This window comes from Pantoea agglomerans (genome assembly GCF_021397715.1).
Taxonomy (GTDB): Bacteria; Pseudomonadota; Gammaproteobacteria; order Enterobacterales; family Enterobacteriaceae; genus Pantoea; species Pantoea astica.
On record NZ_CP090207.1, the window covers coordinates 2637907 to 2694664 of the forward strand.

General features: G+C 56.4%; 58 protein-coding genes (1 of these 58 cut by a window edge). 22 read left to right on the plus strand and 36 right to left on the minus strand.

Translation table 11 applies throughout. The features are described from left to right. Window positions 1-65 precede the first annotated feature (65 nt). The 8 genes from fabF to yceD all read right to left on the minus strand — a co-directional run bounded on the left by fabF (window position 66) and on the right by yceD (window position 6204). Complete coding sequence (gene fabF / locus LZU96_RS12490) at window positions 66-1307, minus strand: beta-ketoacyl-ACP synthase II (protein WP_233984628.1); 1242 nt, start codon at window positions 1305-1307, stop codon at window positions 66-68. 85 nt (window positions 1308-1392) lie between these two features. Then, window positions 1393-1629 carry an acyl carrier protein gene (acpP, locus tag LZU96_RS12495; protein WP_003849865.1) on the minus strand — a complete coding sequence of 79 codons (237 nt, stop codon included), beginning with the start codon at window positions 1627-1629 and terminating at the stop codon, window positions 1393-1395. 154 nt (window positions 1630-1783) lie between these two features. Continuing rightward, window positions 1784-2518, minus strand: coding sequence for a 3-oxoacyl-ACP reductase FabG (fabG, locus tag LZU96_RS12500; protein WP_094120390.1), 735 nt, complete (start codon window positions 2516-2518; stop codon window positions 1784-1786). A 10-nt stretch (window positions 2519-2528) separates the two neighbouring features. Next, on the minus strand, window positions 2529-3461 hold the full coding sequence (gene fabD, locus LZU96_RS12505; protein ID WP_233984629.1) for an ACP S-malonyltransferase: 933 nt from the start codon (window positions 3459-3461) through the stop codon (window positions 2529-2531). A gap of 16 nt (window positions 3462-3477) precedes the next feature. Continuing rightward, window positions 3478-4431 (minus strand): beta-ketoacyl-ACP synthase III, encoded by a 954-nt coding sequence (locus tag LZU96_RS12510; RefSeq protein WP_094120388.1) that lies wholly within the window; start codon window positions 4429-4431, stop codon window positions 3478-3480. Then, entirely contained in the window at window positions 4432-5472 is a 1041-nt protein-coding gene (plsX, locus tag LZU96_RS12515; protein ID WP_233984630.1) for a phosphate acyltransferase PlsX, read from the minus strand. Window positions 5473-5497: 25 nt separating this feature from the next. Next, complete coding sequence (rpmF, locus tag LZU96_RS12520) at window positions 5498-5668, minus strand: 50S ribosomal protein L32 (protein ID WP_003849870.1); 171 nt, start codon at window positions 5666-5668, stop codon at window positions 5498-5500. Window positions 5669-5682: 14 nt separating this feature from the next. Continuing rightward, window positions 5683-6204, minus strand: a complete 522-nt coding sequence (gene yceD, locus LZU96_RS12525) for a 23S rRNA accumulation protein YceD (RefSeq protein WP_094120386.1) — start codon at window positions 6202-6204, stop codon at window positions 5683-5685. 140 nt (window positions 6205-6344) lie between these two features. On the opposite strand from yceD, the gene LZU96_RS12530 reads away from it, so the two are divergent. Continuing rightward, window positions 6345-6932, plus strand: coding sequence for a Maf family protein (locus LZU96_RS12530; protein WP_233984631.1), 588 nt, complete (start codon window positions 6345-6347; stop codon window positions 6930-6932). Between the two features lie 13 nt (window positions 6933-6945). Here LZU96_RS12530 and rluC read toward each other — a convergent pair whose 3' ends face one another. Continuing rightward, complete coding sequence (gene rluC, locus LZU96_RS12535) at window positions 6946-7902, minus strand: 23S rRNA pseudouridine(955/2504/2580) synthase RluC (RefSeq protein WP_233984632.1); 957 nt, start codon at window positions 7900-7902, stop codon at window positions 6946-6948. 572 nt (window positions 7903-8474) lie between these two features. Between rluC and rne the strand changes: the two genes are divergently transcribed. Continuing rightward, entirely contained in the window at window positions 8475-11870 is a 3396-nt protein-coding gene (rne, locus tag LZU96_RS12540) for a ribonuclease E (RefSeq protein ID WP_233984633.1), read from the plus strand. A 169-nt stretch (window positions 11871-12039) separates the two neighbouring features. Here rne and flgL read toward each other — a convergent pair whose 3' ends face one another. The 11 genes from flgL to flgB all read right to left on the minus strand — a co-directional run bounded on the left by flgL (window position 12040) and on the right by flgB (window position 22030). Beyond that, window positions 12040-13005 carry a flagellar hook-associated protein FlgL gene (gene flgL / locus LZU96_RS12545; protein WP_233984634.1) on the minus strand — a complete coding sequence of 322 codons (966 nt, stop codon included), beginning with the start codon at window positions 13003-13005 and terminating at the stop codon, window positions 12040-12042. 14 nt (window positions 13006-13019) lie between these two features. Then, window positions 13020-14669, minus strand: a complete 1650-nt coding sequence (gene flgK / locus LZU96_RS12550) for a flagellar hook-associated protein FlgK (protein ID WP_233984635.1) — start codon at window positions 14667-14669, stop codon at window positions 13020-13022. A 124-nt stretch (window positions 14670-14793) separates the two neighbouring features. Next, window positions 14794-15753, minus strand: coding sequence for a flagellar assembly peptidoglycan hydrolase FlgJ (gene flgJ, locus LZU96_RS12555; protein ID WP_233984636.1), 960 nt, complete (start codon window positions 15751-15753; stop codon window positions 14794-14796). After that, entirely contained in the window at window positions 15753-16862 is a 1110-nt protein-coding gene (locus LZU96_RS12560) for a flagellar basal body P-ring protein FlgI (RefSeq protein WP_233984637.1), read from the minus strand. The genes flgJ and LZU96_RS12560 overlap by 1 nt, the downstream gene beginning before the upstream one ends. Window positions 16863-16871: 9 nt before the next feature. After that, entirely contained in the window at window positions 16872-17582 is a 711-nt protein-coding gene (locus tag LZU96_RS12565) for a flagellar basal body L-ring protein FlgH (RefSeq protein WP_031376561.1), read from the minus strand. 60 nt (window positions 17583-17642) lie between these two features. Continuing rightward, window positions 17643-18425 carry a flagellar basal-body rod protein FlgG gene (gene flgG, locus LZU96_RS12570; RefSeq protein WP_233984638.1) on the minus strand — a complete coding sequence of 261 codons (783 nt, stop codon included), beginning with the start codon at window positions 18423-18425 and terminating at the stop codon, window positions 17643-17645. A gap of 17 nt (window positions 18426-18442) precedes the next feature. Beyond that, entirely contained in the window at window positions 18443-19201 is a 759-nt protein-coding gene (locus LZU96_RS12575; RefSeq protein ID WP_233984639.1) for a flagellar basal body rod protein FlgF, read from the minus strand. A 20-nt stretch (window positions 19202-19221) separates the two neighbouring features. Then, window positions 19222-20496, minus strand: a complete 1275-nt coding sequence (flgE, locus tag LZU96_RS12580; RefSeq protein WP_233984640.1) for a flagellar hook protein FlgE — start codon at window positions 20494-20496, stop codon at window positions 19222-19224. A 26-nt stretch (window positions 20497-20522) separates the two neighbouring features. Further along, the gene (flgD, locus tag LZU96_RS12585; RefSeq protein ID WP_233984641.1) at window positions 20523-21197 is read right to left on the minus strand and encodes a flagellar hook assembly protein FlgD; all 675 of its coding nucleotides are present in this window, start codon (window positions 21195-21197) and stop codon (window positions 20523-20525) included. A gap of 12 nt (window positions 21198-21209) precedes the next feature. Further along, window positions 21210-21614: a flagellar basal body rod protein FlgC gene (gene flgC / locus LZU96_RS12590; RefSeq protein ID WP_031376557.1), complete on the minus strand. Its 405-nt coding sequence runs from the start codon at window positions 21612-21614 to the stop codon at window positions 21210-21212. Window positions 21615-21616: 2 nt separating this feature from the next. Next, complete coding sequence (gene flgB, locus LZU96_RS12595; protein WP_031376556.1) at window positions 21617-22030, minus strand: flagellar basal body rod protein FlgB; 414 nt, start codon at window positions 22028-22030, stop codon at window positions 21617-21619. Window positions 22031-22183: 153 nt separating this feature from the next. On the opposite strand from flgB, the gene flgA reads away from it, so the two are divergent. The 3 genes from flgA (at window position 22184) to flgN (ending at window position 23689) form a co-directional block, all read left to right on the plus strand. After that, complete coding sequence (gene flgA, locus LZU96_RS12600) at window positions 22184-22843, plus strand: flagellar basal body P-ring formation chaperone FlgA (RefSeq protein ID WP_094120373.1); 660 nt, start codon at window positions 22184-22186, stop codon at window positions 22841-22843. 103 nt (window positions 22844-22946) lie between these two features. Beyond that, window positions 22947-23252: a flagellar biosynthesis anti-sigma factor FlgM gene (gene flgM, locus LZU96_RS12605; RefSeq protein WP_094120372.1), complete on the plus strand. Its 306-nt coding sequence runs from the start codon at window positions 22947-22949 to the stop codon at window positions 23250-23252. Between the two features lie 5 nt (window positions 23253-23257). Beyond that, the gene (flgN, locus tag LZU96_RS12610; RefSeq protein ID WP_233984642.1) at window positions 23258-23689 is read left to right on the plus strand and encodes a flagellar export chaperone FlgN; all 432 of its coding nucleotides are present in this window, start codon (window positions 23258-23260) and stop codon (window positions 23687-23689) included. 630 nt (window positions 23690-24319) lie between these two features. Here flgN and murJ read toward each other — a convergent pair. The 4 genes from murJ to rimJ form a co-directional block, all read right to left on the minus strand. After that, a complete protein-coding gene (gene murJ, locus LZU96_RS12615) occupies window positions 24320-25858 on the minus strand; it encodes a murein biosynthesis integral membrane protein MurJ (protein WP_233984643.1) in 1539 nt (512 codons plus the stop codon). A 122-nt stretch (window positions 25859-25980) separates the two neighbouring features. Further along, complete coding sequence (locus LZU96_RS12620; protein WP_233984644.1) at window positions 25981-26901, minus strand: Gfo/Idh/MocA family protein; 921 nt, start codon at window positions 26899-26901, stop codon at window positions 25981-25983. A gap of 1 nt (window position 26902) precedes the next feature. Further along, window positions 26903-27538 carry a YceH family protein gene (locus LZU96_RS12625; protein WP_233984645.1) on the minus strand — a complete coding sequence of 212 codons (636 nt, stop codon included), beginning with the start codon at window positions 27536-27538 and terminating at the stop codon, window positions 26903-26905. Window positions 27539-27554: 16 nt separating this feature from the next. Further along, entirely contained in the window at window positions 27555-28145 is a 591-nt protein-coding gene (gene rimJ / locus LZU96_RS12630; protein ID WP_233984646.1) for a ribosomal protein S5-alanine N-acetyltransferase, read from the minus strand. Between the two features lie 294 nt (window positions 28146-28439). Here rimJ and grxB point away from each other — a divergent pair, with 294 nt between their 5' ends. From grxB to LZU96_RS12675, 9 genes are all read left to right on the plus strand, one after another. Next, complete coding sequence (grxB, locus tag LZU96_RS12635) at window positions 28440-29087, plus strand: glutaredoxin 2 (protein ID WP_233984647.1); 648 nt, start codon at window positions 28440-28442, stop codon at window positions 29085-29087. Between the two features lie 114 nt (window positions 29088-29201). Then, window positions 29202-29765, plus strand: a complete 564-nt coding sequence (locus tag LZU96_RS12640; RefSeq protein WP_233984648.1) for a lipoprotein — start codon at window positions 29202-29204, stop codon at window positions 29763-29765. 131 nt (window positions 29766-29896) lie between these two features. Then, on the plus strand, window positions 29897-30940 hold the full coding sequence (gene pyrC / locus LZU96_RS12645; protein ID WP_233984649.1) for a dihydroorotase: 1044 nt from the start codon (window positions 29897-29899) through the stop codon (window positions 30938-30940). A 62-nt stretch (window positions 30941-31002) separates the two neighbouring features. After that, on the plus strand, window positions 31003-31248 hold the full coding sequence (gene dinI / locus LZU96_RS12650) for a DNA damage-inducible protein I (RefSeq protein WP_003849907.1): 246 nt from the start codon (window positions 31003-31005) through the stop codon (window positions 31246-31248). Between the two features lie 146 nt (window positions 31249-31394). Continuing rightward, entirely contained in the window at window positions 31395-31667 is a 273-nt protein-coding gene (locus tag LZU96_RS12655; protein ID WP_031376546.1) for a hypothetical protein, read from the plus strand. A 246-nt stretch (window positions 31668-31913) separates the two neighbouring features. Beyond that, window positions 31914-32168, plus strand: a complete 255-nt coding sequence (gene bssS, locus LZU96_RS12660; RefSeq protein ID WP_010246399.1) for a biofilm formation regulator BssS — start codon at window positions 31914-31916, stop codon at window positions 32166-32168. 97 nt (window positions 32169-32265) lie between these two features. Then, the gene (gene solA / locus LZU96_RS12665; RefSeq protein WP_233984650.1) at window positions 32266-33378 is read left to right on the plus strand and encodes an N-methyl-L-tryptophan oxidase; all 1113 of its coding nucleotides are present in this window, start codon (window positions 32266-32268) and stop codon (window positions 33376-33378) included. A 294-nt stretch (window positions 33379-33672) separates the two neighbouring features. Beyond that, entirely contained in the window at window positions 33673-34245 is a 573-nt protein-coding gene (locus LZU96_RS12670) for a cytochrome b (RefSeq protein ID WP_233984651.1), read from the plus strand. Window positions 34246-34249: 4 nt separating this feature from the next. Beyond that, complete coding sequence (locus LZU96_RS12675) at window positions 34250-34822, plus strand: YceI family protein (RefSeq protein WP_233988198.1); 573 nt, start codon at window positions 34250-34252, stop codon at window positions 34820-34822. 40 nt (window positions 34823-34862) lie between these two features. Here LZU96_RS12675 and LZU96_RS12680 read toward each other — a convergent pair whose 3' ends face one another. Beyond that, window positions 34863-35912: a rhodanese-related sulfurtransferase gene (locus LZU96_RS12680; RefSeq protein WP_233984652.1), complete on the minus strand. Its 1050-nt coding sequence runs from the start codon at window positions 35910-35912 to the stop codon at window positions 34863-34865. Between the two features lie 253 nt (window positions 35913-36165). Here LZU96_RS12680 and LZU96_RS12685 point away from each other — a divergent pair, with 253 nt between their 5' ends. The 3 genes from LZU96_RS12685 to LZU96_RS12695 all read left to right on the plus strand — a co-directional run bounded on the left by LZU96_RS12685 (window position 36166) and on the right by LZU96_RS12695 (window position 38417). Then, window positions 36166-37089 (plus strand): Kdo(2)-lipid IV(A) acyltransferase, encoded by a 924-nt coding sequence (locus LZU96_RS12685; protein ID WP_233984653.1) that lies wholly within the window; start codon window positions 36166-36168, stop codon window positions 37087-37089. A 543-nt stretch (window positions 37090-37632) separates the two neighbouring features. Further along, on the plus strand, window positions 37633-37899 hold the full coding sequence (locus LZU96_RS12690) for a hypothetical protein (RefSeq protein WP_233984654.1): 267 nt from the start codon (window positions 37633-37635) through the stop codon (window positions 37897-37899). Window positions 37900-38015: 116 nt separating this feature from the next. Next, on the plus strand, window positions 38016-38417 hold the full coding sequence (locus tag LZU96_RS12695) for a MysB family protein (protein ID WP_094121342.1): 402 nt from the start codon (window positions 38016-38018) through the stop codon (window positions 38415-38417). Here LZU96_RS12695 and LZU96_RS12700 read toward each other — a convergent pair. The 3 genes from LZU96_RS12700 to LZU96_RS12710 form a co-directional block, all read right to left on the minus strand. Next, a complete protein-coding gene (locus LZU96_RS12700) occupies window positions 38408-38617 on the minus strand; it encodes a YceK/YidQ family lipoprotein (RefSeq protein WP_233984655.1) in 210 nt (69 codons plus the stop codon). The two genes, LZU96_RS12695 and LZU96_RS12700, sit on opposite strands and share 10 nt — an antisense overlap. 179 nt (window positions 38618-38796) lie before the next feature. Continuing rightward, a complete protein-coding gene (gene mdoH / locus LZU96_RS12705; protein ID WP_233984656.1) occupies window positions 38797-41349 on the minus strand; it encodes a glucans biosynthesis glucosyltransferase MdoH in 2553 nt (850 codons plus the stop codon). Further along, window positions 41342-42877, minus strand: coding sequence for a glucan biosynthesis protein G (locus tag LZU96_RS12710; protein ID WP_233988199.1), 1536 nt, complete (start codon window positions 42875-42877; stop codon window positions 41342-41344). Before LZU96_RS12710 ends, mdoH begins: the two co-directional genes overlap by 8 nt. 268 nt (window positions 42878-43145) lie before the next feature. Between LZU96_RS12710 and mdoC the strand changes: the two genes are divergently transcribed. Beyond that, a complete protein-coding gene (gene mdoC, locus LZU96_RS12715) occupies window positions 43146-44270 on the plus strand; it encodes a glucans biosynthesis protein MdoC (RefSeq protein ID WP_233984657.1) in 1125 nt (374 codons plus the stop codon). A gap of 157 nt (window positions 44271-44427) precedes the next feature. On the opposite strand, the gene LZU96_RS12720 is transcribed toward mdoC, so the two are convergent. Further along, entirely contained in the window at window positions 44428-45888 is a 1461-nt protein-coding gene (locus tag LZU96_RS12720) for a phospholipase D family protein (RefSeq protein ID WP_233984658.1), read from the minus strand. Between the two features lie 153 nt (window positions 45889-46041). On the opposite strand from LZU96_RS12720, the gene LZU96_RS12725 reads away from it, so the two are divergent. Continuing rightward, window positions 46042-47205, plus strand: a complete 1164-nt coding sequence (locus LZU96_RS12725) for a beta-glucosidase (protein WP_233984659.1) — start codon at window positions 46042-46044, stop codon at window positions 47203-47205. On the opposite strand, the gene LZU96_RS12730 is transcribed toward LZU96_RS12725, so the two are convergent. The 7 genes from LZU96_RS12730 to LZU96_RS12760 all read right to left on the minus strand — a co-directional run bounded on the left by LZU96_RS12730 (window position 47193) and on the right by LZU96_RS12760 (window position 54693). Continuing rightward, the gene (locus LZU96_RS12730) at window positions 47193-47366 is read right to left on the minus strand and encodes a hypothetical protein (RefSeq protein WP_167373383.1); all 174 of its coding nucleotides are present in this window, start codon (window positions 47364-47366) and stop codon (window positions 47193-47195) included. The two genes, LZU96_RS12725 and LZU96_RS12730, sit on opposite strands and share 13 nt — an antisense overlap. 39 nt (window positions 47367-47405) lie before the next feature. Next, complete coding sequence (locus tag LZU96_RS12735) at window positions 47406-47549, minus strand: hypothetical protein (protein WP_010246429.1); 144 nt, start codon at window positions 47547-47549, stop codon at window positions 47406-47408. Window positions 47550-47690: 141 nt separating this feature from the next. Beyond that, window positions 47691-49895: a TonB-dependent receptor gene (locus LZU96_RS12740; RefSeq protein WP_409520474.1), complete on the minus strand. Its 2205-nt coding sequence runs from the start codon at window positions 49893-49895 to the stop codon at window positions 47691-47693. A 193-nt stretch (window positions 49896-50088) separates the two neighbouring features. After that, window positions 50089-51486, minus strand: coding sequence for an efflux transporter outer membrane subunit (locus LZU96_RS12745; RefSeq protein WP_233984660.1), 1398 nt, complete (start codon window positions 51484-51486; stop codon window positions 50089-50091). Then, window positions 51483-52577, minus strand: a complete 1095-nt coding sequence (locus LZU96_RS12750) for an HlyD family secretion protein (protein WP_094121337.1) — start codon at window positions 52575-52577, stop codon at window positions 51483-51485. The genes LZU96_RS12745 and LZU96_RS12750 overlap by 4 nt, the downstream gene beginning before the upstream one ends. Next, window positions 52574-54259 (minus strand): MFS transporter, encoded by a 1686-nt coding sequence (locus LZU96_RS12755; protein WP_233984661.1) that lies wholly within the window; start codon window positions 54257-54259, stop codon window positions 52574-52576. The genes LZU96_RS12750 and LZU96_RS12755 overlap by 4 nt, the downstream gene beginning before the upstream one ends. A 2-nt stretch (window positions 54260-54261) precedes the next feature. Then, on the minus strand, window positions 54262-54693 hold the full coding sequence (locus tag LZU96_RS12760) for a MarR family winged helix-turn-helix transcriptional regulator (protein ID WP_233984662.1): 432 nt from the start codon (window positions 54691-54693) through the stop codon (window positions 54262-54264). Between the two features lie 145 nt (window positions 54694-54838). Here LZU96_RS12760 and LZU96_RS12765 point away from each other — a divergent pair, with 145 nt between their 5' ends. The 3 genes from LZU96_RS12765 to LZU96_RS12775 all read left to right on the plus strand — a co-directional run. Then, window positions 54839-55687 carry an AraC family transcriptional regulator gene (locus tag LZU96_RS12765; RefSeq protein ID WP_233984663.1) on the plus strand — a complete coding sequence of 283 codons (849 nt, stop codon included), beginning with the start codon at window positions 54839-54841 and terminating at the stop codon, window positions 55685-55687. A gap of 41 nt (window positions 55688-55728) precedes the next feature. Further along, window positions 55729-56136 carry a DUF2000 domain-containing protein gene (locus LZU96_RS12770; RefSeq protein WP_233984664.1) on the plus strand — a complete coding sequence of 136 codons (408 nt, stop codon included), beginning with the start codon at window positions 55729-55731 and terminating at the stop codon, window positions 56134-56136. A gap of 388 nt (window positions 56137-56524) precedes the next feature. Continuing rightward, window positions 56525-56758, plus strand: the 5' portion of a protein-coding gene (locus tag LZU96_RS12775) for a biofilm/acid-resistance regulator YmgB/AriR (protein WP_094121332.1). It continues 33 nt past the right edge of the window; the window shows 234 of its 267 coding nt (coding positions 1-234); its start codon is at window positions 56525-56527; the stop codon falls past the right edge of the window.

A 56758-nucleotide genomic window follows, 5' to 3' on the forward strand; every position in this document is an offset into this window, starting at 1 on the left:
TGGCTGAGGGATAATCAGGATAAAAAAAGGCCCGCATCGCGGGCCTTTTCAGTAATCTGAAGCGATTACACTTTACGGAAAATCAATGAACCGTTGGTACCACCGAAGCCAAAGGAGTTACACAGGGTGTACTCCAGGCCGGAAACCTGACGCGCGGTGTGCGGCACGAAGTCGAGATCGCAGCCTTCATCCGGGTTGTCGAGGTTAATGGTAGGCGGTACGGCCTGGTCACGCAGCGCCAGAATCGAGTAGATCGATTCCACTGCGCCGGCGGCACCCAGCAGATGCCCGGTCATCGATTTGGTTGAGCTCACCATTACCGTACTGGCGGCTGTCCCGAACACCGATTTCACTGCCCGTGTTTCCGCTTTGTCACCCGCGGGCGTCGACGTGCCGTGCGCGTTGACATAGCCAATCTGCTCTGGCGTCAGCTGAGCATCACGCAGCGCATTGATCATCGCTGCTGCGGCACCCGAGCCATCTTCCGGCGGCGACGTCATATGATAGGCATCGCTGCTCATACCAAAGCCGACAATTTCCGCATAGATTTTTGCGCCGCGTTTCTTAGCATGTTCGTACTCTTCGAGTACCACAATACCGGCACCGTCACCCAGTACGAAACCGTCACGATCTTTATCCCATGGGCGGCTGGCTGCCTGCGGGTTATCGTTACGGGTTGAGAGCGCACGCGCAGCCCCGAATCCGCCAACACCTAACGGCGTACTGGCTTTTTCAGCGCCACCTGCCAGCATCACATCAGCATCGTCATAGGCGATGATACGGGCCGCATGACCAATGTTATGCACGCCAGAGGTACAGGCAGTGGCAATAGAGATGCTGGGACCTTTCAGGCCATACATGATGGTAAGATGACCCGCCACCATGTTGACGATGGTTGAAGGCACAAAAAACGGGCTGATTTTACGCGGACCGCCGTTGACCAGTGAAGTATGATTATCTTCAATCAGACCTAAACCACCGATGCCGGAACCAATCGCTGCGCCCATGCGGCCTGCATTTTCGTCGGTCACAACCAGACCGCTGTCCTGCATCGCCTGCATACCGGCAACAATGCCGTATTGGATGAAGTCATCCATCTTGCGCTGATCTTTGCGCGAGATGTAGTCATCACAATTAAAACCTCTTACCAGACCTGCAAAACGTGTTGCATACGCACTGGTATCAAAATGGTCGATCAGGTTAATGCCGCTCTGACCGGCAAGGAGAGCACTCCAGGTAGACTCTACGGTATTGCCGACAGGAGACAACATGCCAAGACCGGTCACAACTACACGACGCTTAGACACGTTCGTCCTCCAGGGAGGGGAAATAGGGAACTATGTGGGACAAACATAAAAATCAGGCGGTCGAGCGACCGCCTGAAGATATTCATTAGCCTTTGTGGCTATTGATGTAGTCGATCGCTGCCTGAACGGTAGTGATTTTCTCAGCTTCTTCGTCTGGAATTTCAGTATCAAACTCTTCTTCCAGAGCCATTACCAGCTCAACGGTATCAAGAGAATCGGCACCCAGGTCTTCTACGAAAGATGCAGAGTTGGTCACTTCTTCCTCTTTCACACCCAGCTGCTCACTGATGATTTTCTTAACGCGTTGTTCGATATCGCTCATACTATTTAATTTCCTATCAAAACTCGCTTTCGCGATGGTTTTCGTAGTGTATAAAATGGTGAAAAAGATGCAACAAAATCCCGGCTGGTCGAACCACGATTTTACGCTATTTTGCGGTTTTAACCGCAAATAATGCAAATGATTTCGTGATTTATCAGACCATGTACATGCCGCCATTGACGTGCAGCGTTTCACCTGTGATGTAGGCTGCTTCGTCAGAGGCTAAGAATGCCACAGCATTGGCGATTTCCTGCGCTTCGCCTAAACGACCCGCAGGGACTTCCGCCAAAATTCCGGAACGTTGATCTTCGTTCAGTGCCCGCGTCATGTCTGTCTCAATAAAACCTGGAGCCACGACGTTGACGGTAATGCCACGTGACGCGATTTCGCGCGCCAGTGATTTGCTAAAGCCAATTAAACCCGCTTTTGCTGCCGCGTAGTTTGCCTGACCCGCGTTACCCATAGTTCCAACAACGGAACCGATGGTGATGATACGGCCCACGCGCTTTTTCATCATGGCACGCAATACCGCCTTAGAAAGGCGGAAGACAGAAGTGAGGTTGGTATCGAGGATATCCTGCCACTCATCGTCCTTCATGCGCATGAGAAGATTATCACGCGTAATGCCTGCATTATTGACTAAAATATCCACTTCGCCAAATTCTGCGCGAATATTCTCTAAAACAGTCTCGATTGATGCAGCGTCAGTCACGTTCAGTAACAGGCCTTTGCCCTTGTCGCCAAGGTAAGCACTGATGGCGTCGGCGCCACTCTGGCTGGTCGCGGTGCCTACCACTTTAGCGCCTTTTGCCGCCAGCGTCTCTGCAATCGCACGACCAATGCCGCGACTCGCGCCGGTGACCAGCGCAACTTTACCTTCAAAGCTCATGATTTTCCTCTTATTCCTTTCCGAGTGCAGCCGTCAGTGATGCACTGTCGTTGACGGCAGCCGCTGTCAGGCTATCCACAATGCGTTTGGTCAGACCGGTCAGCACTTTGCCTGGACCGATCTCCAGCAGTTGAGTCACGCCCTGTGCCGCCATCGCTTCCACGCTTTCAGTCCAGCGAACCGGGCTGTAAAGCTGGCGAACCAGCGCATGACGAATCGCACCAGCGTCAGTTTCCGCTTTCACATCGACGTTATTAATCACCGGTACGGCAGGCGTATTGAAGGTGATGGACTCAAGCGCAACGGCCAGTTTGTCGGCTGCAGGCTTCATCAGCGCGCAGTGTGAAGGGACGCTGACCGGTAACGGCAGCGCACGTTTAGCACCGGCAGCTTTACAGGCCGCGCCAGCACGCTCTACCGCTTCTTTGTTACCGGCGATGACCACCTGACCTGGCGAGTTAAAGTTAACCGGCGAGACCACCTGCCCTTGTGCACTCTCTTCACAGGCTTTGCGAATGGACGCATCATCCAGGCCGATAATCGCCTGCATCGCGCCCGTGCCTTCCGGCACCGCTTCCTGCATCAGTTTGCCACGCAGCTCAACCAGCTTGATCGCATCGGCAAAATCGAGCACACCCGCACAGACCAGCGCGGAATATTCACCCAGGCTGTGACCGGCCATCATTGACGGCTGTTCACCGCCCTGCTGCTGCCAGACACGATAGATAGCGACCGAAGCGGCTAACAGCGCAGGCTGAGTCTGCCACGTTTTATTCAACTCTTCAGCCGGACCCTGGCTGACTAACTGCCATAAGTCATATCCCAGTGCCGCAGAGGCTTCGCGGAAAGTCTCTTCCACCTGCGGCCAGGCAGCGGCTAAATCTGCCAGCATACCGACCGTCTGTGAACCCTGGCCTGGGAAAACAAAAGCAAATTTCGTCATCTTACGTTCCTGTCAATCAAAAGCGAACCAGTGCAGAACCCCAGGTGAATCCACCACCAAAGGCTTCCAGCAAAATAAGGTGTCCGGGTTTGATGCGGCCATCACGGACCGCTTCATCCAGTGCGCTTGGCACAGATGCGGCAGAAGTATTGCCGTGGCGATCCAGGGTAACCACGACTTTATCCATGGTCATCCCCAGTTTTTTCGCCGTCGCGCTGATAATGCGCAGGTTGGCCTGATGTGGCACCAGCCAGTCCAGCATTTCGCGATCGAGGTTGTTCGCCTGCAGGGTTTCATCAACGATGTGCGCCAGCTCGGTAACCGCCACTTTGAACACTTCGTTGCCGGCCATTGTCACGTAGGCAGGTTTATCCTGATGGGCGCGATCCTGATAAGGCAGAGTCAGCAACTGAGCATAACGACCATCGGCGTGCAGATGGGTGGAGATAATCCCCTGCTCTTCGCTTGGGCCAAGCACTACCGCACCTGCGCCGTCACCAAACAGAATGATGGTGCCACGATCTTCGGGATCGAGCGCGCGCGCCAGCACGTCTGCGCCGATTACCAGGGCATGCTTCACCGCGCCATTTTTAATGTACTGATCGGCCACGCTCAGGGCGTAGGTAAAGCCCGCACAGGCGGCAGCAAGGTCAAACGCCGCGCAGTCTTTGATCTCCAGCATTTGCTGGATCATGCAGGCGGAGCTGGGGAAGGCATGACTGGAAGAAGTTGTGGCGACAATAATCAGCCCAACATCGTTCGCTTCAACGCCGGCCATTTCAAGGGCGCGTTGAGCCGCGCTGAATCCCATGGTGGCGACCGTCTCGTCAGGCGCAGCAATACGGCGCTCACGGATGCCGGTGCGGGTGACAATCCACTCGTCCGACGTCTCCACCATTTTTTCCAGATCGGCATTGGTGCGAACCTGGCTAGGCAAATAACTGCCCGTACCGATAATTTTGGTATACATCTAGGCTTTGTCACTCCTGGCTAATACAGCATCAAGGCGCGCAGCAATTCGTTCGGGAACCTGCTGCCGCACCGCCTGCTCTGCCTGTTCGATCGCCACGGCAAAGGCATGTTGATTTGCTGCACCGTGGCTCTTGATCACTGTTCCGCGCAATCCTAACAGACAAGCGCCATTGTACTGGTCTGGGTTGAGATGCCCGAAGCGCTTCGCCAGACGTTTCTGAATCCAGCGTCCCAGCAACCTCAGCCACCATGACCGTTTTTTGCCTTCCCCTGACGACTTCAGCAGGGAAAGAAACATTCTTACCACGCCTTCCATGGTCTTCAGCGTGACATTACCGACAAACCCGTCACAGACCATCACATCCGTTTTACCGGTGAGTAGCTCATTACCTTCAAGGTAACCAATATAGTTGATCTGCGGTGATTCTCGCAGGATTACCGCTGCGTCGCGAATGGTTTCCAGCCCTTTGGTCTCTTCGTGACCAATATTGAGCAGTGCGACACGCGGTCGGGCAATGCCGAGGACATGCTCCGCCATCACCGATCCCATCACCGCAAACTGAACCAGCATCGCGCTGTCTGAACCGACGTTGGCGCCCAGATCCAGCACCACCGTTTTACCCTGCTGCTGGTGCGGTAACACGGACATCAGCGCCGGGCGTTTAATACCGTCCAGCGGCCTGAGCATCAGCGTGGCCAGCCCCATCAGCGCGCCGGTATTTCCTGCGCTGACGCAGGCCTGCGCACGTCCCTCTTTCACCATCTCCAGCGCCACACGCATTGAGCTGCCGCGACTGTTTCGGATGGCCTGAGCGGGCCGCGCATCACTTGCAATAACCGATTCGGCAGGAATCACCTGCAAACGCCCCAGTAAGGAGGAATCCGCTTTGGCAAGCAATGGCGTGAGGATGTCGGGATTACCGACCAGAAGAAGGAACAGCTGCGAATGAGAGGCCAGTGCCTGCAATGCTGCAGGCACTGTCACGCAAGGACCGAAGTCCCCGCCCATGGCATCAATAGCCAGGGTCAAACGTGTCAAGGTATCGCCTTGCTAAGCAAGAAACTTACTTAACGATAACCTTGCGACCGCGGTAGTAACCATCCGCAGTAATGTGGTGACGCAGATGAGTTTCGCCAGAAACTTTATCTACTGACAGAGCAGCAGTGGTCAGCGCATCGTGCGAACGACGCATACCACGCTTAGAACGGGTGGGTTTATTCTGTTGTACGGCCATGGACCTTACTCCTATTACTTACGCTTTAAACTGGCTAATACGGCAAATGGATTTGGTTTCTCCGCCTCTGCAGGCAGTTTGCCAAAGACCATGTCCGCCTCGGACACTTCACAGTGTTCAGAATCATGTACCGGAACGACCGGCAGCGCGAGAATGATTTCATCCTCGACAACTGCCAGCAGATCGATCTCACCAAACTCGTTGACATCGACCGGCTCGTACGCTTCCGGCAATGCCTCGGCCTGCTCTTCAGAAGAGACAGGACTGAAGCAATAACTTACGTGTACATGATGAGGAAAGGTCTGGTTGCAGCGCTGACAACGCAACGTCACTTGTACTTCAGCTGTACCCGTCAGTACCGCCAGACGTTGACTGTCAACTGCAAACGACATGGCACAATCCACATCACTGTCCACACTAACTACTGACTCGGCCACGCGCTCCACCTGTACAGATGTGTAGACACCTTGATAATCAAGGCGTTTTTGAGCGGTGCGGACCGGGTCCAGCGTCAGGGGTAATTTTACCTTTTGCATAGGGCGCGCATATTAACTTTGTAATGTCATAGAGTCAAAGAAAAAGGCCGTTAAACAGCATCTTTCAACCACTATTCGCATCCAGTGCGGCGCACAGTTTAAAATGACTGTCACCAATTCGCTATCACTATTGAAAAAAAATGACCACATCGATTCTTTTAGCTTCCACCTCGCCTTTTCGCAAGGCGTTATTAGACAAGCTGGGCCTGCCCTTTATCACCGCCGCCCCCGAGGTGGATGAAACCCCGCAGCCCGGTGAAACCGCGGAAGTGCTGGTCTCACGCCTTGCCGTCGCGAAAGCAAAAGCGCTGGCTCAGGCCTACCCCGATCACTGGATCATCGGCTCCGATCAGGTCTGCGTGCTGAACGGGATGATTACCGGTAAACCGCACACCGTGGAGAATGCCCGGGCGCAGCTACGCGCCGCCAGCGGCAACCGCATCACCTTCTATACCGGTCTGGCGCTTTTTCACCCCGCCAGTCAGCAACTGATGCAATGTTGTGAGCCTTTTGTGGTGCACTTTCGTGATCTTAGCGAAGCGGAGATCGCTGCCTATATAGAGAAGGAACAGCCGCTGTACTGTGCCGGCAGTTTCAAAAGTGAAGGCCTGGGGATTTGTCTGTTTGATCGGTTAGAGGGACGCGATCCCAATACGCTGGTGGGACTGCCGCTGATCGCGCTCAACGGCATGTTACGGCAAGCCGGCATCAATCCGCTGTCGGCGTGATGCCAGCGCGCAATTACGCTTTTAGCTGACGTAGCCGGAGCAGGCACTGCTTCAGGCCGTCATCCAGCGGTGCTTCCACCCGCATCACTTCGCCGGTGCCGGGATGAGTAAAGGTGAGCGCCGCAGCGTGCAGGAACAGCCGCTTTAAGCCGGTTGAGGCCAGCTGGCTGTCGAACTCACGCTCCCCGTAGCGATCGTCGAAAGCAATCGGGTGGCCAGCATGGAGAGTATGGACGCGGATCTGGTGCGTACGCCCGGTCACCGGGCTGGCTTTAATCAGCGTGGCAAACTCAAAACGCTCTTCTACTTTAAAGCGGGTTTCTGACGGTTTCCCTTCGCTGCTGACGCGCACGATACGTTCGCCGCTCTGCAGAATATTTTTCAGTAGCGGCGCCTGCACTACTTTCAGGTGTGAAGGCCAGTTACCGCGCACCAGCGCCAGGTAATCTTTCTGCATCCCCTTTTCGCGCAGCTGTTCATGCAGAGAACGCAGCGCCGAGCGCTTCTTCGCCACCAGTAAAATGCCGGAGGTATCACGATCCAGCCGATGAACCAGCTCCAGGAAGCGCGCTTCGGGCCGCAAGGCACGTAATCCCTCGATGACCCCAAAGCTCAGCCCGCTACCGCCGTGCACTGCGGTGCCGGACGGCTTATTCATCACCAGCAGGGATTCATCTTCATACAGGATGGCATCGGCCAGCGAGGCGACTTTAGCCAGCTTCGGTGAGACGGCATCCTCATCGCGCTCGGCGACCCGCACCGGCGGAATACGGACCTCATCACCCGCCTCAAGCTTGTACTCCGGCTTGACGCGCTTTTTATTCACCCGCACCTCGCCTTTACGTACGATGCGATAAATCATGCTTTTCGGCACACCTTTCAGTTGGGTGCGCAAAAAGTTATCAATGCGTTGTCCGGCATTTTCAGCCGTGATGGCGACAAATTGTACGCCCGGATTCTCTGTTTTCATGGCGGCGATTCTAAATAGTGTCCCCTGATAGCGCCACCCCTTTTTCTGTGCTTAACTCTGGGGTTAGTGTCGCGATAAGCGGCCCGGCTGCTGGCTTTTTCAACAACCTGGCGCTTGACCCGATATATTATGGTGCTAAATGTAAAGAAACTTCACAAGCTGGCTAAAGTCGCCTTGCTATATGAAGGTTAGCAATGGAATAATGCTTAAGTTTCTTACCTGAAGGGTTTCAGGGCAGAAAAAGAGCGAAATTGTCATTTTGCCGGATCGAGCAGACACGCAGCAATGGCGTAAGACGTAATGCGAAATCAGGCACTTAGCGGGCTGCGGGTTGCGGCCTGGACAGCAGTATGGAGTGCACGGGTTTTTTATTTCTCTCAGGCATTTCCACTATCTGGTGCTGTTTTCCCTTATGAAAAACAGGCCACCGACGTTATTTGCGCCCCTCGCGCGGTCGACAGCCGTGAGGCTGACGACATTGCACTAAGTCACGGGGCCATCGGTTGATACTCGTCCAGGGTAACTATGCCCGCAGCTGTAATCACTCATGAAAGAATAACGAGTAAGTCACGATGAAAAGAATGTTAATAAACGCAACTCAGCAGGAGGAGTTGCGCGTTGCCCTGGTTGACGGTCAGCGTCTGTACGATCTGGATATCGAAAGCCCAGGACACGAACAGAAAAAAGCCAACATTTACAAAGGTAAAATCACTCGCATTGAACCCAGCCTTGAAGCTGCGTTTGTCGATTATGGCGCAGAGCGTCACGGTTTCCTCCCTTTAAAAGAAATCTCCCGCGAATATTTCCCCTCCAGCTACAACGCGCATGGTCGTCCGAATATCAAAGACGTGCTGCGTGAAGGTCAGGAAGTCATTGTTCAGATCGATAAAGAAGAACGCGGCAATAAAGGCGCTGCGCTGACCACCTTTATCTCTCTGGCGGGCAGCTATCTGGTACTGATGCCGAACAACCCACGTGCAGGCGGTATCTCCCGTCGCATCGAAGGTGACGATCGTACCGAACTGAAAGAAGCCCTGTCGGCGCTGGAACTGCCGGAAGGCATGGGATTGATCGTCCGCACCGCCGGTGTCGGTAAATCTGCCGAATCGCTGCAGTGGGATCTGAGCTTCCGTCTGAAACACTGGGAAGCGATTAAAAAAGCCGCTGAAAACCGTCCGGCGCCGTTCCTGATTCATCAGGAAAGCAACGTCATCGTTCGTGCATTCCGCGACTATCTGCGCCAGGACATCGGCGAAATCCTGATTGATAATCCGAAAGTACTGGAACTGGCGCGTCAGCATATCGCTGCGCTGGGCCGTCCGGATTTCAGCAGCAAAATTAAGCTCTACACCGGTGAAATCCCGCTGTTCAGCCACTATCAGATCGAATCGCAAATCGAATCCGCTTTCCAGCGTGAAGTCCGCCTGCCTTCCGGCGGCTCGATTGTGATCGATAGCACCGAAGCGTTAACCGCAATTGATATCAACTCAGCACGCGCTACGCGCGGCGGCGATATCGAAGAGACAGCGTTTAACACTAACCTTGAAGCGGCAGACGAGATTGCCCGTCAGCTGCGTCTGCGTGACCTCGGCGGCCTGATCGTTATCGACTTTATCGATATGACGCCGGTCCGCCATCAGCGCGCGGTAGAAAATCGTCTGCGTGAAGCGGTGCGTCAGGACCGTGCGCGTATCCAGATTAGCCACATTTCTCGCTTCGGCCTGCTGGAGATGTCACGCCAGCGTCTGAGCCCGTCGTTAGGTGAATCAAGCCATCACGTCTGCCCACGCTGTAGCGGCACCGGCACCATTCGTGATAACGAATCACTGGCGCTGTCGATCCTGCGCCTGATTGAAGAAGAAGCGCTGAAAGATAACACCAAAGAAGTGCACGCCATCGTGCCAGTTCAGGTGGCCTCTTACCTGCTGAATGAGAAGCGTGAAGCGGTCAATGCCATTGAAAAACGCCAGGGCGGCGTGCGGGCCATCATTGTTCCAGATGACAAGATGCAAACCCCACACTATTCCGTGCTGCGCGTACGTAAAGGTGAAGAGACCCAGACGCTGAGCTACCATCTGCCGAAGCTGCATGAAGCTGAAATGGCGCTGCCATCGGAAGAGGAGCACGGCGAACGTCGTCGTCCTGAGCAGCCAGCGCTGGCGGCCTTTGTCATGCCTGATGCGCCTCCTGCACCGGTTGAAGTTGCACCCGAAGCGCCACGCGCTGAAGCGCAACCGGCAGCGAAAGCGCCAACCGTCGCGGCACCAGCAACCGTCAGCACCGGCTTCCTTGGCCGCCTGTTCGGTGGGCTGAAGAAAATGTTCGGTGGCGAAGACGCCCCTGCGGCAACGCCAGCTACGCCTGAAGTTGCAGAACCGAAGAAAGCGCCGGAAAGCGAAGAAGAGAACGCAAATCAGCGCGGCGATCGTCGCAACAACAACCGTCGCAATAACAACCGTCGTGAGCGTACGCCGCGTAACGGTGAAAATGGTCAGGCACGTGAAAGCCGCGAACCGCGTGAGCCGCGTGAAAGCCGTGAACCACGCGAGAGCCGCGAGCCGCGCGAAAACCGTGAGCCACGTGAAGGCAATGATAACCGTCGCAACAAGCGTCAGTCTCAGCCTAACGAGGTGCGTGAAGAGCGTCCGGCACTGAGCGAAGAAGCCCGTCAGCAGCGCGACGAGCAGCAGCAACAGCGTCGTGAGCAACGTGCTGAACGTCAGCGTCGTCGTCAGGAAGAGAAACGCGCCCAGCAGGAAGCCGCGAAAGCTGCCGAGCAGCCAGTGGTTGCCGAGGCTGTAGCTGAAACCCCTGAAGCGCAGGATGACGAACGCGTGCAGGTGATGCCGCGTCGTAAGCCGCGTCAGCTGAGCCAGAAAGTCCGCGTTGATGATAATCGTCAGCCACTGCCTGCAGAAGCCATGGATATTGCCGTGCCGACTGAAGCGCGTGTGGTACCGCAACCAGCGGCCGACGTACTGCCAACCGAAGCCCCACAGATCGAAGAGCAGGATGATAACGACAGCCGTGATAACGCCAATATGCCGCGTCGCTCACGCCGTTCGCCACGTCATCTGCGCGTCAGCGGTCAGCGTCGTCGTCGTTATCGTGATGAGCGTTACCCAACCCAGTCAGCCATGCCTCTGGCGGCTGCAGCCGCGTCGCCAGAAATGGCCTCCGGTAAAGTGTGGGTACGCTATCCGGTCAGCCAGACCAGCGAAGAGCAGGTAGTGCAGGATGCCGTTCAGGAAACGCCAGATTACAGCCGTGAAGAGACCGCAGGCGCCATTGCACTGCCGGTTGCTGCTGCGGTTGAATCAGATGCGTCACAGGACGCCCCCGTGCAGCAGGCTGAACCGCAGGCCGAAACGCCGGTGCCGGTGGTGAACACTGACGATACCCGTGCGATCGATGCACCGGTTGATCATCAGCCGTCTGTGATCCCAGCCGCGGCTGAAGCGATCGCTGAAACCATCGCTGCTCAGGCACAGCCTGCTGAGCCGGTAAGCGAAATGCCCGATGCTGCACAGAGTGATGAAGCGGCACAGCCCGCAGAGATGGCTCAACAGGCCCCGGTCGAAGTCAGCCGTGAAACTGAAGCACAGGTAGAAGAAGTGCTGAATGCCCCGATCGCAGCCGACGCTGAGACGGTGTTAAGCACTGAGCCTCATGCGCCTGTCGCGGCACGTGACGTTGAACCTGCACCGGTGGCAGCATCGCCAGCGCCGGTTGCTGCTGAGCCTGCCGCTGAACCGGTTGCCGCTGCTGAGCCTGCCGTCGCCGCAGATGTCACCCGCTGGAAGCACTTCGCTTCTGCGCCAATGACCAAAGCGCCTGCGCCGGTCTGGCAGCCAGAACCGGCACGTCACAGCGACTGGGTACGTTCTCCGTACCAGTTCGATGGACGTGGTTCTGCTGGCGGTCACGCGGCTACCCATCAGGCCACGGCACCAGCGACTAAGCCATAACGCTGACCTTGCTCTGAACCTGACCCCGGCCTGCAAGCCGGGGTTTTTTTATGCCTGTTTTCTGTGGCTCAGCTGGCATACAGGCAAAAAAAATCCCACCCTCTTTTATCAGGAGGATGGGAGAAACTAAGCGCACCCGGTTAAAGTACGCTCAAATTTTCAGGTCAGATTATGAATTCAGCTGGAACAGGGACATCTTAGACATATCGGTAAAGGTCTTGTACGACGCCTGCAGCGCCGTCTGCTGCATGGTGTAACTGGAAATCGCCTGGGTATAATCCACATCCACCAGGTCGCTCATCTGCGAGCTGTAAATCACGTTACGATCGTCGCCCTGGGCATCCAGCGTATCGAGTTCCGACAGCTGAGTCCCGATTTCGGAGCGCACGGTTAAGACGTTGTTCAGCGAGTTGCCAAGACCGCGGTTGGTTTTATCCATCGCATCCTGGAACGTCTGTTTAGTGGCGGCATCCGCATCATCCTGCGGCACTTTCAGCGCGGCAATGGCGCTATCCAGCATGGCGAACAGGTTGGTTTCGCTGGCGCTGCCGTCCGGCTCTTTGGTGGCATTGCCGGTGATCGCCATGAAGATATCGTCACCGGTATGGCCGACGGTCATGCTGCGGCTGCTGTCCACTTTCTGAGTAATAGCATCGGTTCCGCCCGCATAGCTCACGCCAGTGCCGGCGCCATCTACAAACGGCGCGCTGTCAGTTTTGTAACCGGCAAAGATATAACGACCGTTGGCATCCTGGCTGTTAGCCTGGTTGAGTAACTGGGCGCGGATCCCTTCGAGCTGGGTCGCAATCGAGCCACGGTCATCGTCACTCAGCGTGCCGGTTGAACCATTGACGATCAGCGTTTGCGCATCCTGAATACTGCCGGTCACGCCTTTCAGCGCGTTTTCTTCCAGCGATAATCCCTGGTTAGCAAAAGTACGCGCCAGCGCGTACTGGCTGCTCTGCGACTGCGTCTGCGACAACACCACCGCGCGTGAGGCGGCAATCGGATCGTCCGATGGATTGGTGACGCGGCGGCCACTGGAGAGCTGTTCGCCCACTTTCAGCCAGGAGGCTTGCGAGTCGGTAATTCCACGCACCTGCTGGTTAAATATCATATTTGTACTGATTCGCATGCTATCCCCTACCCTTAGCGAATATTGATCAATGCATCAAAGATGGTGCTGGCAGTCTGCAGTACCTGCGCATTTGCCATGTAATATTGCTGATATTTTGTCAGGTTGGCGTACTCTTCATCGAGGTTAACCCCGGAGACCGATTGCTGCCGTTCGGTGAGCTGACTGACCACACTTTCCTGCGTGGTGCTGGTGGTTTCCAGCGAGCTGGTTTTGTTGCCGACGGTGCTGACGATACTGGCGTAAGCCTGTGCCAGCGTGGCGTTGCCGCCCACCAGTTTACTGTCCTGCAGGTTCAGCAGTTTCTGCGCATTACGGTTATCGCTTTCGCCACCTGTTGCACCGGCAGCGGCGATTTGTGATTCGCTGGTGATAGCCACTGACATGTCGTTAATCGCGTTCTGTACCGGCTTCACCAGGAAACTGTCTTTGGCAGCCGGCGCAGGGGTGGAGCCGACGGTCAGCTTCAGACCGTCAAAACTCAGCGTGGTGTCGCCGTTGCTCTCGTTGATCCGGTTAATGGCGACGGAGACGCCGTCAGACGCACGGGTCGCGGTCCAGTTGCTGCCGTCATAGCTCAGGGTGTAGTTAGAGGCTTTCAGCGCACTGGTATCGGTCCACTCAGCGGTCACCGAGGCTGCGGTGCTGTTTTTGCTGTTACTCACCACGGTCGGCGTGCCGATATTAAAGAAATCGACGCCCTGATCCCCGTTGCTGTCAAAGCCCTGCTTATGCACGGTGTTAAAGCTGGTGGTAAAGGCAGCGGCCAGCTGGCCGAGCTGGTTCTGCGCCAGATCGAGATCCTGCGAGCGGAACGCCAGCAGGCCACCGAGCGAACCGGTAGTAATCAGTTTTTCCGGGATCTCAACATTACCGGCCTGTTTGTCCACATAGCCAATGGTGGTGCGGGTCGGATCGCTGCTGGACGTCATGGCCACCAGCTGGTTTGATTTGGTGCCGTTGACCAGCGTCAGGCCGTTCGCCATTGAAACGCTATAGCTTCCATCCTGCTCCGACACGGTCACGCCGACCACATTGTTCAGGTCGCTGACCAGCTGATCGCGCTTGTCCAGCAGGTCATTCGGTGCGGTACCGGTGCCGGTCGTCAGTCTGGCGATCTGCTTGTTCAGATCCGCAATCTGCGTGGTGTAGGTATTGACCTTATCCACGCTGGAGCCGATGTCGCTGTTAACGCTGTTCTGCATGCTGGTCAGATACTGCGAAGTAGTCTGGAACTGGCTGACCAGCCCCTGGGCGTTGCTCAGCATTGACTGGCGCGCCGACGGATCGTTGGCGTTACTGACCACGTTCTGCAGGTTGGTAAAGAAGCTCTGAATCGAGGTCGACAGGCTGGTGGTCGAGGTCGATAACAGATCGTCGATGTTAGAAATCTGGCTGTACTGGGTGCTTACCGCACTGTAGTTCGCGCTGGAGCCGCGCAGCTGGGCGGCGATAAACGCATCATATTCACGCTGAACGCCGGTCACGTTAACCCCGTTGCCATAGTAGCTGTTGCCCTGCAGGGTGCTGTTAGCCTGGGCAAGAATAGTGGTCTGGCGTGAATAGCCCGCCACGGTGTAGTTGGTAATGTTGTTGCTGGTGGTGCTCAGGGCGGCCTGCGCGGCACTCAATCCGCTCATCGCGGAGTTAATTATGCTGGACATCTCGGTTCCTTACATTCCCCGTCAACCGGGCTGGCAGTCATCAAAGTGGGCGCCAGCAGGCGAAAACGCATCTGGCTTATGATGGTGTTATCGGCGTGCTTAAGTGAAACTTGAGGCTAAATGATCAGAACAGGTCACCTAAATCCTGGCTGTAGGCTTTAACGACTTTTTCGCCCATGTTCTTGAATTGCTGAATCATTCCCACCAGCTTCTGTGCATATTTGGGATCGGTGGCGTAACCCGCCGCCTGCAGTGCCTGCGCGCCCTGCTCGGCGCTTGACGCGTTAGCCACGGCGGCATAGCGGGGATTATTGGTAATCAGTTTGACGTAATCCGTCAGCGCTTCGAAATAGGAGTTGTAAACCCGGAAGCTGGCGCGCACTTTCTTCGCTTCGCCCTGCTCATATTCGGTGGTCATGATGTCGGTGGTTTCGCCTTTCCAGTCACCGCTGGCTTTAATGCCGAATACGTTGTAGCTCGGCTTGCCATCGCGGGTCAGGATCTGGCGCTGGCCCCAGCCCGACTCCAGCGCCGCCTGCGCCAGAATCAGATGGTGCGGAATACCGCTCTGCTGACTGGCGGCCTGCGCCGGTTGTGTCAGCTGCGCAATAAACTCGCGGCTGTCGGTTGGCAGGCCGGTCGGTGACGAGACCGGCAGACGCGGCATGGCTTTGCGCACCATCTGCTCCAGCTGCTGCGCCGGTTGTTGCACCGCGCCGACGGTGCTGAGAATAAAGCTGTTATCCAGCTTCATCGGCACCGTGCCAGCTTTCTCATCCGGTGCGGTGGCGGGCTGCATCTGCTTAACGATGGTTTCCGCCAGTCCGAGGCCGCGTTTGCCCATCTCCTGCGCAATCTGCTGATCGTACATTGAGGTAAAAAGTTTGGTTTGTTCGTTGCTCATCATTCCATCCTGCGGCAACGCCTCACGCATGCTTTTCAGCATCATCTGTACAAACATCCCTTCGACCTGACGGGCGACCTGCAGCGCTTTCCCTTTCGGATCGCCGCTGGCCTGGTGTTTCAGTTCGTTCAGTGAGCGGCTGTCGTAAGCCGCACTCATCAGAGATTGCGTATCCGTCATCAGATAATTTCCAGTTTGGCGCGCAGACAACCGGCGCTCTGCATCGATTGCAGAATCGACATCAGCTCAATAGGCGATGCGCCCAGCGCGTTCAGCGCACGCACCACGTTGTTCAGGTTGGCACTGGCATTAACACGCTGCAGCGCGCCACCGGTCTGACGCAGATCGATCTGGGTCTGGGTGGTCGCTACCGTCTGACCACCGGCCAGCGGCGTATCTGGCTGACTGACGTTCTGCTGCTGATTGACGGTCACCGACAGGTTACCCTGCGCCACCGCACACTGATTCAGCGTCACTTCGCGGTTCATCACCACGGAACCGGTACGGGAGTTGATGATCACTTTCGCATCCTCAACCGGTATCGAAACGTTGATGTTCTGGATATCCGCCAGCAGACGCACCTGGGCACCGTTATTCGGTGAGACGCGGATCTGAACGGTTCGGGCATCCAGCGGCTGGGCGGCACCGTAACCGCCACGCGCGTTAATCGCATCGGCAATCCGCTGCGCCATTGAGAAGTCTTCGCTGTTCAGCTGCAGGTTGATGGTGTTCTGCGAGCCAAAGTTGCTTTGCAGTTCCCGCTCAACCGTTGCCCCGCCGGTAATCCGGCCGCCGTTCAGCTGGTTAACCTGCACGCTGCTGCCGCCTGCCGACGCGCCCGCACCGCCGACCAGGATGTTACCCTGCGCCAGTGCATAAACCTGGTTATCGACCCCTTTCATCGGGGTCATCAGCAGCGTACCGCCGCGCAGGCTTTTGGCGTTACCCAGTGACGACACCACCACGTCCAGCGTCTGTCCCTGACGGGCAAACGCCGGCAGTTTGGCGGTCACCATCACTGCCGCCACGTTTTTCAGCTGCATGTTAGTGCCGGTCGGCACGGTAATGCCGAGCTGTGACAGCATGTTGCTCACCGTCTGGGTGGTGAACGGCGTCTGGGTGGTCTGGTCACCGGTTCCGTCCAGCCCGACCACCAGGCCATAGCCAAGCAACTGGTTTTCACGCACGCCCTGTACGGTGGTCAGATCGCGAATTAAATCGGCCTTTGCCAGCAGGCTGACGCCCAGCAGCAGCGCCACTCCGATTCGCAACAGCGTTAACTTTTTCATTGAAACCTCTTACATCGGCGAGATGTTCAGGAAGAAACGCTGCAACCAACCCATGGTCTGCGCCTCATTGATATAACCGTTTCCGACGTACTCAATACGCGCATCGGCGACGGCGGTAGATAACACGGCGTTGCTGGCGCTGATGGTGCGTGGGTTAACCACGCCCGAGAAGCGAATGAACTCCGTGCCCTGATTAATGGCGATCTGTTTCTCGCCCACCACGTGCAGGTTGCCGTTCGACAACACCTGATCCACGGTGACGGTAATGGTGCCGGTAAAGGTGTTGTTGGCGGAGGCGCCGCCTTTACCTGCGAAATCATTTTTGCCTTCGGCGCCAAAGTTGGCTTTCTCGCCACCGGCACCCACCAGTCCTGCCAGCCCGGTCGGAACCGCGCTTAAACCGAAGCTGTTGCTGCCATCGCGGCTGGCATTCGCCGAGGAGCTTTTGCTGGCACTGACGTTTTCCTGCAGCGTAATCGTCAGAGTGTCGCCAATGTTGCGTGGGCGGCGATCTTCAAACAGCGGCTGATAGCCGTAGTTGAGCGGCGCAACGCCCTGGAAAATTGAGCCGTTTACCACCGGTGGCGCGGACGGCATCGGCTGCGCCGTGGTCGCCCCTTCTACCAGCGGTGTACGCGGTACCAGTGCACAACCGTTAAGGGTTAGCAGCAACGAGGCGACTAACCAATGTCCAGGCTTGAGAATCTGTTGCTTCGCCACGGAGTCACGACCTTATCAATATCTGTTCTTCAGGCCAGCCGGAGCTGGCCCTGCTGTGGATTAAATCTGAGTCAGTTTCGCCAGCATCTGATCGGAGGTGCTGATCGCTTTGCTGTTGATTTCATAGGCGCGCTGGGTCTGGATCATGCTGACCAGCTCTTCCGCCACGTTGACGTTCGACGTTTCGGTATAGCCCTGGTAGAGCAGACCCGCGCCATTCTGGCCAGGGGTGCTGTCGGTGGGGGCGCCCGATGCCTGCGTTTCCTGATAGAGGTTTTCACCCACGCTATCGAGACCGGCATCGTTCATAAAGGTGCTCAGGGTTAACTGGCCGACCTGGGTCGCCTGGGTCTGTCCCTGCTGCGTCACGCTCACTACCCCGTCACGCGCCACGGTGATGCTGGTGGCGTTGGCCGGAATGGTGATGCCTGGCTGCACCGGGAAACCGGAGTTGGTCACCAGCTGGCCGTTCTGATCGACCTGGAAAGCGCCGTCACGGGTATAAGCCGAGGTGCCATCCGGCATCTGAATCTGGAAATAGCCCTGACCATTAATCGCGATATCTTTCGAGTTGCTGGTCTGCGACAGGTTGCCCTGGGTATGCAGACGTTCAGTGGTCACCGGACGGACACCGGTACCAATCTGCAGGCCAGAAGGCAGCGTCGTCTGTTCTGACGACTGGGTGCCCGGCTGACGCATGGTCTGATACATCAGATCTTCGAACACCGCACGCGAACGTTTAAAGCCGTTGGTGCTGACGTTTGCCAGGTTGTTGGCAATCACGTCCATGTTCATCTGCTGTGCATCAAGACCGGTTTTCGCGATCCATAAAGAACGAATCATGTTGTTATCCTCGCGCCTTAGCTGCTCATGTTCAGCAGCTGGTTGGCTTTTTGTTCGTTTTCATCGACGTTAGTGATGACTTTCATCTGCATCTCAAAACGTCGGGCGTTGGCGATCATGTCGACCATGGTTTCCACCGGTTTCACGTTGCTGCCTTCCAGTACGCCAGGCATCACCTGCATGGTAGGGTCAGCCTGCAACGCCGCACCGCGCGTGGCCTGCGTGGCCGCTGTCGGACGGAACATGCCGTCGTCGCTGCGCTGCACCTCTTTGCCGGTGGCGCGCACCAGCTTGAGCTTACCGAGCTGGACAGTGGCATTCGGCGCATCGCCGGCATTCAGGCCGGTGATGGAACCGTCGGCGGCAATGGTGATTTCCGATCCCTGCGGGATCACAATCGGACCGCCATCACCCATCACAGGATTGCCCTGAATCGTCAGCGTACCGTTCGGGCTGATTTGCATGTTGCCGTTGCGGGTATAGGCTTCGCTGCCGTCAGCGGTACGCACCGCCAGCCAGCCATCCTGCTGCACCGCCACGTCGAGTGGGCGCTCGGTGTAATCCATGGTGCCCTGACTCATATCGGCGCCTGGCGTTGACGCCGTCACCAGCGTGCGGGTCGGCAGGGACCAGCCATTGACCGGCACCGCACGCAGCGCATTAAGCTGCGCACGGAAGCCTGGCGTTGAGGCGTTGGCGAGGTTGCTGGCGGTAACCGCCTGCTGATCCAGCGTCTGGCTGGCCGCGCCCATCGCGGTATATATCGCGTGATCCATAAAGCAATCCTGTTAGCGAATTAACGTAAGTTAACCAGCGTGTTAAGAATCTGGTCCTGAGTTTTGATGGTCTGCGCGTTCGCCTGATAGTTACGCTGCGCCACGATCATGTTCACCAGCTCTTTACTCATGTCGACGTTAGAGGCTTCCAGCGCGCCGGCAGTCAGTGAGCCGAAGGTGCCGGTGTTCGCCAGACCAATCGCCGCCTGACCTGAAGCGTTAGAGGCAGACCAGACGTTATCGCCCTGTGACTGCAGGCCTTCCGGGTTAGAGAAGCTTGCCAGGACGATCTGACCCAGCAGCTGGGTTTTCTGGTTGGAGTAGGTGCCGGTGATGGTGCCGTCATCGTTGATGGCGTAGCTGGTCAGATCGCCAGGCGCATAACCATCCTGAGTCGGGCTGCCAAAGGTGGTGCTGCCGGTGTTCTGCTGCAGGCTGCCCAGCATGCTCAGGGTGATCGGCTGATTGGCCACCGCGCCGTTAGCGGCGGCAGTCTGGCCTGGTGCCGGTACGTTAAGGGTTAAGCCTACGGTGCCATCGGTGCTGCTGCTGACCACGGCGCCATTGGCGTCCAGCTTGTCCATGCTGGTCAGTTTGCCGCTGGTGTCGAATGCCATTTTGAAGTCACCCGCGGAGTAGCCGGTGTTGGCGTCGATAGCGTGCACGGTCCAGCTGTTGCTGGCGGTGTCTTTGACAAAGTACATGTCGAGCGCATGGTCGTTACCCTGCGAGTCGAACACGGTCGCCGTGGTCTTTTTGTTATAGCTGTCGGCGTTGGCGGTCGAGAAAGTCGTGACCGTCGGGGCAGTGTCAGTGGAGTTCAGGTTCGCAACCAGGCCGGTGGTGGTGGTCGCGCGTGCCGGCATCTGCTCGGTCGGAATGCTGATCGCAACCGGGTTTGCGCCCGCCTGGATGGTGGCCGGTGAGCCGCTGGCCGGATAACCGGTCACGTTCAGACCCTGGGTGTTGATCAGGTTACGGTTGGCATCCAGTGTGAACTGACCGTTACGCGAATAGTAAACCGCGCCGCTGGTGTCCGTCATACGGAAGAAACCGTTGCCGCTCAGCGCGACGTCGAGGCCACGGCTGGTGGTGGTGGTCGAACCGTCGTTAAAGTTCTGAATCACCGCAGCAACTTTGGTGCCGAGGCCGACGTTAGAACCGGCAAACATATCGGCAAAGGCGATGGTGCTTGATTTAAAACCCGCTGTCGCGGAGTTGGCGATGTTGTTACCGATGACATCAAGGTTACTTGAGGCAGCGCCAAGGCCGCTGACCGCTTGGGAAAATGACATGTGTGTGTCTCCTGTCTACAGGTTAATCAGAGAATCTGACGTACTTCGTCAAGGGAAGCGGAGCCCATGGTGCCGAGATCCAGTTTTGTGGTGTCGTTCGCGGTACTTACCCCATTGACGTAGGCGTAGTTAAGCGGTTGTGCCACCAGTTGTGTGCTGCCATTGCTTGCCGCAATCGCAACGCTGTATTTACCGTCTGGCGCGGTGGAGCCGTCGCTCAGTTTGCCGTCCCACGAGAAGGTATGAACGCCAGCGCTGAGTGCGCCGAGGTCAACGGTATCGATCACCGAGCCGTTAGCATCTTTAATCGTGGCGGCGGTTGCGGTTGAGGCCGACGCCAGCTCAACACCAAACGGCGTGGTGGTGCCGCTGCCGACCAGTACCTGCGAGCCGTTGACCATTACGCCATGCCCAATCAGCGTGGAGCTTTGCAGCGACTGGCTGGTGCTGATCTGGCCGGAGATCGATCCCAGCGTGGTGTTCAGTTTTTCAATTCCGCTCAGGGTGTTGATCTGCGCCAGCTGAGTGGTCAGCTGGCTGTTGTCCATCGGATTGGTGGGATCCTGGTTCTGTAACTGGGTCACCAGCATGGTGAGGAACTGATTCTGCAGATCCTGCGCGCTGTTGCCGGTGCCACTGGTGCTGGAAGAGCTGAGGACCGTGGGGTCCAGCTTCTCGTTAACGCCTACCGCGATAGCCATAATTTTTCTCCGTTATTGCCCGATCGTCAGGGTTTTCATCATCATCGACTTCACGGTGTTGAGCACTTCGACGTTAGCCTGGTAACTGCGCGACGCTGACATGGTGTTGACGGTCTCAGACACCACATCCACGTTCGGCATCTTCACGTAGCCTTTGGCATCTGCCATCGGGTTACCTGGGTCATACACCAGTTTTGCCGGGGTCGGATCGTCGACCACCTTCGCCACTTTTACGCCGCCGGTGGCCGCGCCAGGTGCCGCATCGGTCTGAAACACCACCTGTTTAGCGACGTAGGGTTGCCCATCCGGGCCGGTAACGCTGTCGGCGTTGGCCAGGTTACTGGCACTGACGTTTAATCGCTGTGATTGCGCGGTCATCGCTGAGCCGGCAATGTCAAAAATGTTCAGCAAGGCCATAATTATTGCCCTTGTAACACGCTCATCATGCCTTTGATCTGGCTACTGATAAGGGTGAGGTCGGTTTGATATTTCAGGCTGTTATCCGCGAACTGGGTACGTTCACGGTCCATATCTACTGTGTTGCCGTCGGCGGCTGGCTGATCGGGAATGCGATAGAGCATATCCATCGACGGTGCCGAGTTGGTCTGTGCTTCAATGTGGCGAGCTGACGTGACTTTTAACGCCATGCTGCTGCCTTCCGCACGACCATTGGCCATCACCCGACTCAGCTCGCTGGCAAAGTCGATATCCCGGGCCTGATAACCAGGGGTATCGGCGTTGGCAATGTTTGACGCCAGGATCTCCTGACGTTGAGCACGCAGGTTGAGGGCTTCCGTACCAAATTTCAGCGCCGCATCCAGTTTGTCGAGCATGGTTCCTCCGCAAATGAGAATTTCGAGCTGGCAGCTTAATTTGGAAAAGCAAGAGGTGATCGTCTGAATAAGGCCAAAAACCCATGCTATTTTGACTCTTGAATAATTTTTGCTGCGCGTAGACTCGTTGCCATCATCAGTGAGGAAAAGCACATGCGTGGATATCAAACCCTGCTGGCCAGCCTGCTGGTCCTGATCGCCCTGCCGGTGACGGCCGGGGATTTCAGTGCGCAACTGGAACAATTTTTTAAAGCCCGTGATGCGCAGCATGCCGCAGGCATGAAGGTGGTGGTCCGCACGCCGCAGGCCCAGTGGCCCGACTGCGACACGCCAGCATTTACGCTGCCAGGCAATAGCCGCCTGTGGGGCAATATGAGCGTGGCGGCAAACTGCGGTGAGAACCGCCGCTACATTCAGGTCCAGGTGCAGGTCACCGGGTCTTACCTGGTGGCTAACCGGCTGTTAACGCGGGGCAGCAGCGTCAGCACGGCTGATTTCAGCCTGCAGACCGGCCGGCTGGACGTTCTGCCAGCGCGTTCGCTGCTCAACGATGAGGCGGTAGCGGATGCGGTGGTACTGCGCGATATCCAGCCAGGCCAGCCGATTAACCCGTCGATGCTGCGTCAGCCGTGGCGGGTCAAGGCGGGTCAGAATGTGATGGTGATTGCCAGTGGCGACGGATTTGACGCCAGCGGTGAGGGTAAGGCGCTGAACAATGCCACCCAGTCACAATGGGTACGGGTACGGATGGGAAACGGGCAGATCGTTAGCGGTCGGGTGCGGGATGATGGGAATATTCTTATAACACTATAAAGCGTTAAAGAAGCCAGTTGTTCTGCCGATAGAAGAATCAACTAAGCAATTACGCTATTCTGATTCAGGTGGCAGACTCCCCTGACCGTACAGGAGCTTGAATATGAGCATCGACAGAACGCAACCGCTGAAACCCGCCAGCACCGTACAGAGCCGCGATACCAGCGAGCCCGCCACGCCTAAAGTGCGTCAAAGTACCACGCCGGCGGCCAGCACCACACCCGCCGCCGCGCAGGTCAGCCTGAGCAGCGCTCAGTCACAGCTGATGCAGCCGGGCAGCCAGGACATTAACGTCCAGCGGGTTGAACAACTGAAAACCGCCATTCGTAATGGCGAACTGAAAATGGATACCGGCAAGATCGCCGACGCGCTGATTGCCGACACTAAGGCGTATTTAGAGGGTAACTAGTCCCCATGAGTAACTTGCTGACCACATTAGATAAGATGCAGGATGTGCTGGCATCGCTGTCGACCCTGCTGGACGAAGAACAGCAGCAGCTGTCGGCCGGAAACATTAACAGCAACCTGTTGCAGCGCATTACCGAAGATAAAGGCGCGCTGCTCAGTACGCTGAACTATCTGGATGAGATGCGCCGGACTGCCGAGCAAAGTCTGGCAACCCAGGCACCTTATCGTGGTCAGAACGAGATGGCGAGCCGCTGGCAGCGCATTGAGCAGCATACCCGTCGCCTGCAGGATGCCAACGTGCATAATGGCATGTTGCTGCAACATCAGATTCGTTTTACCCAGGATGCCCTGCAGGTGCTGAAACCGCACCAGACTCAGGCTTTCTATGGCCCGGATGGGATGGGTAAAGGTCAGGCGACGCTCAGCCGCAAAGCCTGACGGCTGACTGAGCAAAAAATCCTGCCAGGTGCCTGATGCTCGTCAGTTAAGGTTACCTTTGCAAAGGCTGTCACGATCAAACGTGGCAGCTTTTTTTTTGGGCAGGAGTGCGGGCCTGCGCACCGCTGCTGCTGCCGGGCCGTCCTCGCGCCGCTGCGCGGTACCTTCGGCTTTGACGTCGTGCCGACGAACCGTTCGGGGATCGGCCCTCCCTGGCCGGCCCCGAACTCTCCACGCTTCCCGGCGTGGCGTTCTGGCCCAACGTCACGCCTCAGCGCTGCGGATAGCCCTTTCAGCAGCAGAGGCGCCCAGGCCTCCACTATCGTGCCCTTTTTAACAGCACGCACTGAAGTTTCAGAGCAGGCTGGGGCCGATCAGGGGCAGGCAATCCGCAGCGCTGAACATTAGCCAGGAGAGCCCGCAGGACGCGGGCGAAAGGCGGGGCGGCACAGGATGTGCCATCCCCGGCGGTCCGTCAGGCAGAGGAATGACGTGAAGGTACCGCGCAGCGGCGCGAGGACCGCCAGCCCCTGAGCGGCACCAGACTGCGTTCTCACCCGTCGCTTAACTGATCAGCATTACGCAAGTGCGGGATTTTTCGCATCCGGACTGTATATCCGGACGTTGCTGTTACACCGCAGTGCGTCGCGCATAGTCGCGCAAGCGGAAGCCCAGCAGCCCGAGCGTCAGGAAGTACGCCCCACCGCCGACCGCACAGACCGCCGCCAGACGCAGCAGCCGCCACAGCATCACGCCCTGTTCCCACGCTGGCATCCATTGCAGCATCGCAAACAGCGCCGCCGCCATCGCCAGTACCGCGATCACCAGACGGATCAGAAAACTGGCCCAGCCGGGCTGCGGCATAAAGATCTGCTTTTTACGCAGTTGCCAGTAGAGCAGCGCCGCGTTGAGACAGGCAGCCAGGCCAATCGACAGTGACAAGCCCGCGTGCTTCAGCGGACCGATAAATGCCAGGTTCATCAGTTGCGTCATAATCAGGGTCACTATCGCAATCTTCACCGGGGTTTTGATGTCCTGCCGCGAATAGAAACCCGGTGCCAGCACTTTTACCACAATCAGCCCCATCAGTCCGACTGAGTAAGCAATCAGCGCGCGCTGGGTCATCGCCGCATCAAAGGCGGTGAACTTGCCGTACTGAAACAGCGCAATGGTCAGCGGTCCGGAGAGCATCCCCAGCGCCACGGCACTGGGCAGCGCCAGCAAAAAGCAAAGACGCAAACCCCAGTCCATCAGCCGCGAATATTCATCGTGATTGCCGCTGGCAAAACTTTTCGCCAGCGACGGCAGCAGGATCGTTCCCAGCGCCACGCCGAGTACGCCGGACGGGAACTCCATCAGCCGATCAGCGTAATACATCCACGAGACCGATCCCGAAACCAGAAAAGAGGCGAAAATGGTATTGATGATCAGGGAAATCTGGCTGACCGAGACGCCAAGAATCGCCGGCCCCATCTGACGCATCACCCGCCAGACGCCTGCATCGCGCAGGTTCAGCCGTGGCAGCACCAGCATCCCGAGCTTCTTCAGGTGCGGCAGCTGGTAGCCAAGCTGCAGCACGCCGCCTGCCACTACCGCCCATGCCAGCGCCATCACCGGAGGATGGAAATGCGGCGCGGCAAACAGCGCGAAACCAATCATGCTGACGTTAAGCAGCGTCGGCGCAAAGGCCGGGACCGAAAAACGGTTCCAGGTATTCAGCACCGCGCCCGCCAGCGAGGCGAGTGAAATCAGCATGATATAGGGAAAGGTGACGCGCAGCAGCGAACTGGTCAGGGCAAACTTGTCTGCGCTGTCGGCAAAACCCGGCGCAGTGATCATAATCACCCACGGCGCGGCGATCATCCCCGCCACGGTGACCAGCGCCAGTGCCAGCGTCAGCAGGCCAGAGACGTAAGCGAGGAACAGGCGCGTTGCCTCTTCGCCCTGCTTGCTTTTATATTCCGCCAGGATCGGCACAAACGCCTGTGAGAAGGCCCCTTCAGCAAAAATTCGCCGCAGCAGATTAGGGAGTTTAAAAGCGACAAAGAACGCATCGGTCGCCATTCCGGCGCCAAACACCCGCGCCACAATGGCATCACGGGCAAAGCCCAAGACGCGGGAAAACAGGGTCATGGAACTGACCGCTGCCAGCGATTTCAACAAATTCATAATTGACGGCGCATCCTGAAAAGAATCGGCAAAATGAGAGACTTAGCGCGGGCATCCTGATGATGCCCGGCGATAGTCTACTGCCACGGCGGGAAATGACCAGCACGGAGTGTTACAAGGCATTATGACGGCGTTGCGTCACGCCACAGTTTTTCCACCACCCGCTGCGCCATTAGGGCCTGTTCGCCGCTGGTTTCAGGCATCGTCTGATTTTGTACGCACTGGATAAAATGGTGCGCCGCGCCGCTGAACCCGCGCTGCACCAGATGGCTCTGCCAGGCTGGCGGTGGCGCAATCAGCAGGCCGGCTGCCGTTTCTTCCTGCCAGTCACGCATTTCGCTGATATCGATACATTTACTGTCGCACACCGCACTGACCCGCTCGCGCTGACTGCCTGCGCGCCGGTGCATACTGGTGGTGACTGGCACGCCGCCCAGGTTGAAATGGTGCTCGGCGTAAAGCATCTCTCCCTGAGGAGTGGTGGTAATCCGCCCCTGAACCTCACTAAACGGCTGACCGCCAAGCCACAGCGCGGTATCCACCACGTGCAGATAGTCATCAAGCAGGGTGAAACGCAGATCGTGCGGCCCGACGCTGTCGCTACGGTGCTTTTCGATGCGCAGTGAGGCGACCCTATTCATCTCCGCCCGGAGTTGCAGATAGCGCGGGGCAAAGCGGCGATTAAAGCCCACCATCAGTTTGCGCTGCTGCTTTTCAGCAAGCTCAACCAGCGCTTCCGCCTGATCGAGCGTTTCCGCCAGCGGCTTATCGACGCAGACATCTTTCCCCGCCAGCAACAGCGCTCTGACCACCTGATAGTGGCTCGCGGTGCTGCTGTGAACAAACACCGCGTCGCAGGCCGCCGCTAAATCGTCGAGCGAGCTGAAACAGCGCATCCGGAAACTGTCGCAAATCGGCTGGGCTTTGGCCTGATTTGGCGAAAACGCCCCGACCAGCGACCAGCTGGACGCGGTTGATAACACGGGCAACCAGGCTTTCTGCGCGATCCCGCCCAGTCCCACCACGCCAATGCGTAACGTCATTTTAGCTCTCCGGTTGCAGCAGTTGAGTAAGTTGCGCCTGCAGTTGCGCTACCTGATGTTCCAGCGCCGCGACGCGGGTCGAAAGGTCGTCCTGATCCGCGCCCGATATCGGTTCTGGCACCTCAGCGTCATCGTTAAGCAGATGAATAAAACGGTGTTCGCGCTTGCCCGGCTCGCGAGCCAGACGCATCACCCTGGCGCTATCCTCACGCTGCAACAAGGCGTCGAGCGTCTGCTCCACTTCGCTGACATCGCTGAACTCATGCAGACGTCCGCTACGGGTGCGCAATTCACCCGGCGTCTGTGCGCCGCGCAGCAGCAGCAGAGTCAGCACGGCCACTTCTGCGCTGCTGAGCTTCAGCGCGCCAAAGGCAGAGTTGCAGAAGCGCTGTTCATACTTCATCACCCGCTGGCCCGATCCACTGCTGACGGTCACCAGATGCCGTTTTTCCAGCTGATCGAGCTGATCCTGCACCTCCGTCTCGCTGAGATTCATCACCGGTTCACGGTTCGATTTCTGATTACAGGCGCTGACCACGCCATTGAGAGAGAGCGGATACTGTTCCGGCGTGGTGACCTGCTTCTCCAGCAGGCAGCCCAGCACACGCAACGCCTGCGCCGACAACGTCAATTTCATTCCCGATTCCTTATGATTATCCACGCCGATCCGACGTCCATTCCCGCCAGGTTAATGCTGTCAGGACGTGATCCTGCCAGCGGCCGTCGATCAACAGATAATCTTTGGCGTAACCCTCTTTTTCGAATCCTAGCCGCGCCAGCAGATCGCCGCTGCGCTGGTTGTGTGGCATGTAGTTGGCCATGATGCGGTGAATATGCTGCTGACGCTGCATATAGCGAATAGCGGACTGCAGCGCTTCGAACATCATGCCCTGGCCCTGCCATTTCTCACCCAGTGAGTAGCCCAGGTAACAGGCGTGAAACGACCCACGCAGCACGTTGCTGAAGTTCGCCACGCCGCGCACTTCGGTTTCTTCGCTGTCCATCAGAATGAAGTAGAATGCCGATCCCTGCTTATGCATATCGGTAATCAGCCCCAGCCGCGCCTGCCAGCCAGAGGGATAGCAGTGGCTTTCATCGCGCACCGGTTCCCACGGTTTTAAAAACAGGCGGTTTTCCGCGTAGTAATCTGCCAGCCGCCAGGCATCACGCTCGTGAACCAGACGGACCACCAGCCGGTCGGTGGTTAATCGCACCCTGGGCGCGGCAGAACGATAGCCAAACATCCTGACTCCTGAAATCAATGGCTGATAAAGATGAGCCGTCATTACCCTGTATTCACTATAACCGCCGCCTGGGCTGCGGTAAAATGTTACCCGCGATTGCGCTGCAAAGGCCTTGATTTTGCGCGGTTATCACCCTTCCTCAGCGGGCTGAGCCACGCCCATGATCCCCGTGGTAGCGGCGAGCAGGCCACCTGCTGCCAGCCGGTTTGCCCTGCTGCTTAATCTCTTCCATACTTTTTGGCGAGCCCGAAAACAGAATGAATTGATGCATTCTGCCAAACAGAGGAGATCAGGATGAAGCTGTATATCTACGAACACTGCCCTTTCTGCGTGAAGGCGCGGATGATTTTCGGCCTGAAAAATCTGCCGGTTGAGCTGGTGGTGATGCTGAATGATGACGAAGAGACGCCAAAACGACTGATCGGCCAGAAGATGGCGCCCATTCTGCAGAAGCAGGATGGCAGCGCGATGCCGGAGAGCATGGATATCGTGCATTATGTCGATCGACTGGAGGGCGAGCCGCTGATCACCGGCGCGCTTAATCCTGCCATTGCCGACTGGCTGCGTCACATGAACAGTTACGTTAACAAACTGCTGTTGCCGCGCATCGCAGAGGCGCCGTTTGCCGAATTTGCCACGCCGGAAGCACGCGACTATTTCCGTAATAAAAAGCAGGCCAGCATCGGCGATTTTACCGAGCTAAAAAGCCATGCGGCCGGTTTGATCAAAAACGTCAGTGGCGACCTGCGCCAGCTCGACAAGTTAATTGTTCAGCCAAATGCAGTGAACGGCGAACTCTCTGAAGATGACTTTAATCTGTTCCCGCTGCTGCGCTCCCTGACGCTGGTTGCGGGCATCGACTGGCCCGCCAGAGTGGCGGAATACCGCGATAACATGGCCAAACAAACTCAGGTCAACCTGCTCTCCTCCATCGCCCAGTAACGGCTGCCGGATGAGAAACCGCTCGCGTTTCTCATCCCTTTCCTGATGACACCTGTAACGCATTCAGGCACGCTATGCCCTGTTCAATAGCTCCGTCATTCAGGATAAAAATCGATGAAAAAGGGTTTTTCCGGCCTTGCCGCTCTGTTACTGGTGCTGCTGGTTAGCGGCTGTAATCAACTGACGCAGTACACCATAAGCGAACAGGAAGTGAACCAGGCGCTGCAGAAACATAACAACTACGAGAAGGACATCGGGGTTTCCGGCCTGGTTAACGCGCACATCGTGCTCAGCAACCTCACCAGCCAGATTGGCCGGGAAGAGCCAGGCAAAGTCACGCTCGCAGGCAATGCGAAGATCAATGTCACCTCCCTGTTCGGCCCGCAACAGGCCGATATGCAGCTGAAGATGCGTGCCCAGCCGGTGTTTGATCAGCAGCAGGGCGCGATCTATCTGCGCGATATGGAGATTGTCGATGCGCAGGTGACGCCTGATAAAATGGCCTCGATCATGAAGACGCTGACGCCCTATCTCAATCAATCCCTGAAAAGCTATTTCGATCAGCAACCCGCTTACGTGCTGAGTACCGATCGCAGTAAAGGTGAGTCGCTGGCGAAAAAATTTGCCAAAGGGCTGGAAGTGAAACCGGGTGAACTGGTGATCCCGTTTACTGACTGACGATCTGCCGCGCCATCCGGCGCGGATTTTCGTCCGACGGCAAAAAGCAGGTGCAAACGGTTGCCTGAATCCTTATGCTTAGACCCCGGCCTAAACGTGCCTTTCGTTTCCACTCTGCCGGAGCCTCATTGATGACTGCACAACCTCAGCAACTTACCATCCGCCGCCCTGACGACTGGCATATTCATCTGCGTGATGATGCGATGCTTGAAACGGTCCTGCCCTATACCAGCGCGGTCAATGGTCGTGCCATCGTGATGCCCAATCTGGTGCCGCCGGTAACCAGCGTAGCGGCAGGTGAAGCCTATCGCGATCGGATACTCGCGGCGCTGCCCGCTGATCACGCCTTCACGCCGCTGATGACCTGCTACCTCACCGATTCACTTGACCCGGATGAGCTGGAGCGGGGCTTTACCGCCGGCCTGTTTACCGCCGCCAAACTCTATCCGGCTCACGCCACCACCAACTCCAGCCACGGCGTCACCGATATTGCCGCCATCGCCAGCGTGCTGGATCGGATGCAACAGCTGGGGATGCCGCTGCTGGTTCACGGTGAAGTGACCCACGCGCATATTGATATTTTCGACCGGGAAGCGCGCTTTATTGAGACGGTGATGATGCCGCTGCGCCAGCAGTTCCCGGCCCTGAAAGTAGTGATGGAGCATATCACCACGAAAGAGGCGGCCGAGTATGTCGCCGCCGCGGATGAGACACTGGGCGCGACGATTACTCCGCAGCATCTGATGTTTAACCGTAATCACATGCTGGTGGGCGGGATTCGTCCGCACCTCTATTGCCTGCCGATCCTCAAGCGCAATGTGCATCAGGAGGCGCTACGTAAGGTGGTCGCCAGCGGCCATCCGCGCTTCTTCCTCGGCACCGATACCGCGCCACATCTGCGCCATCTGAAAGAAGCGAGCTGCGGCTGCGCCGGTGTTTTCAGCGCCCCGACGTCGTTAGCCGCCTACGCCACGGTGTTCGAAGAGCTGGATGCGCTGTCGCATTTTGAAGCCTTCTGCTCTGAAAACGGCCCACGTTTTTACGGCCTGCCGCTTAACGACACCACCGTGACGCTGGTACGGGAACCGTGGCAGGTCCCGGAGAGCATTGCGCTCGGCAGTGATTCGCTGGTGCCGTTCCTTGCCGGTGAAACCCTGAACTGGCGTATCGCATAATTTCACTTGCCTCCGGACCGGCAATACTGTAAATATGTACAGTATCTTATCTGGAGGCTCCCATGCGCGTTGAAATTACCGTATCGAATACCCGACCTCTTCCTGCGGGTGCCATTGAGGCGCTGAGCGACGAGCTGTCGCGCCGTATTGACGAACAGTTCCCGGACAGCACTAATCACGTGAAAGTGCGCTATGCCAGCGCCAATAACCTTAGCGTGCTGGGCGGTGGCAAAGAGACTCGCGATCAGATCAGCGAAATCCTGCAGCAAACGTGGGAAAGCGCTGACGACTGGTTTATTACCGATTAACCGCCTCTGTGCTGTTTTTGCCGGGTGTCGCCACCCGGTTTTTTTATCTTTTCTCCCCTCTCGCACTTCCCCAATCCTGCATCTAGACTCTGAATGATCAATGCCCTATCCTTGCGCTCGTCATGCATAACAGGAGGTGCGACACCATGACTACTGATAAACCGGAAGAGGCGATGACTTTTGGTGAGCTGTTAGCACTGATTGGCGATCAGCAACGTCGTCTGACGGTGCTGGAAAATGCGTTTTCCAGTCTGATTTTCTGTCTTGACGATCGTGCCAGTCAGTTACTGGTGCACAATCTGTCGCTGGAAGCCCAAAACCAGAACCATGATGAGCAACTGCAGCAGCACTTTGCCCGTCTGGCCGAGGCGCTGCAAAAGCGCGGCGGCGGCATCGCACCCGAAACCCCGGCACTTTAACGCCGGCGGCAGGCTCTCCCCGCTTTAATGGCTTCAAAGAATCACGGATTAAAATGCCTGCTCGTCAGGCATTTTATTTTTTCATCCGCCATCTTTTAAACACAAATATTCTGTGCGAAGCTGGGTGCAGGCATTTTTTCATCAGTAATGGCCCGGTTTACTGTTATAATAGTTTCGCTATTGGAATAAAAAAGCCGCATTGAACCTCATCATGCACTTCGTTTAACGAGTAATAAGGAGGTTATAATGGACAGAAGAAAAGATGTGATTCAGACCCATCCGCTGGTGGGCTGGGATATCAGTACCGTTGACAGTTATGATGCCATGATGATCCGCCTGCACTCGTTATCGTCGCAGGATCAAAAAGAAGAAGAAGCGGATGTTGGCCCGACTTACTGGCTGACGACGGATGTCGCAAGGCAGTTCATCTCGATCCTCGAAGCGGGTATCGCTAAGATTGAATCGGCCGAGCAGATAGAACGACTGCTTAAGAAGCATTAATGTCTGCCGCATCAAAGAGGCACCCTCAGGGGTGCCTTTTTCGTTTCTGTTTCTGGTATGCTTTTGATTATCTGACTCTTTCAGGAGCGTAGTTACCATGATTTATGATCTTATCATCGTCGGCAGCGGCTCAGTCGGCGCGGCAGCAGGCTACTATGCCACCGAGGCGGGCCTGTCGGTTTTAATGATCGACAGTGCTCATCCGCCGCATAATCAGGGCACCCATCACGGTGAGAGCCGGTTGATCCGCCACGCTTATGGCGAAGGTGAACGTTATGTCCCGCTGGTGTTGCGCGCACAAACGCTGTGGGATGAACTGGAGCAGCGCGCTGGCGAACGCATCATGCACCGCAGCGGCGTGCTGAATCTGGCACCGATTCAGTCACCCTTTATTCAGAACGTCATCGATAGCGCCACCCAATGGCAGCTCAACATTGAGGTGATGCAGCCTGACGAGGTGCGTAAGCGCTGGCCACAAATTAACGTCCCTGACGGCTACCTCGGCGTCTTTGAGCCGCAGTCGGGCTACCTGAAGTGTGAGCAGGCGGTACGCAGCTGGATTCAGCTGGCGGAACAGGCGGGCTGTGCCCAGCTGTTTAACTGTCCGGTTTCGCAGATTGGCCGCGATGGCGATCTGCAGCAGGTCACCACGCTTGATGGTATCTACCGTGGCCGAAAGTTGCTGATCAGTGCCGGCACCTGGGTCGGTAAACTGGTGCCGGACCTGCCGGTTGCCCCGACCCGCAAAGTCTTTGCCTGGTATCAGGCCGATGGACGCTACAGCGAGAACAATAAGTTTCCCGGCTTTACGGTTGAAATGGCCGATGGCAGCCAGTTCTATGGGTTCCCGGCAGACAATAATGCGCTGAAAGTGGGACGTCATGACGGCGGCCAGTTGATGCAACAGCCTGAAGATCGTAAACCCTTTGGCACGGTGGCAGCCGATGGCAGCGAAGCGTTTGGCTTCCTGCGCCAGTTTTTACCCGGCGTTGGCGTCTGTCTGCATGGTGAAGCCTGCAGCTATGATTTCAGCCCGGACGAAGATTTTATTATCGATACCTTGCCAGGCGAGCCGGATCGGTTGCTGATCACCGGGTTAAGCGGCCACGGCTTTAAATTTGCCAGCGTGCTGGGTGAGCTGGCGGCGGAATTTGCCCAGCAAAAGCCCTTCTCATTCGATCTCTCCCCTTTCCGCCTCTCCCGCTTCTGACTCTCAATTCGGGTGGTATCATCTGATAACGCCCGATTGACAAAAAATGACATTAACTGAATATAGCTGACGTTCTCAGCCGGTTTATTTCGCCCGGAATGTTCATTCTTGCCTTTATTGATTGACGGCCCGGTTAAATAAAATAAGTCATTCAGTAATACTGGGCATTCAGCGCGCTTTTAAAGGATGTTTTTCATTATCCGCTGGCAAAGTTATAGAAGCGTAAGGTCGATTGCTTTTATATTTCATTATGTAGATGCTTGTTTCAGATTATTTCTACTGAATAAACAGGCTATGTTACGGAATACACCTCATCAGTTTGGTCTGATTGCCGTGCTGCTGCACTGGTCAATGGCACTGGTTATTTATGCCATGTTTGCGCTGGGATTATGGATGGTCGGCCTCGGTTACTACGATAGCTGGTATCACGATGCGCCGGAAATTCATAAAAGCATAGGGGTGATTCTGTTACTGACATTAGTGATTCGTCTGCTCTGGCGAACGCTTTCGCCACCACCTCAACCGTTAAGCAGTTATTCCCCGGTGGTGCGCATCAGTTCTGTGGTGGCGCACTGGCTGCTCTATACGCTGCTGCTGGGCATTCTGCTCAGCGGTTATTTCATTTCCACCGCCGAGGGTAAGCCGATTGCGGTATTTAACCTGTTTTCCCTGCCTGCGCTGCTGAGTGGCGCAGGTGAACAGGCCGATCTGGCGGGCGATATACATCTGTGGCTGGCCTGGACGGTGGTGATTCTGTCACTGCTGCACGGTCTGGCTGCGTTAAAACATCACTTTATCGATCGCGATAGTACCTTAAAACGGATGTCAGGTTTGCGCATCCCTTTACCCGCTGAAAAGGAAAAGTAATATGCTGAAGAAGACGCTACTGGCCATGACGGGCGCCAGCCTGCTGCTGGGCTCACTGACCGCTAACGCCGCTGATTATAAAATTGATAAAGAGGGCCAGCACGCCTTTATTCAGTTTCGCATTCAGCACTTAGGCTACAGCTGGCTCTATGGCACGTTTAAAGATTTTGACGGCCGCTTTAGCTTTGATGAAAAGAACCCTTCGGCCGATAAGGTCGAGGTGACTATCAACACCAATAGCGTGGATACCAACCATGCCGAGCGTGACAAGCATCTGCGCAGTGCAGACTTCCTCAACGTCGGGAAAAATCCTCAGGCGACCTTCAAATCTACCGCGGTGAAAAAAGAGGGTGATGAGCTGGCGATCACCGGCGATCTGACGCTTAACGGCGTGACTAAACCGGTGACGCTGGAAGCGAAGCTGTTGGGTGAAGGCAAAGATCCGTGGGGCGGCTATCGGGCAGGATTTGAAGCCGAGGGTGAAATTGCACTGAAAGATTTTAATATCACCAAAGATCTCGGACCGGCCTCGCAAAAGGTTCAGCTGATGATTTCGGTAGAAGGCGTGCGTCAGTAAGCAGCTAAGCCGCCTGAAGCCGGGCTTCAGGCGGCATCACTTATTTTTTAACCGGCGACGGAATGGTCATGTTTAACAGGCCACGCGACTTGTTAAAGATCTTATTGCCGTTTTCACGTCCGGCACGACGGGCGCGCTGCTCTTCTGGCGACAGTTTCGCCTCTTCCTGACAGAGCGGGCTACAGCAGTTCTCAAACTTCTCTGCGCAGCTTTTACACTGAATAAACAGCAGATGGCAGCCATCATTGACGCAGTTAACGTGGGTATCGCACGGCTCACCACACTGGTGACAGTTCGACAGCACATCATCGGAAATACGCTCGCCCATCCGCTCATCAAAGACAAAGTTCTTGCCTTTAAATCGCACCGGTAAACCCTGTTCACGGGCGCGGCGGGCATATTCAATGATGCCACCTTCAACATGATAGACATCTTCAAAACCGTTATGGCGCATCCAGGCGCTGGCTTTCTCGCAGCGAATCCCACCGGTGCAGTACATAACAATCTTTTTATCTTTCTTATCCTGCAGCATATCCACCGCCATCGGCAGCTGATCACGGAAGGTGTCGGCAGGGACTTCCAGGGCGTTATCGAAACGTCCCACTTCATATTCGTAGTGGTTACGCATATCGACGAAGACCGCCTCCGGATCGTCCAGCATGGCATTCACTTCGGCGGCTTTTAGGTATTGGCCCACATCGCTCGCGTCGAACGTGCCGTCGGCGATACCGTCCGCCACAATCCGATCGCGAACCTTCAGGCGCAGCACCCAGAAAGATTTACCGTCGTCATCCAGCGCAATGTTCATCCGCAGGTTATTCAGCGCCGGATCAAAGCCGTACAAATAGGCCTTCATCTTGTCATACTGGCTGGCAGGAACGCTGATCTGCGCGTTGATTCCCTCATGGGCAACATAGACGCGGCCAAACACCTTGAGTGCGGTCAGGCCCTGGTAGAGTTGATCACGGAAGGCTTTGGGATCGGCAATCTGGAAGTACTTATAAAAAGAGACAGTGGTGCGCGGCTCGGTTTCAGCCAGCATGCGCGCCTTCAGCTCTTTATTGGAAACGAGGTTATGTAACACTGGCATGGTGTTCTTTCCTGTTATCAATAATAGAAATTTAGCGCGCACATGATACCTGATTTCAACGCGATGCAAAGGGCAGCCGCAAAATAGCGTTTTTACTGGCTATTTTTTCCGCACCACCGGTGCGCTTATAATTTCCGCAGCCTCGTCATTGGCGTAAGCAATATTTATGCGGGCGGCAAAAGCTGGCACAATAGTGAAAATCAACGAGATATCAGCACCGAACGGTGCGCGACGCAGGAAAATATACGTTCATATGACCCAGTTGCCTCAATTTTCGCGAGAACTGCTGCATCCCCGCTATTGGTTAACCTGGCTGGGGGTCTTCTTACTTTATCTTTTGGTGCTACTTCCTTATCCCCTGCTCTATGTTCTCGGCTGCAATATTGGTCGTATTGGTATGCGTTTTATGAAACGACGCGTCAATATTGCGCGGCGTAACCTGGAGCTGAGTTTTCCGGATATGCCGGTCAATGAACGTGAAGCGATGGTGAAGCACAACTTTGAATCGGTGGGTATGGGCCTGATTGAAACCGGGATGGCCTGGTTCTGGCCTGACTGGCGCATCAACAAATGGCATAAGCCGTCGGGTTTAGAGCACATTAAACAGGCGCATGACAGTCAGCGCGGTGTACTGCTGATCGGCATGCACTTTCTGACGCTGGAGATTGGCGCGCGGATGTTCGGCATTCATAACCCTGGCATCGGCGTCTACCGTCCCAATGATAATAAGCTGATTGACTGGCTGCAGGTACATGGCCGGATGCGCTCCAATAAAAGTATGCTCGACCGGAAAGATCTCAAAGGGATGATTCGCGCGCTGAAGCGTGGCGATATTATCTGGTACGCGCCCGACCACGATTACGGCCCACGCAGCAGCGTATTTGTGCCGTTTTTTGGCGTCGCGAAGGCGGCAACCACGGTGGGAACGCATCTGTTGATCCGCATGGGTAAACCGGCAGTCATCCCCTTTGTGCCGCGCCGCCTGCCCGGAGGACGCGGTTACGAACTGATGATTTTGCCTGACATCAGCGACAGTTTTACGCTGGAAAGCGAAGAAAACACCGCCGCACGGATGAATAAAGTGGTCGAAGAAGGCGTTCTGCTGGCCCCTGAACAGTATATGTGGCTGCATCGCCGCTTTAAGACTCGTCCGCAGGGCGAACCCTCACGTTATTAACCTTTTTGACGCTGAACGGCGGCCGCAATGCCGTTCAGCGCCGCCTCTCTTCTGTCACAGCTAAAACAGTCTGTCGCCACCGTCCGTCATCCGCGGGGCGATGACCGGGCCAGTCATAAATCAACAGCCGTTAAAATACGCCCCGTAATCACGCAATTGAATTAACGCAATTAACCATAAAAGAGCCGGTTATCTGACCTCACGACCTGTTGCAGCCCTGATAAATTAATTTCACAGCAGCAGAGCATATTTTACTGCGGCGCTAATTTTTTTAAACGCCAGGCCTATTCCTATTTAGCCAGGCTTAATCATTTCCTGCAGCTTATTAATCCAGCAAAATTAACTTAATTTACAAGCAATTGCCTCTCATTTGCCTGGTATATTCCATTTTACAAATATTAAACCTGCTGATAGACCGTTATGGCATTTGAATAAGCGGCAGGTTATCGTTAATTTCTGTTGTGACAGTTAGAGACTTAACTGCACCCGTTAAAAATCATAAAAAAGATGACCCACAGCAAACCGCTTAGCAGGACTTATAATATGAATAAAGGCCTCTATTATTATGTGACAATCAGCACCGATCAGGATAATTATCACGCGCTTCATCGTCAGGGATGTCGACGGATGCCCGATAAAGAGGACGTGATATTTATTGGTACCCTTTATAATTTGAGTCAGGCGTTATCGATTGCACGTATTAACTTCAAAAAAGTTAAGCCCTGCATCAAATGCTGTATCCGTTATTCCGCGCCGGTGATCCATGAGTCTGTCAGACCGGTGCTGCACTTCCCGCAAAAAGTGACCTGACCCTCTTCGGCGGGAAATGCCTTATTTCCCGCCGATCACACTGCCCCGCCCTTTCCCTCCGCCGAATTTCGTCTATTCTTCACTGAAATCAAATCAACCAGTCAAGGAGAAGAGCGATGAGCATGTACAGTACCTTAGAGGAAGCGATTGATGCTGCACGTGAAGAGTTTCTCGCTAACCACCCTGAACTTGATGAAGGGGATGCCTCGGTCAGTCAGTTTGGTCTGCAGAAATATGTGATGCAGGATGGCGATATCATGTGGCAGGCTGAGTTTCTGGCCGAGGAAGGCGATGCGGGCGAATGCCTGCCGATTCGCAGCGGTGAGGCCGCACAGGCGATTTTCGATGCTGACTTTGATGAGGTTGAACTGCGTCAGGAGTGGTTAGCGGAAAACACGCTGCATGAGTGGGACGACGGCGAGTTCCAGCTGGAGCCACCGCTGGATACCGAAGAAGGTGAAGCCGCTGCGCAAGAGTGGGAAGATGATAACAGCGACTCCGATCGGGGCTATTCGTAAGGACCGTGGCTGGCGTCAACCGGCAACAGCAGGGTGTCAACCACCAGCGACAGCGGCAGGTCGAGGATAGTTAATACGCGCCAGGCACCGTCACGCACATCCCACTGTACGCCCGGATAATACTGGTTACCGTGCCCCTGACCGGGCACGGTACGGCTGATAATACTGCCGCATCCGCTCAGACAGAGCACGGCCACCATTAACAGACTCGTTTTTAAACCCCGTTTCACCACAGCTCCCCACTCTTAACAGCCATTATTGTTGTCCTGCGCTCGCGCCATTATCGTCAGATTCATCGCTGCCTGAAGAAGCGCACGACCTGCTCTGCTGAACCTGAATAACCTGCAAAAAAAAGCGGCATCGCTGCCGCTTTTTCAGTTTACGCGTTTTTGACCAGCGCGTTGGGGTTGAGGGTGAGTTTTTGATAACTCTCTACCCACTGATGATATTTCTCAGCGTTCTCCCACAGCCGGGTATGTACGCGCGCCAGCACCACCGGATCGCTAATCAGCTGTAAACGCTGTTCGCGATTCAGTTTATCGGGCGCGTCGCTCAGCGCCTGATCGACACGGCGATCGCGGGCATAGTCGAGCAACTGACTCTGTTTATGCCGTGACGTCGCCAGCGCCGTCGCCAGCGCGTTAAACGCCGGGTTGAACAGCGCGTGCATAAAGCCGTTTTCCAGCGCCCGCTCGCGGTTAAGCTGCAGGTAGCGATCGGTATCCACCAGCTCTTTCGGCGGCTCATACTCTTCCGGGATCAGGAACAGACGGGCTTTCTTGCTCTTGATACCGATGGTTGCCCGGCTCGACATCACCGACACAAACGGCGACAGAATCAGCGAGAACACAATCGGTGACAACCACCACAGGAAGTTGAGATCCAACAGGCCCATGCCGATTGCCCACACCAGACCCAGCGCCATCTGCGAACCGTGACGTTTAAACGCCTCGCTCCACGGGGTCGCGTCATCGTCACGCTGCGGTGAATTCCAGACCACTTCCCAGCCGAGGAAGGCGCTGACCACGAACACGGTGTGGAACAGCATACGCACCGGCGCCAGCAGCACCGAGAACAGCATTTCCAGCATCAGCGAGATGAACAGGCGTATTGCACCGCCGTAAGATTTCGCGCCCTTGCACCAGATCAATACCACGCTCAGCAGCTTCGGCAGGAACAGCAGTATCAGCGTGGTGGAGAACAGCGCTATCGCCAGTTCAGGACGCCACTGTGGCCACACCGGGAATAGCTGGCGCGGTTGCAGGAAGTAGGTCGGCTCCATCAGCGTATGCACCACCTGCAAGGCAGTAGAGAGCGCCAGGAACATAAACCACAACGGAGCGGACAGATAGGACATTACGCCGGTCAGGAAGACTGCACGGTGAACCGGGTGCATGCCTTTAACCAGGAACAGGCGGAAGTTCATCAGGTTACCGTGACACCAGCGGCGGTCACGCTTCAGCTCATCCAGCAGGTTCGGCGGCAACTCTTCATACGAGCCTGGCAGATCGTAGGCGATCCAGACGCCCCAGCCAGCACGACGCATCAGCGCAGCTTCAACAAAGTCGTGTGACAGAATTGATCCGGCAAACGAGCCTTCACCCGGTAACGGCGCCAGCGCACAGTGCTCAATAAAGGGTTTCACCCGGATAATCGCGTTGTGCCCCCAGTAGTGGGATTCCCCCAACTGCCAGAAGTGTAAGCCGGCGGTAAACAGTGGACCGTAAACGCGGGTCGCAAACTGCTGACAACGCGCGTACAGCGTATCCATACCGGACGCTTTTGGCGATGACTGGATAATACCGGCGTTCGGGTTAGCTTCCATCATGCGTACCAGACCGGTCAGACACTCACCGCTCATGACGCTGTCGGCGTCCAGCACCACCATGTAGCTGTAGTTGCTGCCCCAGCGGCGGCAGAAGTCATCAATGTTGCCGCTTTTACGCTTCACACGACGACGACGACGGCGATAGAAAATCTTGCCCGCACCGCCGACGTCACGCACCAGCTCCATCCAGGCTTTCTGTTCGGCGATGGCGATATCGGCGTCGTAGCTGTCGCTAAGAATATAGACGTCGAAATGCTCAGCGTTACCGGTCCGCACCACTGATTCCCAGGTGGCACGCAGGCCCGCATAAACGCGTTCAACATCTTCGTTACAGATCGGCATGATCAGCGCGGTACGATGCTCGGGATTGAGCGGTTCATCCCCCACGGTCGAATAGGAGATGCTGTACTTATCGCGACCAATCAATAGCTGCAGGAAGCCCATCAGTGCGGTCCAGAAACCGGCGGAGACCCAACAGAACAGGATAGCGAACAGGAACAGGATGCCGGTCTGCAACACATACGGCAGAATCTGCATCACCGACTGCTGCCAGTTCTGATTGATCATCTCCATCGGGTCCAGCAGCGTCCAGCCCTGGTACGGCAGAATGGTCTTCATATACCAGGTGGCGACCACGGTCTGCATGATGGTGAGAATCAGCAGAATATAGCGGCGAATCGATCCGACATGACGCCATTTCTCTTCGGCACGCTGCTCTTCTGCGTTAGCGTAACGCGGCACCGATTTATGCCCACGCAGCGAGTCCCAGGCGCGCGCGACCGGGTTGGTCCGCCAGGCTTCCGGGAACATCAGTGAACGTCTGACCTTTGGCATCGCCTTCAGCGTGGTGCGATCCAGGTCATCTTTACCCAGTTGCTGACCGTTGGCGAGCGAATCAGGCCAGGCCATTTCGACCCGCGAAGAGACCGATTTTAACGGTGCATCATCGGGACGATCGCTGGCGGCCACATCCTTGCCCAGCGCATCATGAATGAAATGAAACGCCCAGGCATTCTGCAACGAGGCGCTGAGACGGGCCTTCCCCGCCGCATCCAGCGGCAGGGATTCCACGTAACGTTGAGGTGTAAAAGTCGATTTATTCATTGGCAGGTAACTGATAGCTCCAGGTTTCCGTCAATGTCTTGTCGCCGCTAACCAGCGCCGCACGCATTTCGGTGGGCTGCTTGTTGTCTTTCACACGCAGACGCAACACCAGACGCCAGCCTTTATTGACCGGGTTATAACGTACGCTCTGCTCCACCACATCCGCGTTTTTACCTACGCTGACCTGCGGTGCCACCTGACTGTTCTCCGCCATCTTGCTCATGTCTTTACCCACGAAGTCGATGGTGAAAGCCACGGTGCCATCTGGCTGACGCACCAGATTTGACTGCTTCACGTCACCCGCAGAACGCAGGGTATTCTTCACCCAGGCGGTATCGTCGGAGTGCAGCTGATTTTCATCACGTGAGAAGTGCAGGCGATATTTGAAGTTCATCTCTTTGCCCGGCTCCGGCAGCGTCTCCGGTGTCCAGAAGGCAACGATGTTGTCGTTGGTTTCATCAGCCGTTGGGATCTCGACCAGCTCGACGCGGCCTTTACCCCAGTCGCCTAATGGCTCAACCCAGCCGCTTGGGCGCAGGTCGTAGCGGTCATCAAGATCCTGATAGTTGCTGAAGTCACGCCCACGCTGCAGCAGACCAAAGCCCTTCGGACTCTCAATGGTGTAAGTGCTCACAGCCAGATGACGCGGGTTATTCAGCGGACGCCAGATCCATTCACCATTACCGCTGTGAATAGAAAGACCGTCTGAATCATGCAACGCCGGACGGAAGTTGTTCACGGTGGACGGCTGATTCTGGCCGAACAGGAACATACTGGTCAGCGGAGCGATCCCCAGTTTGCCAACGTTGTCGCGCAGATAGACTTTCGACTGCACATCAACGGTCGATGCCTGGCCCGGACGCAGCACAAAGCGATAGGCACCCGCTGCGCGTGGCGAATCGAGCAGTGCATAGATCACCAGCTGTTTATCCTGCGGTTTCGGACGTTCAATCCAGAACTCTTTGAAACGCGGGAACTCTTCACCGGACGGCAGCGCAGTATCAATCGCCAAGCCGCGGGCAGACAGGCCATAAACCTGACCGGCACCGATCACCCGGAAATAGCTGGCCCCGAGGAAGCTGGCGATCTCATCATCTTTACCCTTGCTGTTTAACGGGTAGAGCACTTTGAAACCGGCGAATCCGAGGTTTTTCACCGAGTCGGCGTCATGTTTTACATTGCCGAAATTAAAATAATCGGGGCTGTATTTGATTTCGCGCACCGCGTTAGCGGTCACTTCGTTAATCTGAACAGGGGTATCGAAATACATACCCTGGTGGTAAAATTCCAGCTTGAACGGCGTGCGCAGCTTGCCCCAATACGCTTTATCGTGGTTAAACTGGATCTGCTGGTAATCAGCAAATTTCATTTCACGAAATTGAGAGGGTAAATTGCTTTTTGGCGCTTCGAAGCTTTTCCCTGCCAACGCTTTGGCTTGTCTGGCAACATCATCGATGTTAAACGCCCAACTGTTATTGGCGTATAACGCCAGCAGAACTGCAGTACCAATCCAGCGTACCTTCATCAGTCCGGCTTTATTTTTTTCTTTAGTCAGCACATCCCCCCCTTTCGTGTGCTTAAATCAAACCCGCTTATCTTAAAGGATTATTCGGTTTTCCGACAGCTTATGCGCAACATTGTTCCCGCATTTCGTCAGGCAAAGACCCGCTTTTAGGACAATTAAACACTACGGATTCCACTGATAGTATACCTTGTTTATCGCAGGTAGAATTTCGCCCGAGCATAATCCGGTTTCAGGGCGAAACCGGTCAAACGTACTAACGAACTGGAACTTTATGAGTACAGCAAAACCTGAACGTGAATACTTCCTCGACTCTATCCGGGCGTATCTGATGTTACTGGGGGTACCGTTTCACGTTTCCCTCATTTACTCCACGCAGAAATGGGCGGTTAACAGCAATGACGCCTCTCTGTGGCTGACGTTGCTGAATGATTTCATTCACTCGTTTCGTATGCAGGTGTTTTTCGTCATTTCGGGTTATTTCTCCTACATGCTTTACCTGCGCTATCAGCCGAAACGCTTTCTTAAAGTGCGGCTGGAGCGTGTCGGCATCCCGCTTCTGACCGCCATTCCGCTGATTACCCTGCCGCAGTTTTTTATGCTGAAAAACTGGACTGCCAAGCTGGCCGACTGGCCGCGCTTCACGCCCTATCAGAAATTCAATAACCTGATGTGGGAGCTCATCTCGCACCTGTGGTTTCTGGTGGTGCTGGTGATGTTGACCACGCTCGGCATGGTGACCTTCCGCTGGTTGCGCGATCAACACCGCACCCTGGATTACAGCCGGGTCGGCTGGGGTTCGCTGGCTGCGGGCGTAGTGGGCTGGGCGCTGCTGTGGTGTGCCTTCCGTCGCCTGATCTTTCTGTTCCAGCCAGCCTGGCTGATGGATGGCCTGTTCAGCATCATCGTGATGCAGACGCTCTTCTATCTGCCGTTCTTTATGCTGGGGGCGCTGGCATGGAAGCATCAGCCGCTGAAACAGCTGTTTGTCCGTTTCAATCCGCTGATGTGGGCCGGCGCGGTAGTGATGTTTATTGCCTACTGCGCTAATCAGCGGCTGAGCAGTGGTGAAGGCTGGCTGTATGAACTGGATGCGCTGATCTCGACGCTGATGGGATTATGCATGCTGAACGTCTGCTTCTGCTTTGGTCATAAGCTGCTGAACTCGCACTCCCCGCGCATCATGTATCTGGTGAATGCGTCACTGTTTATCTATCTGGTGCACCATCCGCTGACGCTGCTGTACGGCATCTACGTCACGCCGCGCATCGAAAACAACACGCTGGGCTTTTTCCTTGGCCTGTTAATGGTGTTCGGGATTGCGTTCCTGCTGTATGAGATTCACCTGCGGATTCCGCTGCTGCGCTTCCTGTTCTCCGGTAAATTTGAACGCAAATAAACCGGGATCAGGCAACTAATGGGTGCCGGCCTTTAATGGTGTTAGCCAGAGACGGTTCACAAACTTAACGCAAAGGGAGCCTGCGCCAGTAGCAAAGCAAAACCCGCCAGCGATGGCGGGTTTTGTGTCTTTGCGGAGGGCGTGCGCGGCGTCCAGATTACAGCAGCCACTCAATAGGCAAGCGCCACACCAGCCGCACCTGCAGCCGCTGCCACCATGAGCAGCCCGGTTCATGCTTATGCACTATCTGTTGCGCCTCGCCGGGATACTCCAGCCAGTTCACCCGTCCCCACTTATCCAGCCGCAGCGTCCAGGCGCGATCGCGCATCGACTGACTGAAGCGCTCATGGGTCACCTGTGCCAGCGTTTCACTCTCAATCACCAGCCCCATTTCGGTATTGAGCACCGCCGAGCGGGGATCGAAGTTGAACGAACCGATAAACAGCGTCTGCTGATCGACGGAAAAAGTTTTGGCGTGAAGGCTGGAGCCGGAGTTACCGGTTAAGCCGCGATCGTGTGGGGCATCCTGCAGCGCCGCCTGAGGTTTAAGCTCATAGAGGGCGATACCGTGCCGCAACAGCTTTTTGCGCCATTTGGCATAGCCGGCATGCACAATCGAGACATCATTAGCCGCCAGCGAGTTGGTCAGAATGGCGATTTTCACCCCTTTGCGCTTCAGCGACAGCAGTTGCGCCACGCCAGCGCGGGTTGGCACAAAATAGGCGGAGATAATGTCGAACTGCCGTTGCGGTGTCCCAATCACCTCCAGCATCCGCTGCGGCAGCAGGGTTTTCGGACGCGCCTTACCCAGCCCTTTACGCGGATCGTCACTCAGCAGGCGGGTTCTGGCCCAGGTCAGCGCTAAGCTGTCCTGCGCCAGATCCTGCAACAGTGAGGCGTTTTCCAGCCGCTGCAGATAGCGCTGCACCGCCTCGCTGTGCCGCCACTCGGCAGGCAAACTGACGTTATCTTCCGCCTGCTCATCATCGTCCAGTACCTGCTGTAGCGGCGAGACCGGCCGGCTATTCCAGTAACGTTCAAAATCCTGCGCCACCTCCTCAACCACCGGGCCAATCGCCATCACGTCGAGATCGGCAAACAGCGGCTCATTGCCGGTGCCGAAGTATTCATCGCCAACATTGCGTCCGCCGACGATGGTGGTCACCCCGTCGACGGTGAAACTTTTATTGTGCATGCGGCGGTTGAGGCGGGCAAAGTCGGTGAGATAGCCCAGCGCCCGTAAGGTGCGAAATGAAAAGGGATTAAACAGCCGCACCGCAATATTGGGGTGACGGTTGAGCTGGGCCAGCGTTTCATCCAGGCCCGGCGTATTATTGTCGTCCAGCAGCAACCGGACTTTAACACCGCGCTGTGCCGCTTCCAGCATCGCGCTGAACAGCAACCGGCCAGAGAGATCGTTTTGCCAGATGTAGTACTGAATATCGAGTGAACGCTCCGCTTTTTGCATCAGCAGATAGCGCGCCGCAAAGGCATCCAGCCCATCGCTGAGCGGATAAATCCCGCTCAGTCCGGGATGACGCTGGCACTGCGGCTCCAGTTGCGCCTCCAGCCAGCTGGGCTGTTCGGATTGCTGAGGCAGCTCAAACGCTTCGGTCATGACCATTCCCTGTAAAATGCAGTTATTTTTATTATTCCCCGGCCCGCACGCTGACGCTATACGATCCTTCTGACTTCGTAAAACGCCGCGGCTGGTTTTAGTCTAGACTTAGTCGGACGATCTGTGACCGGCATTGCCCGGCAGGAGAGGAATATGTCACATCAGCCCCTTACAGACGCCCGCCAGCGCCATCATCCCAGCCTGTTTCGCAGTTTTTTCCAGGGCAGTTTTCCCTGCTCCACCGCCTGCCGCACGCCAGGGAAACGGCTGGATATGGTGATCAGCAGCGGTCACGATATGCTGCTGGAGAAGGATTACGCCGCCCTGGCCGAACAGCACCTGCTCACCGCGCGTGACGGGGCGCGCTGGCACCTGATTGAAAAAGTCCCGAATCAGTATGACTGGCAGAGCTTTCTGCCGATGATTGACGCCGCACGCCGACAGAATCTGCAGATTATCTGGGAGCTGGCGCACTTCGGCTATCCCGACCATCTTAATATCTGGAAAGCGGAATTTGTTGACCATTTTAGCCGTTTCGCCCGCGCGATGGCGCAACTGATGCGAGATGAGGGCATCGAACAGCCGTTCTTTACTCCGGTCAATCAAATCTCATTCTGGTCGTGGGCCGGTGCCGATGTCGCCTGGTTCAATCCGCACGCCGCGGGCCGGGGCAAAGAGCTGAAACGTCAGCTGGTGCGCGCCTCGCTGGCTGCCATTCATGCCATTCGCGAGGTCTATCCCGATGCGCGCTTTGTGCTGACCGATCCGCTGGTGCAGATTGCGCATCATAGCGATAATCCGGACAGTAAACCCTACGCGGATGCCCAGCATCAGGCGCAATTCGAAGCCTGGGACATGCTGGCGGGTCGCCTCGATAAAGAGCTGGGCGGCAGTGAAGATTGCCTTGATATTCTTGGTCTGAATTACTACCCCGACAACCACTGGTTCTTCCCCGATCGGCCGATGCCGGCAGACGATCCGGCACGCGTTCCGCTGCATATTTTGCTGGCGCAGTGCTGGCAGCGCTTCCAGCGCCCGATGCTGATTGCCGAAACCGGTGCCGAAGGCGAGGCGCGTGCGCCGTGGCTGCAGGAGATCAGTGAGAATGTCGCGGTGGCGCTGGATCAGGGGATTGCGGTGGAGGGCGTTTCGCTCTATCCGGTGGTGGAATATCCGGCCTGGGCGGATGACCGGCGCTCACCCGGCCCGCTGTTCGGGCTGGCCGATCCCAACGGGAATCGCAACCTGCACGAGGCGTTAGCGCTGGTGCTGCGCAGTCAGCAGATCAAATTTACCCGGCGCGATCAGACGTGCTGAGACGGCGGCGCTTTGGGATAGCAGGACTGGACATCCAGTGACGGATCGGTGGGATGACGTACGTCGGTGAGCCAGGTCATGGTAAACAGGAATGTGACGCCGATCAGGCAGGCGGTCAGCAGGCCGATAATTGCGATCAGTTTGTCATCTCTCGATTCCATCGCCGTCTCCTTTTCCCTTTCCCTGAATCGCCTGTGCGTTCAGCTCATCCAGAGCGTAATCATCAGGACAAAGATTATAAGCGTAACCGAGGTCACCGCAAGCACTACAATCGCGAAGTGCGCATCGTCGAGCGACTGGCGAATCGGCTCATCGTGATCGTCGGGTGGCAAAGGTAACGACATGGGGTTCCTGTAACATGGGTTCAGCTGACCGGTTATGCAGCGCGTCACAGTGTAGAGGAAAGCCTGAGTGGCGTCCGGTTCTTTCGTCTGGAAAATAAACGGAGTGCGCGCGGCACCCCGTTTTCACCACCATCGGCCCGATCAGAAGTCGTAGGTTACCCCGACTTTCAGCGTGCGGCCGTCGCCCTGTGACAGATAGGTACCGGTGTCATCCACGTTAGCCCAGTATTTTTCGTTGGTGACGTTTTCGACTCCGACGCGCCAGATCATCTCATTCTGATTAAGCTGAGTGCGGTAACGCAGCCCCAGATCCAGCGTGGTATAGCTGTCGATCTTTTTGCTGTTGGCGGCATCTGCCCACTGTGAACCGGAATGGGTGATCAGCGCGGTGGCGGTTAACCCTTCCAGCGGCCTGATGTCATATTCGGCACCCAGTGTATAGGTGTCGCGCGGCACGCCCACCGCCTGCTTACCGTCATAGGCGCCACCAGCGGTTTTTTCCATCACCGGGTCGAGCCAGGTGGCGCTGGCGTTAAGCCGGACGCCCAGTACCGGCTCGCCAAACAGATTCGTTTCAATGCCACGATGGCGCTGCTCACCGTTCATGCCATACACACCATTAGCGTCAATCATTCCCGACGGCTTTTTAATCTCAAACAGAGACAGCGTGCCGCCGATGCGGCCAAAATCGCCCTTCACCCCGACCTCATTCTGTTTCGAATGGGCGATGCCGGTAATGGCCCCCGGATTGACGACCGTATCATTACGCGGCGCCACCGAACCGGGCTGCAGCGCTTCGGTGTGGTTGGCATACAGAGAGATCGACTGCCACGGCTTGTAGACCACGCCATAGGTCGGCATCCAGCGGCTATTGGTGTAGCGCGAAGCGGTATCTTCCGCGCCGCTGTTGTAATTGTAATTACGCACCCACACTTTCTGATGGCGCGCACCCACGGTCAGCAGCAGCGAATCATCAAACAGGCCCAGGGTGTCGCTCAGCAGATAGCCCTGGGTACGCGACCGCGCGGTGGTCAGAGGATCGGAGAACTTGCCGCCGGCAAAGTTGGCTGTCGGCGCGGCAATTTCATCGGTGTGATAGATGTTGGTATTGGCATTGGTCAGCGACATCGCGTAGGCATTCTTCGCATTGGTGGTCAGCGCCGAGTAGCCGATGTTGACCTTATGCGAGATAAAACCGGTATCGAAATTGCCGCGCAGCCCGACCATACCGCTCATGTTGTCCTGCACGCGATTGGTATTAAAGGTGCCGATAGTGGCATCGCCCGCGCGGTTGATCAGTTTTGGCGTGCCATAGTTACCGGTTTCGTGGGCGTGCTGCGCACCTAAACCGGCATAGGCGGTCCAGCTATCGCTGAGATCGTATTCCGCCCGGGCCATGCCAAACTCCGATTCCATGTCGCTGTAGACCCATTTCTGGCTGTAGTTATGGGAATGGGAAGGCACTGCCGGAAGGAAGTCGACGCCGCTGATGTTGATGCCTTGCAAGCCGTCGTGGAAACTCTTTTTCTGGTAGCCGACGTCCAGTGAGGTACGTAACCGGTCACCGCGATAGTCCAGACCGATTGAGGCGGCGGTAGTGCGCTTCTTCTCGTCATCCACGCCGGTTTCCCCTTCGCGGTGGACCAGGTTAACCCGAACGCCAAACTGGTCGTTATCACCAAAGCGCCGTCCCGCATCCACCGTGGTACCGATCTGCGCATCGGAGCTGTAATCCACGCCTATCCGTGCCTGTGGAAGCTCCCCGGCATGTTTAGGTTCCAGGTTGATGATCCCGCCGACGCCACTGCTGGCCGCGCCGTTCAGCAGGCTGTTGGCGCCTTTGAAGATTTCAACCCGGTCAATCAGCGACGCATCCATCACCTGACGCGGCACCACGCCTGGCATTCCGCCATAGGTCATGTCATCGCCATCCAGCAGGAAACCGCGAATGCGGTAGCTTTCGGCGAAGTTACCGTAGCCTTTAACGTTTTGCACTCCGGCATCGTTACGCACCACATCAGCGATGGTTTTGGCCTGCTGGTCCTCAATCATTTTTGCGGTAAAGCCGATGATGTTAAACGGCACATCCATCGCCTTTTGCTCACCCAGCATGCCCAGCCGGCCGCCGTGCGCCACCTGCCCTTCCAGCCAGGCCGGCACTGTCTGATCGCCGCCCGGCTTAAAGCTGTCGTCGGGTGTCGCGGTTACCGTCATGGTCTGCCCGCTCTGGCTGGCGGTGGCTGAAGAGGCAGAAGGCGTTGCCGCCATCACGGGCAGAGATCCGGCACTGACCAGCATGGCCAGCAGAGTCGGTTTATATCCTGGGGTTAAAAGGCGCTGACGCATGGGTGGTTCCCTGATTTGAATTGGACTGAGAATCATTATTATTGCGGTTTGCGATTATGCGCAGGAGCGGGTCAATTGCAAGTAAAATTGCCGGTCAGGGAAGTGGATAGCTGAATGAAAAGCGGACAGGAGAGAATAAAGAGAATGCCCATGCCTTAACGGCATGGGCAGGCAGTCAGACGCCGCAGAAATGTTAATTAATGGATGAGGCAGCATTCCCCGCTGACCAGCCACCGCCCAGCGCGCGATAGAGATCGATTTGCGCCAGCAGCAGGTTGTTTTTCACCGTCACCAGATTCAGCTGCGTTGAGAACAGGGTGCGCTGGGCATCCAGCTCATCAAGGTAAGAGGCGTAACCGTTCTGGTAGCGGTTGCTGGCGATACGCAACGCTTCTGCCACATAGCGTTCCTGCTTCTGCAACTCTGCCAGCTGCTCCTCTCCCTGCCGGATCGCGTCCATCGCATCGTTCACTTCCGAGAAGGCGTTACGCACCACTTTCTCATAGCCGTAGAGCGCCTGATTACGCGTTGCCATTGAGACATCCACTGCTGCGGTCAGCGCTTCACGGTTGAGCAGCGGAGCCAGAATGCTGCCGCCGACGCTCCACAGGCGGAACGGGTTATCCGCCAGCTGATGCAGCACCGAACTCTGTAACGTGCCGGTGGCGGTCAGGTTGATATTGGGCAGCAGCTGCGCTTTGGCGGAGGCCAGACTGGCATCGGCAGCCAGCAGCTGACGCTGAGCCTGGACAATATCCGGACGGCGATTAAGCAGCTGTGACGGCAGCAACGACGGCAGATGCTGCGGCGAGATCTGTTCAAACTGCTGGCGGCGGGCGATTTCGCGCGGATTCATCGCCACCAGAATACTCAGCGCATTCTCCTGCTGCCTGATCTGGTGCCGGAGCTGTGGTATCTGCGCTTTGGCTGACTGATACTCCGATGCGGCCTGCATCCACTCCAGCCGCGAGGTATAGCCGGTTTCAAACTGGCGCTTCGCCAGCATCAATGAATTATTACGGGTCGCCAGCGTCGCCTCGGTAACCCGTAACTGCTCGTCCAGCGCGCAGAGGTTCAGGTAGCCGGTTGCTACCGAACTGGCGATGGTCAGTTCCGCTGCCGAGGCCGCCGCCTGTTGCGCCGCCAGCGACGCCCGTGAAGCCTCGATCGAACTGCTGCGCGCGCCCCATAAGTCAACGTCGTAGTTTGCCTGTAGCAGGCCCTGGAAAACATCGGTCTCATAAGGCTGACCGGTCACAGACGAAAGCGTACGTTCGCGGGTGGCCGCCGCGCCAGCACTCAGGGTCGGGAAATTGTCGCCCTGCGCCGCACGCAGCTGGGCGCGATACTGATCGACCCGCGAGCGCGCGGTCAGAATATCGGGATTGTTGCGCAGAGCCTGCGTCACCAGCCGGTTAAGATGCTCATCACCAAAGGCGCGCCACCAGCCAGCTTCCGGAGCGGCGTTGGGGCCGACCTGGTCGCGCCAGGCTGCCGGTATCGGCAGTGACGACGGCGCTTTTTCAACTTCGGTGGCGCAACCGGCCAGCGTCAGCGCCAGAGCCGCAATCAGTAAACGGCGGTCGATCATGGCGCGCCCTCACCTGCCGGTTGTGCCGCCGTATCAATACTCACCTCCACCGACATGCCGGGACGCAGTTGCTGCATATCGCCATCGTCGATACGAATGCGAACCGGAATGCGCTGGGCAATTTTGACAAAGTTACCGGTGGCGTTGTCGGGCGAAATGGCGCTGAACTCCGATCCGGCGGCGGGCGAAATAAATTCAACCTGACCGGTAAAGCGTTTGCCATCCAGCGCATCAACCCGGATGGTCACCGGCAGACCGGGCCGGATTCGCGCCAGCTGCGTCTCTTTCAGGTTGGCGATGATCCATTTACGGTTCGGCACTACCGAGGTCAGCCGCGTCCCGGCGGTAACATAAGCGCCGGTCCGCACCGACAACTGACCAAGCTGACCGTCATCCGGCGCGGTAATCCGGGTATTGGCCAGATCGATCTCCGCCAGTTCCAGTGCCGCTTTCGCACTGGCAACGTCGCCTTCCAGCGAGGCGCGGTTAACGATGACCGTTTGCAGATTTTGTTCTGCCACGGCGATTTGCGCCGCAGCCTGACGCACCTGCGCCTGCGCCTGGGCATTTGCCGCACGGGCCGCATCCCGTTCGCGCACCGACAATGAGCCGTCGGCGGCGAGGTTTTCGACCCGCTTCAGATCAAAGCCGCTTTTCAGCGCCTGCGCTTTGGCATTCTCCAGCACCGCTTTATTACTCTCAATCGTCGCCTGGGCACTGCGTCGCTGCTGCAGGTTATTGCTTAGCGCGGCTTCCTTCATCGCCAGTTGCGCCTGCGCCTGATGAACACGCTGACGGTAGATACGATCGTCGATGGTCATCAGCAACTGACCCTTTTTCACCGGCTGCAGATCGATCACCTCAACCGAGGTCAGGTAACCGCTGACCTGCGGGCTGATAAAGGTCACCTGACCACGAACATAGGCATTTTCGGTGCTTTGCACTGCGCTGGTAAAAGGCCAGAGTTGCCAGGCGTAGAGAATGACTAATACGCCAATCACCACAATGCCGCTGCCGGCGGCAATCGAAAGAATACGACGACGATTCGCACGATCGCGTTCTGCCGCCTGAAGTTCGTCCTGCTGACTCATTGTTTCTCCGTTGATTGCTGTAATTCGGCCAGCTGTTGCTGCTCTCGCAGGTTAAATTGTGCCTGCCGCCAGTCGAGATAACGCCGACGTGTTAAGCGCCAGATCACCCACATCAGGGTAATCAGGGCCAGCGCGGCCGTTAACAGATAGGTATCGTTGTACGCCAGCACGTTGGCCTGTAAGGTCGCCACGGTTTGCAGCTGGCTGCTGCTCTGCGCCCCGAGCAGAACGTTATCGCCGACCAGGCTGTTAAACAGCGCATTGTACTGGCTGAGACGTTCATTGACGTTAGGGTCCAGCAGCGAAAGTTGATCGCTGAGCAAACTGGAGTGATATTTTTCCCGCCAGGTCTGAAACGTCCCGAGGATCGCCGAACCGATCAGCCCGCCCAGGTTCTGACTCATGCCGAACAGCACCACAAAACTCACCAGGTTCTTCGGCTGCGTCACTACGCTGCCGATTCCCATCAGCATCGCCGGTGCCATGAAAAAAGCGCTGCTGAAGCCCAGCAGGAACTGGCTGAAGTACATATTGTTAGCGCGGGTCAGCGGGCTGGAGTGCGCATCCATCAGCGAGGCGATAATCATCACCACCAGCGAGGTGACGATGGGCCAGTTAAGGTGGTTGGGCTTGATGGTGAGCGCACTGGCGGCAATACCGACAATGACGCCAGCAATGATCGCCAGCGCCAGTCCGCGCATCTGATCGTTCTGCAGGCCAATCTGCTGTAAAAAACCCACCGCACCGGTGTTCTGCTCCGCCAGCACAATGCGGATCATGATCATCACAATGCCGAGACGCACCATCATGCCGCTACTCAGCCAGCGGGTATTGATCAGTGGATTGCGCCGGTTGTGCTCAATCACAATGGCGGTGACGATCAGCGTTAATGCGATGGCGGTACAGATGCCCAGCCACGGCGTGGTAAACCACCACTCAATCCGGCCCAGTGACAGTACGCCACACAGCAGCGCCATGCCCGGTGCCAGCAGCATAAAGGTGACGAAATCCATTTTTTCAAAGGTTTTGATCCGATCGCCGGGCGGTAACTTAATCACCAGCACGCCGCCCAGCGCAATCAGCGCCAGGCCCAGTTCAAACAGGTAGAGTCCGCGCCATTCATTGAGTTGCAGCAGTTCCGAAGAGAAGAGTCGGGCCAGCGGAATCGCCAGTTGCGATACCGTCAGACCGATCACCAGCGCTTTCAGGCGATGCTTCGCAGGCCAGGCCTGCACCTGATAATAGATACCCAGCGAGCTGAGCGCTGCCGCCACCATGCCGTGCGCAGTACGCACGATGATCGCTGAACTGAGATCGTTGGCGAACAGATGAAAAAACGCCACCAGCACATAGAGCACCAGAAACGCTTCGGTAAAGGCGCGCAGGCCAAACTGCTGTCGGAACTTCACCAGCAGCAGGTTGATGGAGATGTTGCCCATCACGTAGACCGCGGGCAGCCAGGCTATCTCATTGGAATAGGCGCCGAAGGTGCCCTGCAGGTTAATCAGATTGGCGGTCACCAGCGCGTTGCTTAGCGCGCCGGTCAGCGAGATCAGCAGACCTATCAGGCCAAACGCTATCCGTTTCGGCAGCGGATGCAGCGGGGTCGAAGGTGATCCCGGCAGCATCGGTTTTTCATGCGGTAACCATTCGCGCGCGGCGTAGGGATTGCGCTTCGCCACCTTTACATGCTTCCCATTCGCGTCAGCAACTGCTGCAGCACCCGTTCGGTGACGGCCAGATCCTGCGGGTCAATATCCGCCAGCATTGCGCTGCGCAGCGCATCTGCCTGGGTTTTTACTTTGGCAAACGCCTGATTGCCTTTTTCAGTCAGTACCAGGTGACGCTTACGTCGATCCTCCGGCGGCTGCACCCGCGACAGCAGCGACTGTTTTACCAGCCGATCCACCAGCGGCACCATGCTGGCATCTTCCAGACCCAGCATCTGCGCCAGTTCAGTCTGGGTCAGACGTTCAGGCTCGCTGGCAATCAGGCCAATCGCCATCCAGCTGCTCATGCTCAGACCGCTGTCTTTCAGATGACGGTCAACGGCCAGGCGCCAGGCGTGCGCGGTCAGATGCAGTAAATGGGTAAAAGTACGAGTGTGCGAAGACAAATGTTAGCAACCTAATAGTCAGACATCTAATTAAATGAAGGCGTTATTATACGCAAAGCGAAACGCGAATGAAAAGCGCCCGATCTGTTAAAAATTAGTGGATCGCGGCAGAATGTCCAGAGGCCGTAACCGGGAGTGCGACACCATGATAACAGCTGCGAAAAACTGGGTGGATTTGCGCCGTGACGCTGCCAGCGGTATTGAGTCGATTCGCGCCCATTTTACCGGACACGCTTACGATCCGCACTGGCACGACAGTTATCTGATTGGCGTGACAGAGCAAGGTGTACAGCAGTTTCATTCGCGACGCAAACAGCATCAAAGCCGACCCGGCACGGTGTTTATGCTGGAGCCGGAAGAACTGCATGATGGTGACGCGATCAACCCGCAGGGCTTCACCTATCGCATGCTCTACCTTTCACCGCAGCAGGTGCAGCAGCAGCTCGCTCCGCTGCTGGCTGAGGGGCCGGAACCGCGTGAACTGAGCTTTGCCGCGACCCTGCGTGACGACCGGCCGCTGGCTTATGCGGTGTGGCACGCCTTTGACGCGCTATGGCACGATCACCCCGCTCTGATTAAAGAGGCGGCGCTCGACCGGCTGTTTGGTCAGCTGACGCAACACCGGCTATGGCGATTGCCGGAAGCAGACTGCCCAGGCGATAGCCGGCTGGCACTGCTGGCGCGCGACTGGCTGATTGCCCATCATACGGAGAATCCGGGCTTACAGCAGATGGCACAGAGCCTGAACATCGACCGCTTCCGCCTGTCGCGACGCTTTCAGGCCCACTGGGGCTTGCCGCCGCATGCGTGGCTGGTGCAGTGGCGGCTGAGTCAGGCGCGACGGCGTCTGGCGGAGGGCCAGCCGGTGGCCGATGTGGCGGCGACGCTGGGCTTTGCCGATCAGAGTCATCTGGGCCGCTGGTTCAAACGAGCCTGCCAGCTCAGTCCGGCGCGTTATCAGCGCATCTGCACAAATCTTCCAGACCTGACTTAACCGGCTTGCCACAATGCGCTTTTTTAGTCAGGAGAAGCGTGATGCAGGATTTACGTTGTATGATGATTTTAAATGCCAGTTTGCCGCCGGGCAAAGCGACCAATGCCGCGGCGGTGATGGCATTAACGCTCGGCCAGCGCCATCCGGCACTGGTAGGTGACGCGCTGGAAGACGCCAGCGCCCATCCCAGCCCCGGCCTGATTCCGGTCGGTATTCCGGTTCTGGCGGCCACGCCCGAACAGCTCAGCCTGCTGCGGGAAAAGGGCGAACTGACCGGCTGCGATATGGTGCTGTTTCCGGAAGAGGGTCAGTCCACCACCGACTATCAGGCGCTGAGTGCTGCGATGCGTCAGCAGCCACGCCAGCAGTGGCGCTTGCTGGGCGTCGCTGTTGTCGGTGAGAAAAAGGCGCTGCGCAAACTGACCGCAAATTTAGCCCTGTTCAGCTAAGTCGGGTGCGGAAAGCCGATCGCGGTTTTCCGCCTCATTTTCAGACTGACCTCTGGCTGTACAGATTTTCTGTACAGATTTTTTCTCGGAATATTCCTTATAACCTCCTGTTAACCTTCATATAGCACATAATGCTCAATAATCCGATTGTACAGATCGGGATTCATTGTATAACTTTATCCCCACGAGTTGTCTTGCGACTCTGTAACGAATGATGCACTTGCGTCGCCTCTGAAGGTGTCAGTGGATTTCCACCTTCAGAGGTTATTTTTTTATCCGTTAATTTATGACGTTGGGTTCCTTCGCATCTGTCCATGCGGAGGTTTTTTTAATGTCTTTTTTGTCCTGACATCCGAAACGGAATCGGGCTGTTTTGAAGGGCTGACACATGCAAAACCAGAACATCGTTCCTAAAACCGATAAAGAGATTGCCGACTACTTTAATGCTGCGGCCAATAAACCGGCCAGTGATATGGAGATGCTCGGTTTACTGGTCGCGGAGATCCTGCAGTCCGGCATGCCGGTGAGTAACAAAGCGATCATTTCGAAATTGATTCATCGTCTGGAGCTGGAAAGCGACCGCGAATCGCTGGAAATTTACCGGCAGTTGCTGGAGCTGGTG

Coding starts and splice junctions, on each gene's coding strand:
- acpP (WP_003849865.1), bottom strand. CDS start 1,629: ATGAGCGATATCGAACAACGCGTTAAGAAAATCATCAGTGAGCAGCTG.
- fabG (WP_094120390.1), bottom strand. CDS start 2,518: ATGAGCTTTGAAGGTAAAGTTGCGCTGGTCACCGGCGCGAGTCGCGGC.
- fabD (WP_233984629.1), bottom strand. CDS start 3,461: ATGACGAAATTTGCTTTTGTTTTCCCAGGCCAGGGTTCACAGACGGTC.
- LZU96_RS12510 (WP_094120388.1), bottom strand. CDS start 4,431: ATGTATACCAAAATTATCGGTACGGGCAGTTATTTGCCTAGCCAGGTT.
- rpmF (WP_003849870.1), bottom strand. CDS start 5,668: ATGGCCGTACAACAGAATAAACCCACCCGTTCTAAGCGTGGTATGCGT.
- yceD (WP_094120386.1), bottom strand. CDS start 6,204: ATGCAAAAGGTAAAATTACCCCTGACGCTGGACCCGGTCCGCACCGCT.
- LZU96_RS12530 (WP_233984631.1), top strand. CDS start 6,345: ATGACCACATCGATTCTTTTAGCTTCCACCTCGCCTTTTCGCAAGGCG.
- rluC (WP_233984632.1), bottom strand. CDS start 7,902: ATGAAAACAGAGAATCCGGGCGTACAATTTGTCGCCATCACGGCTGAA.
- rne (WP_233984633.1), top strand. CDS start 8,475: ATGAAAAGAATGTTAATAAACGCAACTCAGCAGGAGGAGTTGCGCGTT.
- flgL (WP_233984634.1), bottom strand. CDS start 13,005: ATGCGAATCAGTACAAATATGATATTTAACCAGCAGGTGCGTGGAATT.
- flgK (WP_233984635.1), bottom strand. CDS start 14,669: ATGTCCAGCATAATTAACTCCGCGATGAGCGGATTGAGTGCCGCGCAG.
- flgJ (WP_233984636.1), bottom strand. CDS start 15,753: ATGACGGATACGCAATCTCTGATGAGTGCGGCTTACGACAGCCGCTCA.
- LZU96_RS12560 (WP_233984637.1), bottom strand. CDS start 16,862: ATGAAAAAGTTAACGCTGTTGCGAATCGGAGTGGCGCTGCTGCTGGGC.
- flgG (WP_233984638.1), bottom strand. CDS start 18,425: ATGATTCGTTCTTTATGGATCGCGAAAACCGGTCTTGATGCACAGCAG.
- LZU96_RS12575 (WP_233984639.1), bottom strand. CDS start 19,201: ATGGATCACGCGATATATACCGCGATGGGCGCGGCCAGCCAGACGCTG.
- flgE (WP_233984640.1), bottom strand. CDS start 20,496: ATGTCATTTTCCCAAGCGGTCAGCGGCCTTGGCGCTGCCTCAAGTAAC.
- flgD (WP_233984641.1), bottom strand. CDS start 21,197: ATGGCTATCGCGGTAGGCGTTAACGAGAAGCTGGACCCCACGGTCCTC.
- flgC (WP_031376557.1), bottom strand. CDS start 21,614: ATGGCCTTGCTGAACATTTTTGACATTGCCGGCTCAGCGATGACCGCG.
- flgB (WP_031376556.1), bottom strand. CDS start 22,030: ATGCTCGACAAACTGGATGCGGCGCTGAAATTTGGTACGGAAGCCCTC.
- flgA (WP_094120373.1), top strand. CDS start 22,184: ATGCGTGGATATCAAACCCTGCTGGCCAGCCTGCTGGTCCTGATCGCC.
- flgM (WP_094120372.1), top strand. CDS start 22,947: ATGAGCATCGACAGAACGCAACCGCTGAAACCCGCCAGCACCGTACAG.
- flgN (WP_233984642.1), top strand. CDS start 23,258: ATGAGTAACTTGCTGACCACATTAGATAAGATGCAGGATGTGCTGGCA.
- murJ (WP_233984643.1), bottom strand. CDS start 25,858: ATGAATTTGTTGAAATCGCTGGCAGCGGTCAGTTCCATGACCCTGTTT.
- LZU96_RS12620 (WP_233984644.1), bottom strand. CDS start 26,901: ATGACGTTACGCATTGGCGTGGTGGGACTGGGCGGGATCGCGCAGAAA.
- LZU96_RS12625 (WP_233984645.1), bottom strand. CDS start 27,538: ATGAAATTGACGTTGTCGGCGCAGGCGTTGCGTGTGCTGGGCTGCCTG.
- rimJ (WP_233984646.1), bottom strand. CDS start 28,145: ATGTTTGGCTATCGTTCTGCCGCGCCCAGGGTGCGATTAACCACCGAC.
- grxB (WP_233984647.1), top strand. CDS start 28,440: ATGAAGCTGTATATCTACGAACACTGCCCTTTCTGCGTGAAGGCGCGG.
- LZU96_RS12640 (WP_233984648.1), top strand. CDS start 29,202: ATGAAAAAGGGTTTTTCCGGCCTTGCCGCTCTGTTACTGGTGCTGCTG.
- pyrC (WP_233984649.1), top strand. CDS start 29,897: ATGACTGCACAACCTCAGCAACTTACCATCCGCCGCCCTGACGACTGG.
- dinI (WP_003849907.1), top strand. CDS start 31,003: ATGCGCGTTGAAATTACCGTATCGAATACCCGACCTCTTCCTGCGGGT.
- LZU96_RS12655 (WP_031376546.1), top strand. CDS start 31,395: ATGACTACTGATAAACCGGAAGAGGCGATGACTTTTGGTGAGCTGTTA.
- bssS (WP_010246399.1), top strand. CDS start 31,914: ATGGACAGAAGAAAAGATGTGATTCAGACCCATCCGCTGGTGGGCTGG.
- solA (WP_233984650.1), top strand. CDS start 32,266: ATGATTTATGATCTTATCATCGTCGGCAGCGGCTCAGTCGGCGCGGCA.
- LZU96_RS12670 (WP_233984651.1), top strand. CDS start 33,673: ATGTTACGGAATACACCTCATCAGTTTGGTCTGATTGCCGTGCTGCTG.
- LZU96_RS12680 (WP_233984652.1), bottom strand. CDS start 35,912: ATGCCAGTGTTACATAACCTCGTTTCCAATAAAGAGCTGAAGGCGCGC.
- LZU96_RS12685 (WP_233984653.1), top strand. CDS start 36,166: ATGACCCAGTTGCCTCAATTTTCGCGAGAACTGCTGCATCCCCGCTAT.
- LZU96_RS12690 (WP_233984654.1), top strand. CDS start 37,633: ATGAATAAAGGCCTCTATTATTATGTGACAATCAGCACCGATCAGGAT.
- LZU96_RS12695 (WP_094121342.1), top strand. CDS start 38,016: ATGAGCATGTACAGTACCTTAGAGGAAGCGATTGATGCTGCACGTGAA.
- LZU96_RS12700 (WP_233984655.1), bottom strand. CDS start 38,617: ATGGTGGCCGTGCTCTGTCTGAGCGGATGCGGCAGTATTATCAGCCGT.
- mdoH (WP_233984656.1), bottom strand. CDS start 41,349: ATGAATAAATCGACTTTTACACCTCAACGTTACGTGGAATCCCTGCCG.
- mdoC (WP_233984657.1), top strand. CDS start 43,146: ATGAGTACAGCAAAACCTGAACGTGAATACTTCCTCGACTCTATCCGG.
- LZU96_RS12720 (WP_233984658.1), bottom strand. CDS start 45,888: ATGACCGAAGCGTTTGAGCTGCCTCAGCAATCCGAACAGCCCAGCTGG.
- LZU96_RS12725 (WP_233984659.1), top strand. CDS start 46,042: ATGTCACATCAGCCCCTTACAGACGCCCGCCAGCGCCATCATCCCAGC.
- LZU96_RS12730 (WP_167373383.1), bottom strand. CDS start 47,366: ATGGAATCGAGAGATGACAAACTGATCGCAATTATCGGCCTGCTGACC.
- LZU96_RS12735 (WP_010246429.1), bottom strand. CDS start 47,549: ATGTCGTTACCTTTGCCACCCGACGATCACGATGAGCCGATTCGCCAG.
- LZU96_RS12740 (WP_409520474.1), bottom strand. CDS start 49,895: ATGCGTCAGCGCCTTTTAACCCCAGGATATAAACCGACTCTGCTGGCC.
- LZU96_RS12745 (WP_233984660.1), bottom strand. CDS start 51,486: ATGATCGACCGCCGTTTACTGATTGCGGCTCTGGCGCTGACGCTGGCC.
- LZU96_RS12750 (WP_094121337.1), bottom strand. CDS start 52,577: ATGAGTCAGCAGGACGAACTTCAGGCGGCAGAACGCGATCGTGCGAAT.
- LZU96_RS12765 (WP_233984663.1), top strand. CDS start 54,839: ATGATAACAGCTGCGAAAAACTGGGTGGATTTGCGCCGTGACGCTGCC.
- LZU96_RS12770 (WP_233984664.1), top strand. CDS start 55,729: ATGCAGGATTTACGTTGTATGATGATTTTAAATGCCAGTTTGCCGCCG.